Raw genomic sequence first — 56,023 nt, 5'->3', positions numbered from 1 at the left:
GGCTGCGCTGGCCGGGACAGGCGCCGTGGGGTGTCAGGTGTTTGCACGGCACTGCGTACGGCCCGCGTGGCTAGGGTTATTCACCCACCAACTGCACCTGGGCCATTTGCCGTTGCATCAGCACCTGGCCGTGGCGGATCGAGTACAGCGGCAGGCCCTGGCTGCGGATCATTTCGTAGTCGCTGTCGGCGGAGAGGATCAGCAGGTTCGCCGGGCGCCCGGGTTCGAGGCCGTAGCGCTCGCCGAGGGCCAGGGCCTTGGCGCTGTTGTCGGTGACCAGGTCGAGGGCGCTTTGCAGGTTGCGGTAACCGAGCATGTGGCAGATATGCAGGCCGGCTTCGAGTACGCGCAGGATGTTGCCGTTGCCCAGGGGGTACCAGGGGTCGACGATCGAGTCCTGGCCAAAGCACACGTTCATCCCGGCCTCCAGCAACTCGTTGACCCGGGTCACGCCGCGGCGTTTCGGGAAGCTGTCAAAGCGCCCTTGCAGGTGGATGCTCTCGGTGGGGCAGGAGACAAAGCTGATCCCGGAATGCCCGAGCAGGCGGAACAGCTTGGCGCAATAGGCATTGTCATAAGAGCCCATGGCCGTGGTGTGGCTGGCGGTGACCCGCGAGCCCATGTCACGGCTGCGGGCTTCTTCGGCCAGCACTTCGAGAAAGCGCGAATGCGGGTCGTCGGTTTCGTCGCAGTGCACATCCACCAGGCAGCCGGAGCGTTCGGCCAGGTCCATCAGGAACTTCACCGAACTCACCCCCTGGTCGCGGGTGTACTCGAAATGCGGAATCCCGCCCACCACATCGGCGCCCAGGGCGATGGCCTCGGTCATCAGTTCGCGGCCGTTGCGGTAGCTTTCGATGCCTTCCTGGGGGAAGGCGACGATCTGCAGGTCGATCAGGTGCGCGGTTTCGGCACGCACTTCCAGCAGTGCCTTAAGGGCAGTGAGGTCCGGGTCGGTGACATCGACGTGGGTCCGCACATGCTGGATGCCGTGGGCGGCCAGGGTGCGGATGGTTTTTTTGGCCCGGGTCTTGGTGTCTTCCTGGGTGATGGTTGCCTTGCGTTCGCCCCAGCATTCGATGCCTTCGAACAGCGTGCCGCTCATGTTCCAGCGCGGCTCGCCGGCGGTCAGGGTGGCGTCCAGGTGAATGTGCGGTTCGACAAAGGGCGGCACCACCAGGTTGCCGCCGGCGTCCAGGTCATCCGGCCCGGCCGGCTGGCCCTGGGCTTCGGCTTGGGGGGTGATGCGGGCGATGCGGCCGTTTTCCAGGTGCAGTGCGTGCAGGCCTTCACGGTGGCGCAGACGGGCATTGGTAATAAGCATGGGGGCAGTTTCCTTGTTCAGGTTCATCAGGCAGTCAGGCTGACAGCCGCCAGATCATCAGCGCGACGCCGATGTCCAGACGGTCATTGGGGTTGTCCAGCGCCAGGCCGGACAGGGCCTCGATGCGCTGCACACGATGGGTCAGGGTATTGCGGTGTACCGCCAGGCGCTGGGCCGCGGCCACCAGGTTGGCATTTTCATGGAACCACGCCTCCAGGGTCGGCATCAGGCACGCACCGTGGTGCTGGTCATGGTGCAGCAAGGGGCCGAGCCGTTCATGCAGAAACTGGTCGAGCAACGCCTGGTCGCGCACGCCGCTGAGCAGTTTGAGCACACCCAGCTCGTCATAAACGCAGAGCCCGGCCCGTTCGCTGAAACGCCGCGCGGCGCCCAGGGCCTGAAGCGCCTCATCCTGGGCCCGGGCCAGGCGCGCCGGCGGGTGGGCGGCAGCGCTGAGGCCGATAAACAGTTTCAGCGGCAGCAGGCTGGGGCTGAAGTTTTTCAGCCAGGTCGCCAGCCGTTGCCGGTTGAGCTGAGCTGCCGCTGCGTCGACGGCAGGCAGCAGCAGGCTCCATTGTCCGGCACGGCCCAGCACCGGCAGGGCCGGTGGATGCTCCCGGGCGAAGTGGCGCAGGCCCAGAGCGATACGGTCGCGGTGCTGCGCCAGTTGGGCCTCGACCTGTTCCGCATGGCCCAGGGCAAACAGCGGCTCGCCGCCTTCCAGTTGCAACTGGGCCACCTGCCACTGGCCGTCCATGGGCATGCTCAGCTGTCGCGCGCGATGCAGCAGCAGCTCCAGGGATTGGTACTCGCCGCTCAACAGGCGCTCCAGCACGTCATGCCGCGAGCGTCCGACCTGCTCTGCCTGGACCAGCGCCGAGCCGATGGCCTGGGTCACCAGCACCATTTTCAACGAGTAGGGCTGCTCGATCAGCGGCATGCCGGCGGCGTCGGCGGCGGCCAGCAGGCGCTCGGGGATCGCCCGGATATAGGCCGCGCCAGTCAGTATCACCAGGCCGGCGACCTGGCGCTCGACGGCTTCGTCCAGCAACTGCAACAAGTTGGCTTGATCCCGTGGGTGGTTGATGCCGGTGACGAACACCAGTTCGCCCCCGAGCACCCACTCGGCAATCCCGCTGTTCTCCGCGACATAGGGCCAGCGCACCGGATTGCCGAGGCCGACCGCGCCGGCGCGCAGGCGCATGGACTCCAGCCCGGGCAGGGCCAGTACATCGTCGACCGTCAGGCTCATGCCTGGACGTCTGCCACGGCGCTACTGCGGGCGCCGAGCAGGCTGCTGAGCAGGATGTAGCTCAGGGCGGCAGCGGCAATCCCCACCAGGGGCGCGACCCAGGGCGAACTGAACGCGGTCACCGTGCCGATGGCGTAGGCGCCCAGGCCGGCCCAGTTGAACGCTGGCAGCCGGGTCTCGGCCAGGCGCGGGTACTGGCCCCGGTAGCGGTAGAAGAAGTCCGCCATGATCACCCCGCCAATCGGCGGGATCACCGTGCCCAGCAGGATCAGGTACGGCACCAGCATGTCGTACATGCCCAGCAGCGCGAGCAGGGTGCCGATCACTGCGCCCACCAGGGTCACGGTCTTGCGCCGGCCGGTGCGCAGCAGATTGCAGCCGGCCACGGCGAAGTTGTAGATGGTGTTGTCCTGGGTGCTCCAGATATTCAACAGCAGCATGGCCATGGCCGCCATGGCGAAGCCTTGCAGCAGAAGCACTTCGACCACGTCCGGTTGCTGGTAGACGATGGCACCGTAGGCCCCGATCAGCACCATCAGGCCATTGCCGACAAAGAAGCCGATCAGGCTCGCCAGTACCGCGACCCTGGCCGAGCGCGAAAAGCGCGTCCAGTTGGTGGCCTGGGTCGCGCCGCTGACAAAGGTGCCGAACACCAGGGTGATGGCGGTGGACAGGTCGAGGCTGGTGCTCGGCACCACGGCGATCAGGCCCTGCAGGCCGCCAACCTTGACCGTGGCCACCCACATCGACAGCAGCAGCAACAGGCCCATGGCCGGCACCGCAATGTAAGAGAGGATTTCCAGCCCGCGATAGCCGACATAGGCGGTGGCGCAGAACACCATGCCGAACAGCACCATCAGGCCGAGCACGCTGCCCTGGCTCAACTCGAAGTATTTGCCGAGCACCACGGCGGCGGTCGCGGTGCCCCAGGCGTACCAGCCGATCTGGGTAAAGCCCAGGATCAGGTCGCTGAGTTTGCTGCCCACTTCGCCGAAACAGAAACGCCCCATCAGCACCGAATTCAGACCGCTCTTGAAGGCGATGTAACCCAGACCCGCGGCGTAGATCCCCAGCAGCAGGTTGCCCAGCACAATCACCCCGAGCATTTCGCCAAAGCTGAAAGCCACCCCCAGCTTGCCCCCGGCGAACATGGTGGCGGTGAAAAAGGTGAACCCCAGCAGCACCATGGCCGTGGAGGCCAGCCCTTTGCGGGCGTGCATCGGCACTTCACTGAGTGGGTAGTCGTTGCCTGGATCGTTCTGCGTCATGAGCCTTCCCCTGGTGTGTCTGTTCTGTGGATGCAGACCCGTTGCAGCCAGCGTGCCAACGGCCGAACGGTGACAGACGCACAGGTGCTACTGTGCAACCTGCACAGGATTTATAGCCAAATCGACGGATTTTGCCGGATTGATTGGTCGCCTTGCCCAATCAGGCACAAAAGCAGTGCGCCAGTGATACAAAGTGGATCACCGGCCCGGGGTTCAATCGAACAGGGTCGCGCGGGTTTCACCACGGTGAAAGGCAAAGGCCGCCGTGATGTCGCTTTCTATGGTGCGGCCCCGGGACAGCTCGGGCAGGGCGTCGAGGGCAAAAAACGCCGCGTCGCTGACTTCGGCCCCGGCCAACGGCGCTTGTCGGTCGTCGCGCTTGCACATGAAGTACAGCTTGTAGAAGTCCCGGGTGTCGGGCTTGAACGGCCCCTTGGCCTTGTGGCGCAGGCTGTAAAGGGCGCTGACCGAGACGTGCAGGCCGGCTTCCTCGTGGATTTCCTTGGCGATGTTTTCCGCCGCCGACAGGCCGATATCGGCATAGCCGCCCGGCAGCGCCCAGCAGCCGTCGTTGCGCTCGCGGACCAGCAGAATGCGCTCGTTCTCGATCAGCGCACCGCGCACGTCGACCATGGGCGTCGAGTAGCGCTGGGCGAAGTCGCTGACCAGGCCGGTGATGCGCTCCAGGGGCACATCCCCCAGTTGCGCGAGCATGCCGTGGGCGATATCGGCGACTTGCTGATAGCGCTCGCGATCAAATTCATCCTTGCAGAAATGCAGGCCGGTGGAAGCGATGGCCTGCAGGCGTTTGGCATGGGCCAGCCAGGTGTTTTCCATGGTGATCTCCTGGTTGAAGGGGCGGCCGATCAAGGCGCGAGAGGGACGTGCTCGGGCTGGCGCAACCAGTGCGCGAGGGCGATCACGGCGCTGGCGGCATCGCGGCTGTGACCGGCCCAGGTGCAGGCCAGCATCAGGTTGCGCGGCAGGTTGAAGTCTTCCACCACAAAGCCCTGGGCATCATGCCCGCCGGCGTCATGGGGCACTTGCAGGCGCAAGGTCGGGGCATCGTCGAAATAGGCCCACACCGGTTTGCCCAGTGCCACGGCCATGCCGATTTCGAAGCAGGTGCCGGAGTCCGGTTCCAGCCCGCGAAAGGCATTCAGGTTGGCCAGCACGGCGTCGCAGTCGTGGATCATTTGCCGATTGTGCTGGCAGATCAGCCGCGCCGTGGCCTCGGGAGCCAGGCCGTCGGGCACCTGGTTGTCGAAGGGGTAGAGGCCCTCCAGGCCCTGGGCGGCGCAGAGGTCTTTCAAGTGTCGGCCGTGTTCGATGGCGTCTTGGCGAAACACATCGAAACCGGCGAGGTAGATGCGTGGGGGCATGGGCGCTGCTCCGCTGTTCGCCAAGGGCGATTGAACCGGCTGCGCGGGCTTACTCGCCGCGGTAGATGCAGCCGCTGGTGCAGGTCTCGTGGATGCGGATCGCACTGAGTTCCGGCAGCAGGGGTTTGAGTTCGTTCCAGATCCACTTGGCCAGGACTTCGCTGGTGGGGTTTTCCAGACCGGGGATGTCGTTCAGGTAGTTGTGGTCCAGACGCTCGTAGAGCGGCTTGAAGATGGCCTTGATTTCCGAGAAATCACGAATCCAGCCGGTGTGCGGATCGAGGTCGCCGCTGAGGTGGATCGCCACCTTGAACGAGTGCCCGTGCAGGCGCCCGCATTTGTGGCCCTCGGGTACGTGGGGCAGGCGGTGGGCGGATTCGAAGGTAAATTCTTTGAAGATTTCCACAGTATCGGTCAGCTCTGGCAGGTGGCTATCGCCGGGGGGCGGTTGGGGCAGGCGGCGAGTTTAACAGCTTGGCTTTGGCGCTGCGGGAAAACCCTGACTAAAGGGTCAGCAGGTTTTCCCCGAGGCGGCCGCTGGCGGCCAGGTCGAGAAACTCGTCCCCCAGGCGCCGGCTTTCGTCCATCGCGCTGCGCCAGTACTTCTGGCGCCCGGCGTCATCGCCCATGAAGCGCTTGAAGTCGCTGCGGTCCGGCAGTTTGCCGTAGGGCAGGCGCTCCAGGTACTGCCGCGACGGCGCCAGCAGCAGCACATCTTGCAGGCGCTCGGTGCTGGCCCGGCGCCAGGGCAGGGTTTTGTCGAACCAGCCGGGGATCACCCGGTCGGTGAAGTGGGGGTAGAGCACGATATCGTCGCCGCTGTAGGGCAGGTCGAGGTGGTAATCCAGCAGGCCGCCGTCGCGGAACGTACCTGCGCCGGCGCCGGGCAGGTCGCGCACGCCCTGCATCACCATCGGGATCGAACCCGAGGCCAGCAGCGCCTGGCGCAGGTTGCCCAGGTCCAGGGCGACGAAGCGCGAAGGGAAGTCGTTGAGTGCCAGCAGCGGCGGCGCCAGGCGCGGATCGTGCAGCACCAGCCGTTCGAAATGCCGGGCCAGGCGCGAGCGGCCGCGCAGGTTGTCGGCGATCACCGACGACAGCCCCAGCCCCAGTCGCCCGCGATGATCGTCGGCGAGCAGGCCGTGGCTTTTGACCACCATGATGTTCAGCCGATACAGCGGGTTGTCGAGGATGCTTGCGTCCTGGCCGTCCAGCAGATCGTCGAGCATGCGTTGGGAGCTGTGGCTGATCTGCGCCATGTTCACCCCCTTGGCAAAACTCATGGCGTCGTACAGCAGCCCCAGGCGGCGGATGCCTTCGGCGGCGTCCGCCAGGCAGGCACTGGCAAAGCGCCAGGAGCCCACCGAGGCGCCAATCAACGAACGCTCCCGTGGCGCCGCCGGCAGCCAGTCACCGAACAGCGCCAAGTCCAGGCCTTGAATCCCCAGGGCCTTGGGCCCACCTGCCGCGCCGGGCAGGGTACCGACTTCGGCGGCGCGCAGGCCGCTCTCGCGGATGCGTGCGAACGCTCGCGGGCCGGCCTTGAGGGTCAGGGCGGGGAACTTGATGTGGATAGCAGTCATACCGGTCTCAGTCGCAGGCGAGCAGGTGAGTATAAGGAGTGGTGGCGCGGTGGCCGAATGAAAGTTGGGCCCTGGCGATACTGGCCATTCAGTTTCAATTAAGTTCAGTTGGGTATCTTCGGCGCCTTAGGCAACACCTGACGAATACGGAGATATTCCATGAAAACCCTGACTGCCCTGTTGACCGCCAGCCTGATCGGCATCACCGCCAGCCTGGCCCACGCCCGTGACCTGGGGCCCGACGAAGCCCTGAGGTTGCGCGACGCTGGTACCATTGTCTCCTTTGAAAAACTCAATGCCACCGCATTGGCCAGGCACCCGGGCTCCACCATCCATGAAACCGAGCTGGAAGAGGAGTACGGCAAGTACATCTACCAGGTCGAACTGCGCGATGCCCAGGGCCTCGAGTGGGACCTGGAATTGGACGCCGTCAGTGGCCAGGCACTCAAGGATCATCAGGATACGTAATGAAGTGCAATCTGCGCCGTTGCAGTCGATGGGCCCTGGTGCTGGCAGCGTTCTGCTCGCTGGCACTGGCCCGTGACCTGGACCAGGACGAAGCCCTGCGCCTGCGTCAGCAAGGGGTGATCCTGCCGCTCGAACAACTGCTGCAGCAGGCCCTGGATCGTTACCCCGGGGCCAAGCTGCTGGAGGCCGAGCTGGAAGAAAAACATGACGTCTACATTTATGAAGTCGAGTTGCTGACCGCCGATGGCGTGGTCCGCGAACTGGACCTGGAGGCCGCCACCGGCCGCCTGTTGAAAGACAAGGAAGATGACTGATGCGCCTGCTTCTGGTGGAAGACCATGTGTCCCTGGCCGATGAACTGCTTGAAGGCCTCAATCGCCAGGGCTACGCCGTGGATTGGCTGGCCGATGGCCGCGATGCGGTGTATCAGGGCAGCAGCGAACCCTATGACCTGATCATCCTCGACCTCGGCCTGCCGGGCTTGCCGGGGCTGGAGGTGCTCAGCCAATGGCGCGCCGGCGGGCTTTCGACCCCGGTGCTGATCCTCACGGCCCGCGGCTCCTGGGCCGAGCGCATTGAAGGGCTCAAGGCCGGGGCCGACGATTACCTGACCAAGCCGTTTCACCCCGAAGAGCTGCACTTGCGGGTCCAGGCGCTGTTGCGTCGTTCCCACGGCCAGGCCAATCAGCCAACCCTCCAGGCCGCCGGCCTGCACCTGGATGAGAGCCGCCAATGCGTGGTGCGCGATGGCCTGGATATCCAGCTGACCGCCGCCGAGTTTCGCCTGTTGCGTTATTTCATGCTGCACCCGCAGCAGATCCTCTCCAAAAGCCACCTCGCCGAGCACCTCTATGACGGCGAGACCGAGCGCGATTCCAATGTGCTGGAAGTGCACGTCAATCACCTGCGGCGCAAGCTGGGACGCACGGTGATCGAAACCCGGCGCGGCCAGGGCTATCTGTTTGGCGCCCAGGCTTCGTGAGGTCGATCCAGCGACGCCTGAGCCTGGGCTTGATCAGCGTGATGCTGATCGTCGGCCTGGTGCTGGCCCAGACCAGTCTCTGGCTGTTCGAAGTGGGCTTGCAGCGCTACCTCGAAGCCGGCCTGCGCAACGACAGTGAAAACCTGCTGGTGGCGCTGGTACGTGGGCCCCAGGGCTTGCAGCTGGATGAGCGGCGCTTGTCGCCGGCGTATCAACGGCCGTTTTCCGGGCACTACTTTCGCATCGACTTTGCCGACACCCATTGGCGCTCGCGTTCGTTGTGGGACCAGGACCTGCCGCAACTGGCAAGCGCCGGCCTCCAAGGCAACCTGCAACTGGGGCCGGAGGGCCAGCAACTGCTGGTGTTGCGTTCGGACTATCGGCGCCTGGGGCAGTCGATCTCCATCAGCGTGGCCCAGGACTACACCCCGGTGCGCGAGAGCTTTCAACGCATGCGCCAGATCGGCCTGGGCCTGGGGCTGGCGGGGCTGCTGCTGATCCTGACGCTGCAACGCCTGACCGTGCGCCGCGCCCTGCGGCCCCTGGAAAAGGCCCGGGAGCAGATCGCCCAGTTGCAGCTGGGCCAGCGTTCGCAGCTGGACGACCAGGTGCCCGTGGAGCTGGAACCGCTGGTGGCGCAGATCAACCACCTGTTGGCCCACACCGAAGACAGCCTCAAGCGCTCGCGCAATGCCCTGGGCAACCTGGGGCATGCGTTGAAGACACCGCTGGCGGTGCTGCTCAGTCTGGCGTCGAACCCCAAGCTGGATGCCCACCCCGAAGTGCGCAAGGTGTTGCAGGAACAATTGCAGCAGGTGCAGCAGCGGTTGAACCGCGAGCTCAACCGGGCGCGCCTGGCCGGCGATGCCTTGCCCGGTGCCCTGTTCGATTGCGATGGCGAACTGCCGGGGTTGCTGGCGACCTTGAACATGATCCACGGCGAACACCTGGCCCTGAGCTACCAGGCGGCGCCGGGGCTGCAACTGCCCTGGGACCGTGAGGACCTGCTGGAGTTGCTGGGTAATCTGCTGGACAACGCCTGCAAATGGGCGGATGCGGAAGTCCGCTTGAGTGTCGGGGAAAGCCCCCGGGGTTTTTGCCTGGCGGTGGACGACGACGGCCCGGGCATCCCCGAGGCGCAGCGCGAACAGGTGTTCAGCCGCGGCACGCGCCTGGATGAACAGACCGATGGCCACGGCCTGGGCCTGGGCATCGTGCGCGACATCATCGATGCCTGGGGTGGCACCCTGAGCCTGGAGGAAAGCGCCCTGGGCGGCCTGCGCGTTGAAATCCACCTGCCTGGGCGCTAGTTGCCTCGCACCCCGTCTGCACGAAGCCAGCCTGTAGCTGCTGCCGAGCGCCGCAAGGCTGCGGCTACAGGGATTACGGGGATACAGGGCTCAGACGCGGAATTGGTCCATCAGGCTTTGCTGCTGGTTGGCCAGGCTGTTCAGCGACTGGCTGACCCGCGCCGATTCATTGGCCTGTTCGGCCAGGGATTCGGTGACGTCACGGATGGTTTCCACGTTGCTGTTGATCTCTTCGGCTACCGCGCTCTGTTCTTCGGCGGCGCTGGCGATTTGCAGGTTCATGTCGCTGATGACGGTCACCGCGTCGCCGATCTGGCGCAGGGCGGTGACGGCCTGGCCGACCTGCTCGACGCTGCCCTGGGCCTGGCGGTGGCTGTTGTTCATCGAGCCCACCACCTCCTGGGTGCCGGTTTGCAGTTGCTCGATCACCAGACGGGTTTCTTCCACCGACTCTTGGGTGCGGCGGGCGAGGTTGCGCACTTCGTCGGCGACCACCGCAAAACCGCGCCCGGCTTCCCCGGCACGGGCCGCTTCAATGGCGGCGTTGAGCGCCAGCAGGTTGGTCTGGTCGGCAATGGCACGGATCACTTCCAGCACCGAACCGATTTTTTCGCTGTTGGCGGCCAGGCCTTCGACCTGGGTCATGGCGATGCTCATGTCGGCCGCCAGGTGGCCAATGCTGGTGGTGGTGCGGTCGATCACCGTCAGGCCTTCGCGGGTAGCCTGGTCGGCATCGCGCGCGGCGTGGGCGGCCTGGGCGGCGCTGCGGGCCACGTCCTGGGCCGTGGCGCTCATTTCATGGGAGGCGGTGGCCACTTGGTCGACCTGGCGGTATTGCTGCTCCATGCCGGCGCTGGTCTGGGTGGCGATGGCTGCAGACTGGTCGGCGGTGCCGCGAGCGTCCTGCACCGAGCGTTTCACCTCGGCGATGATCGGCTGCAACTTGTCGAGGAAACGGTTGAACCAGCCGGCCAACTGGCCCAGTTCATCCTGCTTGTCGTAGGCCAGGCGCCGGGTCAGGTCGCCTTCGCCACTGGCGATGTCTTCCAGCATGTGTGCCACGCCGAGGATCGGCCGGGTCACGCTGCGCGCCATTAGCCACACCAGCAACAGCCCGATTATCGCAGCCAGCAGGCCGAGGCTGAGTTCGATCAGGGTGCCGGCGCTGTTGCGCTCGTCGAGCTCGCCTTGCAGCGCAGTGGCCGGGCCCACCAGCACGTGTTCCGGTACATCCAGCAGCACGCCCCAGGGTTTGCCGTCGGGAATCGGCGAGAAGGGCGCGAGCACTTTGAGCACGCTGTCGCTGTGCAGGCTGCGGGTCTGGGTGCCGCTCGCCAGCAGGCTGATCAACTGACTGCCGCTGGCCTTGTCGACCTGGTCCAGGCGCTGGCTCAGCTTGCTGGCGTCCGGGCTGTAGGCCGCCAGCAGCCCGACCGGGCTGATGATGCTGACGTTGGTCTGGCCGTCGTAGAGTTTCTTGCTCGCCTGTTGGCTGGTGGCCTGCAGGCTGTTGAGGTTGATGTCCACCGATAGCGAGGCGATGACTTTGCCCTCGACCATCAGTGGGAAGACGATGCTGGTCATCAGCACCTGCTGGCCGTCGATTGCGTAGAAGTAGGGTTCGATCACGCAGGGCTTGAGGGTGCTGCGCGGGCAGGTGAACCAGGCGTTGGCCGGCTCGCCGCTGGGGCCGCTGCGGGTGTCGCTCATGTCGCTTTCGGGCAGCGACATCGAGGTCAGCTTGCCGGGCGTGGGCTGGGACCAGTACAAGGCAAAACGGCCCTTGTCGTTGCTGCCCAATTCTTCCTGGCCGGTGAAGAGTGAGTCCTTGCCGTCCAGCGCGTTGGCTTCGAACACCAGGGACAGGCCCAGCAACTGCGGGTTGGCCTGCAGTGCCGACTTGACCTGGCGGGTCAGGTCTTCACGCAGGTCGAAGGCGTCGAGAAAGCGCTTCTCGGCCTGCTCCCGCAGGAACAGCACCTGGCGTGAAAAACCATGGCCGTATTGATAGGCGTCCATGAATTGTTGGCGAATCCCCAGCGCCTGCACCTCGCCCTGAGCCTCGATCCGCGCTTGGGCGGCCTCATTGAGCATGTCCATGCTGGAGGCTTTCACCAGCTCGGAGTTGTGCTCCATGCGATAAAGCGAGAGGCCCACCAGCAAGGTGACGATACCCAGCAGGCAGAGTCCGGCCAGCAGGGTGATTTTCCATTGGATGGAAAGTTGTCTAAGCGACATGGGGCGTCCTTATTCGATAAATATCTGAGACTTTGCACTGTAACGGCCGCCGAAACCGATTCTTTAAACGCTTGTTCGAAATAACCCCCCACCTCCACCTGTAGCCGCTGCCGAAGGCTCGGGCCGCGTTCGGACGCTGGCCCGTGCCGACACCCACTTATTCCAGTTGAAACAGGGCCAGCATCCAAACGCAGCCCGAACCTGCTGCTCCACCACTGGCGAGGAAGCGCTTTCTCCGCCCCGGGTTTTGACAAGCCGCGCCCGCTGCTGCACAGTGCGCGCCCTCTAATAAGACCCTCTTTCCATTCGATGTCGGCAGCCCCCTGCCTTCTGGTCGGTCACATGCTTTTGCGCCATTTTCAGCGGCGCAGTAATGAGGTAACGATGATTAATGCAGTAATTGCCGCGGTCGGCGTCATGCTGGTGCTCAGCCTGTCCCGCGTGCATGTGGTGATCGCCCTGATCATTGGCGCGTTGGTGGGTGGACTCACTGGCGGCCTTGGGATCGAGGCCACGCTCAAGGCGTTCAACAGCGGGTTGGGTGGTGGTGCGACTGTGGCGTTGTCCTATGCCTTGCTCGGCGCCTTTGCGGTGGCGATTGCCAAGTCCGGCCTGGCCCACGCCCTGGCAGACAAGATCCTGCTGCTGGTGGACCGCCAGGACGCCCACGGCGGCGGCCAGGTCAAATGGCTGCTGATCGGCCTGCTGTGGGTGGTGGCGATCGCTTCGCAGAACATCCTGCCGATCCACATTGCCTTTATCCCGCTGCTGGTACCGCCACTGTTATATGTGCTGACCAAGCTGCAACTGGACCGCCGGCTGATCGCCTGCGTCATCACCTTCGGCCTGATCACCCCCTATATGTTTTTGCCGGTGGGTTTCGGCAACATCTTCCTCAATGAAATCCTCTTGGCCAACGTCGCCCGCAGCGGGGTCGACATCAGCCAGATCAACGTCACCCACGCCATGGGCATCCCAGCCCTGGGCATGGTTTTCGGCTTGTTGATGGCCTTTGTCAGCTACCGCAAAAAGCGCGTGTATGACCTGGAAAAGATCGAGAAAGTCGAGCAGGTGACGGTGCAATACAACCCGCGCACCTTGCTGGTGGCAGGCTTGGCCATCGTGGTGGCGTTTGTGGTGCAGTTGCTGCTGGACTCGATGATTATCGGGGCTTTGGCCGGTTTTCTGATCTTCTCGGTGTCGGGCATCGTGCGCTGGCGCGAAACCGACGACCTGTTTACCGAAGGCATGAAGATGATGGCCATGATCGGCTTCATCATGATTGCCGCCTCGGGTTTTGCCGAGGTGATGAAGGCCACCGGCGAGGTCAAGACCCTGGTGGAAACCTCGGCCAGCTGGATCGGCCACAGCAAGGGCGTGGGTGCGCTGTTGATGCTGCTGGTGGGGCTGCTGGTGACCATGGGCATCGGCTCGTCGTTTTCCACGGTGCCGATCCTGGCCGCGATCTTTGTCCCGCTCTGTGTGCAACTGGGCTTCAGTCCCCTGGCCATCGTCTGCATCGTCGGCACGGCCGGGGCCCTGGGCGACGCCGGTTCGCCGGCCTCGGACTCGACGCTGGGGCCGACCTCCGGCCTCAATATCGACGGCCAGCATCACCATATCTGGGACACCGTGGTTCCGACCTTCCTCCACTACAACCTGCCGTTGCTGGCGTTCGGTTGGGTGGCGGCAATGGTGCTCTGAACCACTGAGCCGATGGCCCGGCGTTGCCGGGCTGCCTGTGGCCTGCTTTAGCCCCCGCGCACAGGCCCGCGGGGGCTCAACTTTTGATCCGGCGTGCCGTTAACGGCTTAACCACGCCAATAAAATCAAGAGTGAATACCTATGCGCCTAAGCTTGAAGGCCAAAGTCCTGTCCCTCGCGGTACTCCCGGTGTTGCTGTTTGCGCTGGTGATCAGCCTGACCACGGTATTCATGCTCAAGCAGCAGGCCAGCAAAGAGGTCGAAGAGACCCGCCAGCGCCTGCTGGGCGAGGCCAAGGCCACCTTGCAGAGTTACGTGGAGGTGGCGCTCAACACCGTCAAGCCGTTGTATGACGCTGCAGCCAACGGCGATCAGGCGGCGCGGGCCGAGGTGGTCAAGCTGCTGTCGAACATCACGTACGGCAAGGATGGCTACTTCTTCGGCTACGACTCCGAGACCGTGCGCCTGTTCAAGGGCAACAGCCCGGACGGCGTCGGCAAGAGCTTCAAGGACAACCGCGACCCCAATGGCGTGTACGTCAACCGCGAGCTGGTGCGGGTCGGCAAGGACGGCAGCCACTACGTGCAATACAGCTCGACCCAGCCGGGCAGCGATGTGCTGGTGCCCAAGCTCGGCTACACCGAATACCTGCCCAAGTGGGACATGGTGCTCGGCACCTCGGTCAACCTCGACGGTATCGATGCCCAGGTGGCGGCGGTCGAGGCCAGCATCAACCAGCGCATGGAAGGCATGGTCCTGAGCATTGTCGGGATTGCCGTGGTGGTGCTGCTGGTGATCGCGGCGCTGGGCCTGCTGGTGGCCAACACCATGCTGCGTCCGCTGCAACTGATGAAGGTCAGCCTCGACGATATTGCCGCCGGCGATGGCGACCTGACCAAGCGCCTGGCGATTACCAGCCAAGACGAGCTGGGTGACCTGGCCGGGTCGTTCAACCGCTTTGTCGACAAGATCCATGGCCTGGTGCGGCAGATCACCGAGATGACTAGTCAGTTGACCGGCCTGGTGACCCAGGTTTCCGATCAGGCCCAGCGTTCGGAACAGGCGATGGAGCGTCAGCGCCACGAGACCGATCAGGTGGCGACCGCGATCAATGAGATGTCCTCGGCCGCCCATGAAGTGGCGCGCAGTGCCCAGGGGGCGGCGGTGGCCGCGCAACAGACCGACGCCGAAGGCCAGGCCGCCAAGCGCGTGGTGGATGGCAGCATCGCCCAGATCCATGCGCTGGTCAGCGATATCCGTAGCAGCGGTACTTCCCTCGACAGTTTGCAGAAGGACGTGGCATCGATTGTCAGCGTGCTGGACGTGATCCGCTCGATTGCCGAGCAGACCAACCTCCTGGCGTTGAACGCGGCCATTGAAGCGGCACGTGCCGGGGAGGCCGGGCGTGGTTTTGCGGTGGTGGCGGACGAGGTGCGGGCGCTGGCCAGTCGTACCCAGCAGAGCACCCAGGAGATCCAGGGCATGATCGACCGCCTGCAGCAGGGCACGCGGACGGCAGTGGAAGCCATGCGCCGTTCCAGCGATGCCGGCGATGGCACCTCGGCCCAGGCCAACGAGGCGGGTGCGTCGCTGGACACCATGGCGCAGTTGATCGGCACCATCAATTCGATGAACGCCCAGATTGCCAGTGCCGCCGAAGAACAGACTGCGGTCGCCGAAGAGATCAACCGCAGCGTGCATCAGATTGCCGTGGCGGTGGACAGCGTCGCCGACGAAACCCAACTCGGCGCCCAGACCTCCCGCAGCCTGGCGGATCTGGGCCAGCGTTTGGGCAAGTTGGTAGGGCAGTTCCGAATCTGAGGCTAACCCTCAACTGTCCTGTAGCCGCTGCGCGCAGCCTCGCGGGCTCGTCAGCGGCTACTGGCGGCTACGGTTCGGTTTAGACAGTGATATCGCGCATCAGCAGGCTGTAGCGCAGGTCGACCTGGTCGGGAATCGGCAGGTACACGGTGTGGCCGTCACCCGGGGCGACCTCGATGGCTTCGCCCTTGGCGTTTTGCAGTTGATGCAGGTCGAAGTGGAAGTTGCCCTTGGGGGTCATCAGCTCCATGTGGTCGCCCAGGGCAAAGCGGTTTTTCACCTTGACCTCGGCCAGCCGGTCGCGGCGCTCGCCGGTCAGTTCGCCGACGAACTGCTGGCGCTCCGAAACTGAGCTGCCGTTCTGGTAGTTCTGGTACTCATCGTGCACATGGCGCCGCAGGAAACCTTCGGTGTAGCCGCGCTGGGCCAGGGATTCGAGGTCGTTCATCAGGCTGCGGTCGAACTCGCGTCCGGCCGCCGCGTCATCGATGGCCCGGCGATAGACCTGGGTGGTGCGTGCGCAATAGAAGTGCGACTTGGTGCGCCCCTCGATCTTCAGCGAATGCACGCCCATCTGGGTCAGGCGCCCGACGTGCTGCACCGCGCGCAGGTCCTTGGCGTTCATGATGTAGGTGCCGTGTTCGTCTTCGAATGCCGGCATCAGTTCGTCCGGGCGGTTGGCCTCCTGCAGCAGGAACACCTGGTCGGTGGACGCCCCCAGGCCCAGGGTCGGCTCGGCGTTCGGTTCGAACAGCTGGACAATATCGCCGGCGGCATTCTCGGTGGCCTCCTGGGCCTTGTATTTCCAGCGGCAGGCGTTGGTGCAACTGCCCTGGTTGGCATCGCGCTTGTTCATGTAGCCCGATAGCAGGCAGCGCCCGGAATAGGCCATGCACAGCGCGCCGTGGACAAACACCTCCAGCTCCATGCCAGGCACCTGCTGGCGGATCTCGGCGATCTCTTCCAGCGACAACTCGCGGGACAGGATGATTCGGCTCAGGCCCTGTTCCTGCCAGAACTCGACGCTGGCCCAGTTCACCGTGTTGGCCTGTACCGAGAGGTGGATCGGCATCTGCGGGAAGTGCCGCTGCACCAGCATGATCAGGCCCGGGTCGGACATGATCAGCGCATCCGGGCCCATGGCGATCACCGGCTCCAGGTCCTTGAGGAAGGTCTTGAGCTTGGCGTTGTGCGGGGCGATGTTGACCACCACGTAGAAACGCTTGTCCTGGGCCTGGGCCTCCTGGATGCCGAGGGCCAGGTTGGCGTGGTCGAATTCGTTGTTGCGCACCCGCAGGCTGTAGCGCGGCTGCCCGGCATAGACCGCGTCGGCGCCGTAGGCAAAGGCATAGCGCATGTTTTTCAGGGTGCCGGCGGGGGCGAGCAGTTCGGGTCGGGCGAGGAGCGTCATGGGGCTGTCGGTCGCAAAAGGTCGCGAGGGTAAAGCAGTGCGCTCCGGGGTTTATTGATCTGGATCTATGCTCAATGCACAAAAGATGGCACTTGGACGCACAGCGGTTGACTAAGCCTCTGGACGCCCGTCAGCGTCCTGCGGCTTATCGAACTGGATCGGATATGAATCAAACCAACCTGCAAAACAAAAGCCTGCTGGTACTCCTGGTACTGGTGACGGTCGCTTTCATCTGGATCCTCCTGCCGTTCTACGGAGCGGTGTTCTGGGCGGTGATCCTCGGCATCGTCTTCGCCCCGCTGCAACGCCGGCTGCAATTGAAGTTCGGCTGGCCACGCAACCTGACTTCACTGTGCACCCTGGGCATCTGCCTGGTGATCGCGATCCTGCCGGTGATCATCACCAGCGTGCTGCTGGTGCAGGAAGGCACCAACGTCTACAAGAACATCGAGAGCGGGCACCTGGACATCGCCGGCTACCTGGCGCAGTTCAAGCACGCGTTGCCGCCGTATTTCCAGCACCTGCTGGACCGCTTCGGCATGGGCGAGCTCGACGGCCTGCGCGAGAAAATCGTCAAGAGTTCGATGCAGGGCAGCCAGTACCTGGCCAGCCAGGCGTTCAGCTTCGGCCAGGGCACGTTCGAGTTTGTGGTGAGCTTCTTCATCATGCTCTACCTGCTGTTCTTCTTTCTGCGCGATGGCGCCGAACTGGTGCGCAAGATCCGCACGGCGGTGCCCCTGGCGGAACATCAGAAGCGCCGCCTGCAACTCAAATTCAACCGAGTGGTGCGCGCCACCGTCAAAGGCAACGTGCTGGTGGCGGTGACCCAGGGGGCGCTGGGCGGGGTGATTTTCTGGTTTCTCGACATCCCCAGCGCCTTGCTCTGGGCGGTACTGATGGCTTTTCTGTCGTTGTTGCCGGCGGTGGGCGCGGGGATCGTCTGGGCCCCGGTGGCCGCGTACTTCCTGCTCAGCGGGGCGATCTGGCAAGGGGTGGTGCTCGGGTTGTTCGGGGTATTCGTGATCGGCCTGGTGGACAACGTGCTGCGCCCGATCCTGGTGGGCAAGGACACCAAGATGCCGGATTACCTGATCCTGATCTCGACCCTGGGTGGCCTGGCGATCTTCGGGCTCAACGGTTTTGTCATCGGTCCGCTGATCGCGGCGTTGTTCATGTCGAGTTGGGCGTTGTTCGTCGAAACCCGGCCGCGGGTGCAGTTGCCTTAAGCGACCAGCATCGGCTGTTCGAACTTCAGCGACAGTGCCTGCGCGGCGGGAAGCGAGGTAAGCGGGCCGCTGATCGGTTCGCCGTCCCGTACCAGGTACCAACAGGCGAGCAATCCTAGCTCTCTGAGCGGTGCGGGAACGGCGCTGCCGATAACGGACATGATCTGAACCTTGTGCATAAGTGCCTCCATCAATCAGTGGGGCTACCTTACAAAGCTCAGGGTGTTACGAAAAATCACCACGCTCGATAGTCGACATTGATGGCAACGACGGCGGTTGTGGTCCGGCGCGTGGTTTCAGTCCACCACCTGGTCGAGCATGTTCAGCACTTCCTGATCGTTGAGCAGGCCTTTGCGCACCAGGTTTTCTGCCAGCAGCGAAAGAAACTTGGCGCTGCGATGGCCCTCCAGGTGTTTGAGTTCGGTCAGCGCACTGTAGACCTTGCTTGAGGTACAGAGGCCGGCGATGCGGTGCGGGTTTTGCGTGGGCATAGGGTTCGTCCTTGTTTTTATGAGCCTGTTGGCATGGACAGATCCGATCTTGCGGACCTGGCATGACAGATATATGACCGTCGTATGCACGATGGGTGCGCGGTGACGGCCTTACTATTGCCGGATTTACAGGCAATTACTGTTCCGTCAGCGACCTGGGATTGGGATATTCAGACATTTGGATGATGGCAAAATGCAACAAGCCCCACTTTGAGGGCGGGGCCTGTCAGGGTAGAGCGGGCTGCTTACCAGCGGCCAGGGCCGTAGTAGTGGCGAGGCGGGCCGTAGTAGCCACGGGGCCGGCCGTAGTACACCGGTGCCGGGCGGTAGTAGACCGGCGCTGCTTCCACATACACCGGTTGCGGCTGGTAGTAGACCGGAGGCGGTGCGGCATACACCGGCTGTGGTTGTACGTACACCGGTTGCTGTTGCACGTACACCGGACGTTCCTGGTTGGACATGACGGAGCCCATTACCGCAGCACCTACGACAGCACCCAACACGGCCGGCCCGGCCCAATTGCCGCCATGGGCGGAGGCTTGGCCAGCGACAGCGAGTGCACCAATGAGCAAGGCTATCTTGGGGATTCTGGAAATCATGGTAGTTCCTCGGTTCAACCCCGGGCTTGTGGTCTGCAATAGACTCAAGGACTGTCGCGGGGATACTTCTAAGACAGCGGTTTTGGCAAAAACTGCACAGCCGCTGAGTAAATATTGTGTAAGGTCTGTACCGGCTTCTTTACCGTCATCCCTGGGCGGTAATGCCACCTTCAAACTTGGCGTCGATATGATCAGGCACAAGTCGTGCGGCGGGTTAATCCGTCTATCCGAAAGTGCCTTGCGAGGAGATTCACATGCAAATGAACCCCAACAAAGGCACTCAGTTGTGCATGTCATTGTCAGGGCGTCCGGGGAACTTCGGCCTGCGCTTTCATAACCATCTGTATGAACAGTTGGGCCTGAATTTTTACTACAAGGCCTTCAGCAGCCAGGATCTGCCCGGCGCCATTGGTGGGATCCGGGCCCTGGGAATTCGCGGTTGCGGCGTGTCGATGCCGTTCAAGGAGGCCAGTATCGAGCTGGTGGATGAGCTGGACGCGTCAGCTCAGGCCATCGCCTCGATCAACACCATCGTCAACACCAATGGCCACCTCAAGGCCTACAACACCGACTACATCGCCATTGCCCAATTGCTGGCCGCGCACCAGGTGCCCCAGGCCTCGAGTTTTGTCCTGCGTGGCAGCGGCGGCATGGCCAAGGCCGTGGCCAGCGCCTTGCGCGACGGTGGCTACAGCAACGGCATTATCGTTGCGCGCAACCAGAGCGCCGGGCGCGCGCTGGCGGACTCCCTGGGTTATCAGTGGCAGGCCGAGCTGGGTGATGTGCGGGCGCAGATGCTGATCAACGTCACGCCGATCGGCATGACTGGCGGTGCCGAAGCCGACCAGCTGGCGTTCCCGGCCGAAGCGATCACCGAGGCACAGACAGTGTTCGATGTGGTGGCGATCCCGGCGGAAACCCCGTTGATCCTGCGCGGTCGGGCCGAAGGCAAGCAAGTGATCACCGGTCTGGAAGTGATTGCGATCCAGGCCCTGGAGCAATTTGTGCTGTACACCGGCGTCCGCCCGAGCGAAGCGCAATTCCAGCAAGCGGTGGCATTTGCGCGGGGGTAGAAGGTCAGGTAAGGGGAGAGCCGATAGGGCCAGCGCAGACTTCGGCCGCGGCTACAGTGTGTAGCCGCGGCCGGGGAGGAGGTGTCAGCCTTCGAGTTTTGCCAGGCGCTCTTCGAGGGCGGCGATGCGGGCTTCGAGTTCTTCGATGCGTTCGGCGGATACACCGCTGCCGCTGCTGCGCTCAACCGGATTCTGGCGTGCGGCCAGAATCGCCTCGATATCCGCCGGATCCCCCAGGGCGTGCATGTAGCGGTCTTCGCGTTGTCCCGCCTGGCGCGGAATCAGCAGTGCCAGGCCACGGGCGATCAAGCGTTCCAGTTGATGCACCACCTGCTCGGCGTCTTCGAAATCATGCATGCGCCCGCTGCGGGTCAGCAGCTCGTTGACGGTTTGCGGCCCACGCAGAAATAACAGGCCGCTCAGCACCACCTGGGCCGGCACCAGCTCCAGGGCCTTGTCCACGCGATGCTCCCAGCGATCGGCGCGGCTGCCCATCACCAGTCGGGTAAAGCCTCGGCCTTCAAGCGCGCGCAGGCTTTGCCCGACCTGGCCCTGGCTCAGGTTCATCACCGGTTCACGGCTGGTTTTCTGGTTGCAGGCAAGCACCAGGGCATTGAGGGTCAGGGGATAGGTTTCCGGGCTGGTGGCCTGTTTTTCGATCAAGGAGCCAAGAATACGGATTTCCGTACTGTTGAGCCGCAGTTCATCAACGGAGGTCTCTTGCTCAGTGCTCATCGCGCTTTCCCTATGCTATGGAAGGCGACTAGCCTAATCCTTGCGCAAGAAAAGACAAGCCGCCCGCCGAGCGCAAGGATGTCTATAATCGCGCCACGCTGTATTTCTGCCACCCATGTCGAGACTGTCATGACTATTTCCCTGTACGCCGCCTCCGTTCCTGTCTTCAAGCAAATGCTCACTGCCCTGAGCGATGTGCTGAACAAGGCCGAAGCCCATGCCACGGCGAAGAACATCGACCCCAATGCCTTCCTGCAGGCCCGCCTGTACCCGGACATGTTCCCCCTGGTACGCCAGGTGCAGATCGCCGTGGACTTCGCCAAAGGCGTCAGCGCCCGCCTGGCCGAGGTCGAACTGCCCAAGTACGACGACAGCGAAGTCACCTTCGCCGACCTGCAAGCCCTGATCGCCAAGGTCCTGGCCTTTATCGACGGGATCCAGCCCGCGCAGATCGATGGCAAGGAAGGCATCGAAATCGTCACCCGCCCTGGCACGCCAAAAGAGAAGCGCTTCAGCGGCCAGTCCTACCTGCTAACCTACGGCCTGCCGCAGTTCTTCTTCCACGTCACCACCGCCTACGCCTTGCTGCGTCACAACGGTGTTGAAGTCGGCAAGCGCGATTACATGGGTGCTTTCTAAGCCCCACGCTGCAAAAAGCCCGGCAAGGTGTGAGCCTTGCCGGGCTTTTTTGTGCGCGGCGTTCAGGGCCGCGTCGAAGGCTGTGCCGCTCAGGCTGTCGGTTGGACCGGATCGTCCTGGGCCATGCAGGCGGCTGCGGTGAACAGCACATCGGTGGAGGAGTTGAGGGCGGTTTCCGCCGAGTCCTGAAGCACGCCGATGATGAAGCCGACCGCCACCACCTGCATCGCGATCTCGCTGGGGATGCCGAACAGGCTGCACGCCAGGGGAATCAGCAACAGCGAGCCACCGGCCACGCCCGAGGCGCCGCAGGCACAGATCGCCGCGACCACACTGAGCAGCACCGCAGTCGGCAGGTCGACGCTGATGCCCAGGGTGTGCACCGCCGCCAGGGTCAGCACGGTGATGGTGATCGCCGCGCCGGCCATGTTGATGGTGGCGCCCAGGGGGATCGATACCGAATAGGTGTCTTCATGCAGGCCCAGGCGCTTGCTCAGTTCCAGGTTGACCGGAATGTTGGCCGCCGAACTGCGGGTGAAAAACGCGGTAATCCCGCTTTCGCGCAGGCACATCAGCACCAGCGGGAAGGGGTTGCGGCGGATTTTCCAGTAGACAATGGCCGGGTTCATGACCAGAGCCACAAACAGCATGCAGCCGATCAGCACCGCCAGCAGGTGCAGATAGCCCAGCAGCGCACCGAAGCCGGAGGTGGCCAGGGTCGAGGCCACCAGGCCGAAAATCCCCAGCGGGGCGAAGCGGATCACCACCTGCACGATCAGGGTCACGCCGTTGGACAGGTCGCCGAGCACAGTGCGGGTGGTCTCACCGGCATGGCGAATGGCGACGCCCATGCCGATGGCCCAGGCCAGGATGCCGATGAAGTTGGCATTCATCAGCGCGCTGACCGGGTTCTCGACCACGCTCAGCAACAGGCTTTGCAGGACTTCGGCGATGCCACCGGGGGCGCTGATGGCGACGTCGTGGGTGGACAGCACCAGCGCCGACGGGAACAGGCTGCTGGCGATCACCGCGACCACGGCCGCGGCGAAGGTGCCCAGCAGGTACAGCACCAGGATCGGCCGGATATGGGTCTGCTGCCCATGTTTGTGGTTGGCGATGGAGGCCATCACCAATACGAACACCAGGATCGGCGCCACGGCCTTGAGCGCAGCGACAAACACCTTGCCGATAAAAGCGGTGGACTTGGCCACTTCGGGCACCAACAGCGCCAGGGCGATCCCGGCGAGCAAGCCGATAATGATCTGCGTGACCAGGCTGATACCCTTGAGTTTTTGCAGAAGCGAAGGGGGCGAAGCAGTCATAACGGTATCTCTGTTTTTTTTGAGGTATTGGATGGGGCGACAGTAATAGACGCGGCAGACTGTCTCAAGGATTGCCCACCGTACGCGGCAGCAACGCTTTGCGCTGAATCACCGAGGGTAGACGATGACCGTGCCGGGTTTTTTAGGGGGGCGGACTTTATCACAGCGCGGGTGGTTCCCCGGAGGTGTATGACGATCTGCCGCACAGCCCGCGCTCCAGCGGCGGCTCAAACATTCTGTTAACATTCGCCATCCTTTTTTCATATCCCCTCAGTGGGCCCTCGGGCTGGCGCTGGCGTTGTCGTTTCTGGAGTTATTCATGCTGTTGCCCATCCTGCTGTTGTCGGCTGCGGGTTTTACCGTGCTGACCACGGAATTCATCATCGTCGGTCTGCTGCCGTCGATCGCCCGGGATCTTGAGGTCAGCGTGCCCCAGGCCGGCCTGCTGGTGACGCTGTTCGCCTTCACCGTGGCCGCATTCGGGCCGTTTCTCACCGCCTATTTCGCCCGTTTCGAACGCAAGCGCCTGTTTGTGACGGTACTGGTGATGTTCGGCCTGGCCAATACCCTGGCGGCGCTGGCGCCGAATATCGGGGTCATGGCTGTGGCCCGGTTGATCCCGGCGTTGGGGTTGCCGGTGTTCTGGGCCCTGGCCAGTGAAACTGCGGTCGGCATTGTCGGCCCGGACTACGCCGGGCGCGCCATCGCTAAAATCGGCTTCGGCATTGTGTGTGCCACGGTTTTCGGGATTCCGGTGGGGACCCTGATTTCCGATGCCTTCGGCTGGCGCAGCGCCTTTGCGATCCTGGCGGTGGTGGCGTTCGCCAAGGCCTTGCTGCTGTTTATCTACCTGCCGAAGACCGAGCTGCATAAGCAGCAGGTCAGCCTGGGTTCGCAATTCAAGATCCTGCGCAGCCCGCTGATGCAGGGGCATGTGCTGCTGTCGATCCTGGTGTTCAGCGGCATGTTCACCGCTTACACCTACCTCGCCGACATCCTTGAGCGCCTGGCCGGGTTCAACGGCACCGTGGTGGGCTGGTGCCTGATGGGCTTTGGTGCGGTCGGGTTGCTCGGCAATTCCCTGGGCGGACGGGCAGTGGACCGGCATCCGCTGATGGCGTCGATGGTGTTCTGCGCCTTTATGATCGGCGGCATGGTGGCCCTGGTGCCGGCTATCCATTCGACATTGGGGCTGGCGGCGGCCATGGGCATCTGGGGCGTGACCCAGGCGGCGTTGTTTCTGGTCAGCCATGTGCGGTTGATGAAGGCCGCACCTGAAGCGCCGGCCTTTGCCGCGTCCCTGAACATCGCCGGGGCCAACCTCGGGATCGGCCTGGGAGCCATGGTCGGTGGCCGAGTGATCGACACCCTGGGCCTGGGCAGCCTGGGATTCGCCGCTGCCGGGTTCATCCTGGTGTCGATTGTCCTGGCCTTGTTGCTGATGGGCGCCAAGCCGCGCAGCGCCTGCGCCTGATACCTCAGGCGGGCAGGGCGGTGAACAGCTCGCGCCGCGCACCCTCGGTAATCGCGACGATGCCGGGGTGCTTGACCTTGCGCTCCACTGAAATGGCATAGAAGGACTCGGTCACTGCATCGGTCTGGCCGATCAGCTCCACGCCGTATTGGCGCTTCACTTCATCGGCAATCACGCTGGGGGCGATGAAAATCCCGCTGCCGGATTGGCCGAAGGCCTGCATCAGCGCGCTGTCGTCGAACTCGCCAATGATCCGCGGCTGAATCTGCTGTTCGGCGAACCAGCGCAGCAAGCGGCTGCGGACCACGGTTTCCTGCCCCGGTATCAACATCGGTGCGCCGTGCAGGCTGTGGGGGAAATCCTGGCCGTAGGCCTGGGCCAGGTTGGCCGTGGCGAAAAAACTGATGCCGCACTCGCCCAACTTCTGGCTGTAGCCCTTGATGTCGAGGTGCGACGGCATCGGACTGTCGGAAATCACCAGGTCCAGGCGCTGGATGGCCAGGTCGGCCAGCAGCCGTTCGAGTTTGTCTTCGCGGCAGGTGATGCGGATCGGCTCACTCAACTCCATGGTGGGCGCGATCAGCCGGTAGACGATGGATTTGGGCACCACATCGGCCACCCCCACCCGAAACTGGATCTGCTGCTCATTGGGCTGGGCGCGGAGCATGGCTTCCAGTTCGCCCCCCAGCTGAAACATCTGTTCAGCATAAGGCAGGGTCTGGCGCCCGGCTTCGGTGAGTTCCAGCTGGCGTCCGACCCGGCGAAACAACTCGATGCCATAGGTTTGCTCCAGCAGGCTAATCTGACCGCTGATGGTTTGCGGGGTGAGGTTGAGCTGCTCGCAGGCGCGCACGATGCTGCCGGTTTTAGCCACGACCCAGAAGTAATGCAGCTGACGATAATTGAGCATGGCGACCTCACTTCGTAAAAACCGAATTATAACTGCAAAAAATACGAATTTTCCTGAAGTATCCAGCTCTTTAGAATCCCCCGCTATCGACGGCCTGCCGGTTGGGCCCGTCTGTTCTATCGAGGGAAACACCATGAAAATTCAAAACATCGGCGCCGCAGCCTTGCTGGCGCTGGCATTAGTGGGCCTGGCTGGCTGCGATCAAGCAGAAAAAAGCGCCCAGCAATTGATGGGCAAGGCTGCCGAATCGGCCAAGCAAGCGATTGACGACACCCACAAGGCGGCCGAGCAAGCCATCAGCGACGCCACCGGTGGCTTGATCAGCAAACAGGAAAAACCCGCTGACGACAGCAAGAATAAAGAGCCGTCATCGCTGGAAATCTAACCCTTTCGTACCACAGAGCCAGGATTGCCCATGGAATACCTTTTACAACTCGCCGCCAGCCCCACCGCCTGGGTCGCCCTGGCCACCCTGGTGGTGATGGAAATCGTGCTTGGCATCGATAACCTGATCTTTATCTCGATCCTGACCAACAAATTGCCCGAGCAGCATCGAGCCAAGGCGCGACGCATCGGGATCGGCATGGCCCTGATCCTGCGTCTGGCGTTGCTCAGCACCATCGCCTTTATCGTGCAATTGACCGAGCCGGTGATCGACGTGTTTGGCCAGGTGTTCTCCTGGAAGGACATGATCCTGATCGCGGGTGGCTTGTTCCTGCTGTGGAAGGCCACGACCGAGATCCATCACAGCATGGACCCGCAGGCCCAGCACGACGATAAGGCCACTGCGGGTGTGTCCATCGGCTTTGCCGCTGCGATCGGCCAGATCCTGCTGCTGGACATGGTGTTTTCCATCGACAGCATCATTACCGCCGTTGGCATGACCGAGCATTTGCCGATCATGATCATCGCGGTGGTGGTCTCGGTCCTGGTGATGTTGCTGGCCGCCGAGCCGCTGGCCAAGTTCATCAACGACAACCCGACCGTGGTGATGCTGGCCTTGGGTTTCCTGATCATGATCGGTATGACCCTGATCGCCGAAGGCTTCGGTGCCCACGTGCCAAAAGGATATGTGTATGCGGCGATGGCGTTCTCGGCGGCGATCGAGAGCCTGAACATGCTGGCGCGACGGGCGCGGCAGAAGCGTGAACTCGATGCCTGATTGATTGCGTGACATTTGGCCGCCTGCCTTCGAAAGAATGCAGGCGGTTTTTTTTCCGGGTGAATGACTCAGTGCGCGGTCGCGGGACGTGGCGCCGGTTTGCTGACTTTTGCCGGGGTTGGCGGTGGGAGAGGGTGGTGATGCCGGCGGGTGATCCGCAACACCCCCCAGAGCATGGCGCCAGCAACGGCCAGCCAGCCACAGATCAGTAGGAAAATCGTCGTTGTCAGGCTCATACGTGCCTCCTCTTTGCCCTGTCCAGGGCACACACTCTTTGCAATGGACAGTCTAGTCGCTGCCGTGTTTCAAACAATTGACCAATAGTCGAGAGTGATCGACTGCTTCGCTCTATCGCCGGCAATTAACTGCGACCTAACGCTATACCACCGAGCCAGAGGGCCCTATGATCAGGCCCCCAGCCGGAGGACTGTCAGGCCGGCGTCTGATCAAGAGAGCGAAGATGGTGCGGGTATTTCCTCGAATTCGAACGGCGTTGCTGGCCAGCGCCTGTGTCCTGAGCCTGGCGGGTTGCGCCACGGGTGTGCAGCCGGAGATCCAGCGCCTGCCCGAGCGGGTCGAGCTCAGCAGCGTGCCGTTCTTTCGAGGCGAGATCTATCAGAGTGGCCCCGGCGCCCTGGCCAGCATGCTGTCCCAGCAAGGTGTGGTGATCACGCCCGGGCTGCTCGACAAGCCCTTGCATCTGCCGGGCGCCGAGGCGCAGTTGCAGCAGAACATGCAGAAACTCGCCCGTGAGTACGGGATGCTGGTCTACCCTCTGGACGACAACCTTCCAGCCTTGCTGACCCAGGTGGCCGCCGGTTTTCCGGTGATGCTGCGCTTTACCGAAGGTTCGTCGTTCTGGTCGCAGCCGCGTTACGCGGTGTTGGCCGGCTACAACCGCGACAAGCAGACGGTGCTGCTGCGTGCGGGGCAGAATCGGCGAATGTTGATGAGCTTCAGTTCGTTTGAGTCAGCCTGGAAGAATGCCGGGAGTTGGGCGGTGTTGATCCAAGCGCCGAACCAGGTGCCAGCCAAGGTCGATCGCCAACGCTGGTTGCGGGCAGCGGATGAACTGGCCCAGGCCGGTCAGGAACAGGCAGCAGCCAAGGCGGTCAAGGCCATTGGCAACTGATCTGAGCAGATGTGAAAACGGCGCCCTGAGGCGCCGTTTTCATTTAAAGAGGATTCACTGGCTGCGCTGGGCGACGCCACTCTGGCGGTCCTTGAGGTTCTTGTCGGCCTTGTAGCGCAAGGCTGCATCCGGCACCGAGCCGCTTTTGCCGGTCTCGACCCAGTTGCGGATGCGGCTGGCATCGGCGAAGTGGGTGTATTTGCCAAAGGCATCGAGAATCACCAGCGCGACCGGGCGATTGCCCATGCTGGTGACCAGCACCAGGCAATGACCAGCCTGATTGGTAAAGCCGGTCTTGGTCAGCTTGATATCCCAGTTGGCCCTGTTCACCAGGTGGTCGGTGTTATGAAAACCCAGGGTGTAGTTGGGTTTGCGGAAGGCCACGGTTTTTTCCTTGGTGGTGCTCAACTCGCTGAGCATCGGGTACTTGCGTGCGGCCAGCAGCAGCTTGCTCAGGTCGCGAGCTGTGGACACGTTGTGAATCGACAGCCCGGTGGGTTCCACATAGTGGGTACTGGTCATGCCCAATGCCTTGGCCTTGGCGTTCATCGCCGCAATAAAGGCCGCGTAACCGCCCGGGTAATGATGGGCCAGGCTCGCGGCGGCGCGGTTTTCCGATGACATCAGAGCGATCAGCAGCATGTCGCGGCGGCTCAGTTCACTGTTGAGCTTGACCCGGGAGAACACGCCTTTCATTTCCGGGGTGTCGCTGATCGACACCGAGATGTATTCATCCATCGACTGTTTGCCTTCCAGCACGATGAGGCCGGTCATCAGCTTGGTCACCGACGCAATGGGTACCACCACGTCCGGGTTGCTGGAATAGATGACTTTGTTGGTCTGCAGGTCGAGCAGCAAGGCGCTGCCCGAAGCGATATGCAACTGTGAAGTGTCTCGGGGTGCGGCGGTGGTTTCGCCGGCAACGACGGTCTGCGTGATGAAGGTGCCTGTAACAGCAAAAAATAGGCTCAGGATAGAAAGACGAATTTTCACGCGGGCGGACTCGAAAAAAGTATGGATATGCCGTTTGGCAACGGGTCGTTTTCGAAAAAACGTTACATTTTATGAGTATGGCTGAAGAACTGTCGATTGTTCTTCCAATGGTCGATGAAACCCCCTAAGAACTAAGAAAAAACAGGTATTTTCCGAGTGATGGCGCTTTGGTATCCGGGCCGGTACTTAATAAACATGGTGCGCCACCCGGGCGGGGATTAGCATCGCCTTTTTTGCTGCATATCACCCTGGAATAAACGGGAGTCGGGCAATGCCGAAAAGCTTTATCAGCAAAGAGTATCTGCCCATGGTGGTGTGGGCGGGAATGGTGGCGGTGCTGTTGCTGGCGTTCGCGTTTTTCCCCAAGTCGGCTGATTGGTATGGCTGGATCCAGGCAGTCGGGCTGATAGTGGGTTTGATGGTGGCCATTGCCGTTCCCGCTATTCAACGGCGGCAGGAGTTTGCTGCGCAACGCGCTCAACTGCGTGAGCGCAATGTGGGGTATGGCCGACGCCTGCACTACTTCACGTTGGAGTTGCTGGAGTTGTTGGGGCGTATTGGAGCCAATCTGGCGCATTTGCGGGCCACTGATCGTCATCGTTGTCAGCGCAATATCGAGGATTTTCTGCACCGCGTGTTCGAGTCCCACAAACGCGATGTTAACGATGAGCGGATTGTCATCATCCATGACCTGCGCCTCCTCGCCCAAACCCTGGTCGATGAGCTGGAAAGCGGGCGAAGTGATCGGGTGGTGATGCTCGATCTGGAAAAACGCCTGCAGAAAGTGGCGTATCGCGCCCAGGTCAGCGCGGCGCTGGCGGAGCGCAGCTAGTCCGGCATACCCCATAAACAAAGAACCCCGCCAATGGCGGGGTTCTTTGTTAGCGGAACAGATGCACTTCCTGGTTTAGCTATGCAGGGTTTCCGCCGCGTACAGTGTGTTCTCCAGCAGGCAGGCACGGGTCATCGGCCCAACGCCACCCGGTACGGGAGTGATCCAGCCGGCGCGGGGCAGGGCCGTCTCGTAGACCACATCGCCCACCAGCTTGCCGTCGCCCTGGCGGTTGATGCCCACATCGATAACGATGGCGCCCGGCTTGATCCACTCACCTTTGACCAGCCCCGGCTTGCCGGCGGCAACCACCACCAGGTCGGCGCGGCCAACGTGGCCTGCCAGGTCCTTGGTGAAGCGATGGGTAACGGTCACGGTGCAGCCAGCGAGCAATAGCTCCATCGCCATCGGGCGCCCGACAATATTAGAGGCGCCGACCACCACTGCATCCAGGCCGTAAAGATCGACCCCGGTGCTTTCCAGCAGGGTCATGATGCCTTTGGGGGTGCAGGGGCGCAGCAGTGGAATGCGTTGTGCCAGGCGACCGACGTTATAAGGATGGAAGCCATCCACATCTTTATCCGGGCGAATGCGTTCCAGCAATTTGGAGGCATCGAGATGTTCGGGCAAAGGCAATTGCAGCAGAACACCATCAATGTTCGGGTCATCATTAAGGCGATCGATCAGGCTGGCCAGATCGTCTTGAGTGGTGTCGGAGGGCAGGTCATAGGCTTGGGAAAGAAAGCCGACCTCTTCACAGTCTTTACGCTTGTGCGAGACATAAACCTGAGACGCTGGGTCGCTGCCGACCAGGATCACCGCGAGGCCGGGGGTACGCAGGCCTTGCTGGCGACGCTCGGCGACACGTTTGGCGATCTGCTGGCGCAGGCTAGCGGCGATCGCTTTGCCGTCGATTAGTTGTGCAGTCATGACGCGTGATTAACCATCGAGAGGGAGAGAAAAAGAGAACGTATTCTCGCATGTCGGGACGTGAGGGCAAAGGCGCTTGGTCAGCAAATTCCCCTAACCCCTTTAATTAAATGAATTTTTTTCAAAAAAGAGTTGACGACCTTAGCGACCACCTATAACATTCGTCGCACTTGTCGGGCACAGCCTAGCACTGGTTAAGAAGGTCGGGCAGAGTTGATGGTTAACTCACAACGACTGAAAGCACTTAGTTTGTAATCGTTAAAGAATACAGATTAATAAGGCGCCCGTAGCTCAGCTGGATAGAGCATCCGCCTTCTAAGCGGATGGTCGCAGGTTCGAGTCCTGCCGGGTGCGCCATTGGGCAGCTTTGGCACAAGTAACGCAACAACGCAATATGGTGGGCGTAGCTCAGTTGGTAGAGCACAGGATTGTGACTCCTGTTGTCGTGGGTTCGATCCCCATCGTCCACCCCATATTTCGAAAAGGCGCCAGATTAATAGTCTGGCGCCTTTGCTTTAAAAGGCTTGATACGCGGACGTGGTGGAATTGGTAGACACACTGGATTTAGGTTCCAGCGCCGCAAGGTGTAAGAGTTCGAGTCTCTTCGTCCGCACCAATTAAGTAGCTATTTAATAGCAGATAACGGCGCAGCACCTGAAAAGGGCTGCGCCGTTTTCGTTTCAGAAGTTCGGGTTTTCAGTGCGGCTGCCGGTAGTGGGCTGAATGAGTTGGCGAAGAGTTCGTCTTTTTTTGTCACTGGATGTTCGGGTTGATCTGCCGGGCCATCGAGGTCTGGCGGCCAGGCGGCTGACGACTGGTCTCTTCTATATATAGAGGGACGGTTTAGAGGCGCTGGTTTGATTCGCTGTATTTGCTCTGTGGGTGAGGCTCAACCGTTTGTCCCCGCCTTTAAATTGCCAGCTGTTTTTTACCCGTTTTCAGTAGGGTGACTTCTTGAGTTTGACCCACTAGAATGCATGCCCTTGATTCTGGGGTCGGAAACGGCCGGCTAACGTCTGTGCAACGAGGAATATCCATGCAAGTTTCTGTTGAAAATACTTCTGCTCTTGAGCGCCGCATGAGCATCACCGTGCCGGCCGAGCGTATTGAGAGCCAGGTCAACAAGCGTCTGCAGCAGACTGCCCAAAAGGCCAAAATTGCAGGCTTCCGTCCTGGCAAAGTTCCAATGAGCGTTATCCGTCAGCGTTATGAAGCTGATGCGCGTCAAGAAGCTGTGGGTGATGTGATCCAGGCTTCCTTCTACGAAGCAGTGGTTGAGCAGAAGCTGAACCCGGCTGGCGCACCTTCGGTCGAGCCTAAAGTGCTGGAGAAGGGCAAGGATCTGGAATACGTCGCAACGTTCGAAGTATTCCCTGAGTTCACTGTTGCCGGTTTCGAGTCCATCGCCGTTGAGCGCCTGAGCGCTGACGTGGCTGATGCCGATCTGGACAACATGCTGGAAATCCTGCGCAAGCAGAACATTCGTTTTGAGTCGGTCGATCGTGCCGCACAGAACGAAGATCAACTGAACATCGATTTCGTTGGCAAGGTTGACGGCGAAGTATTCGCTGGTGGTTCCGCCAAGGGCACCCAGCTGGTTCTGGGCTCCGGCCGCATGATTCCTGGCTTCGAAGACGGCCTGGTTGGCGCCAAAGCCGGTGAAGAGCGCGTTCTGAACCTGACCTTCCCTGAGGACTACCAGAACCTGGACCTGGCCGGCAAAGCTGCCGAGTTCACCGTTACCGTCAACACTGTGTCCGAGCCTAAGCTGCCAGAGCTGACCGAAGAGTTCTTCGCTCAGTTCGGTATCAAGGAAAGCGGTCTGGAAGGTTTCCGCGCCGAAGTTCGCAAGAACATGGAGCGTGAACTGCGTCAGGCGATCAAATCCAAGATCAAGAACCAGGTCATGGACGGTCTGCTGGAAGCGAACCCGATCGAAGTGCCTAAGGCGCTGCTGGACAACGAAGTCAACCGCCTGCGCGTACAAGCTGTTCAGCAGTTCGGTGGCAACATCAAGCCTGACCAGCTGCCGGCCGAGCTGTTCGAAGAGCAAGCCAAGCGCCGCGTTGTGCTGGGCCTGATCGTGGCTGAAGTGGTCAAGCAGTTCGACCTCAAGCCAGACGAAGATCGTGTTCGCGAGCTGATCCAGGAAATGGCCTCGGCCTACCAGGAGCCTGAGCAGGTTGTGTCTTGGTACTACAAGAACGACCAGCAACTGAACGAAGTCCGTTCGGTTGTGCTGGAAGAGCAAGTTGTGGATACTGTTCTGCAGAAAGCTAGCGTGACCGACAAATCGGTCTCTTACGAAGAAGCGGTCAAGCCGGTAGAAGCACCACAAGCCGACTGATTTTTTACTCGTTCGAAAATACACACCATAAGCCAGCCTTCGCGCTGGCTTATGCGTATTCAAGACATGACTATTTGGGAGTGACTGCAGGACATGTCCCGCAATTCTTATTATCAGCAGAGCTCTGACATCCAGGCCGCAGGCGGCCTGGTCCCGATGGTTATCGAGCAGTCCGCCCGTGGCGAACGCGCCTATGACATCTATTCGCGCCTTCTCAAGGAGCGAGTGATCTTCCTGATTGGCCCGGTAGAGGATTACATGGCCAACCTGGTGGCGGCGCAATTGCTCTTCCTTGAAGCGGAAAACCCGGACAAGGACATCCATCTTTATATCAACTCACCAGGTGGTTCGGTGACTGCAGGCATGTCGATCTACGACACCATGCAGTTCATCAAGCCCGACGTTTCCACCATCTGCATTGGCCAGGCCTGCAGCATGGGTGCTTTCCTGCTCGCCGGCGGCGCTGCGGGCAAACGCCATTGCCTGCCTAACTCGCGGATGATGATTCACCAGCCGTTGGGCGGTTTCCAGGGTCAGGCGTCGGATATCGACATCCATGCCAAGGAAATCCTCCACATCCGTTCGCGTCTGAACTCGCTGCTGGCTCATCACACTGGCCAGAGCCTGGAAACCATCGAGCGCGATACCGAACGCGACAACTTCATGAGCGCAGAGCGTGCGGCGGAATACGGCCTGATCGACTCCGTGATCAACAAGCGTCAAATGCCTGCCTAAGCAACTCAAATGTCGGTGGTTGGGGTAACTGGCCACCTGCGGGCTTGAAAAAGCCCGCAATTGCCTTCATCTTGTGTTGCAAGCCTATCGGATTTGGATCGATCGAATGACTGACACCCGCAACGGCGAGGACAACGGCAAACTGCTCTATTGCTCCTTCTGTGGCAAAAGCCAGCATGAAGTGCGCAAATTGATTGCCGGCCCCTCGGTCTTTATCTGCGACGAGTGCGTCGACCTGTGCAATGACATCATCCGTGAGGAGGTGCAGGAAGCACAGGCTGAAAGCAGCGCGCATAAATTGCCTTCGCCTAAAGAAATCAGCGGCATCCTTGATCAGTATGTAATCGGTCAGGAGCGTGCGAAAAAGGTTCTCGCAGTAGCGGTGTATAACCACTACAAGCGCTTGAATCAGCGTGACAAAAAGAATGACGACGTCGAACTTGGCAAGAGCAACATCTTGCTGATCGGCCCTACAGGTTCGGGTAAGACTCTGCTGGCAGAGACCCTGGCGCGCCTGTTGAACGTACCCTTCACCATTGCCGACGCGACCACCCTCACCGAGGCGGGTTACGTAGGTGAGGATGTCGAGAACATCATTCAGAAGTTGCTGCAGAAATGCGATTACGACGTAGAGAAAGCCCAGATGGGTATCGTCTACATCGATGAGATCGACAAGATTTCGCGCAAATCTGACAACCCTTCGATCACCCGGGATGTTTCCGGTGAAGGCGTGCAGCAAGCGTTGCTGAAGCTGATTGAAGGTACTGTTGCTTCCGTTCCGCCACAGGGCGGCCGCAAGCATCCGCAGCAAGAGTTCCTTCAGGTCGATACGCGCAACATCCTGTTTATCTGCGGTGGTGCGTTCTCCGGTCTGGAAAAGGTTATTCAGAGCCGTTCCACTCGCGGCGGCATCGGCTTCAACGCCGAAGTTCGCAGCAAAGAGGAAGGCAAGAAGGTGGGCGAGTCCCTGCGTGAAGTCGAGCCTGACGATTTGGTCAAGTTTGGTCTGATCCCGGAGTTCGTCGGTCGTCTGCCGGTTCTGGCGACGTTGGACGAGTTGGATGAGGCTGCTTTGATTCAGATCCTCACCGAGCCGAAAAACGCCCTGACCAAACAGTACGCCAAGCTGTTCGAGATGGAAGGTGTAGATCTGGAGTTCCGTACCGATGCACTCAAGTCGGTCGCTAAACGCGCCCTTGAGCGCAAGACCGGTGCTCGTGGTTTGCGTTCGATTCTGGAAGGTGTACTGCTCGACACTATGTATGAAATCCCCTCGCAGTCCGAGGTGAGTAAAGTAGTGATCGACGAGAGCGTTATTGAAGGCAAGTCCAAGCCACTGTACATCTATGAGAACAGTGAGCCGGCAGCCAAGGTGGCGCCAGACGCGTAAGCGTCGCACTGCTGCTTAAAAAGAGGGGGCCTTCGGGCCCCTTTGTTTTTACTGTCAAAGTGCTGTCTTTGAGCTTGTTTTTTTTCAAGGCAGCCCCCATCTTGGTTTCAAGCTTACTTCCATCTGTTTACGGCCTTATGGCCGCCGTAGAGGCGAAATCATGAAGACAACCATCGAATTGCCTCTCTTGCCATTGCGTGATGTTGTGGTTTATCCGCACATGGTTATCCCGCTGTTCGTGGGGCGCGAGAAGTCTATCGAAGCCCTCGAGGCCGCGATGACGGGCGACAAGCAGATTCTTCTGTTAGCTCAGAAAAACCCTGCTGATGACGATCCCGGTGAAGATGCACTCTATCGCGTAGGTACCATCGCCACTGTCCTGCAGTTGCTCAAGCTGCCTGATGGCACTGTCAAAGTACTGGTCGAAGGCGAGCAACGTGGCGCTGTCGAACGCTTCAGCGAAGTGGACGGCCACTGCCGTGCCGAAGTTTCCCTGATCGACGAAGTCGACGCTCCCGAGCGCGAATCGGAGGTCTTTGTCCGCAGCCTGCTGGCTCAGTTCGAGCAGTACGTGCAGTTGGGCAAGAAAGTCCCTGCCGAGGTGCTGTCGTCCCTTAACAGCATCGATGAGCCAAGCCGCCTGGTAGACACCATGGCTGCGCACATGGCGTTGAAGATCGAGCAGAAGCAGGAAATCCTCGAGATCATCGATTTGTCGGCCCGTGTCGAGCACGTGCTGGCTTTGCTGGATGCCGAGATCGACCTGCTGCAAGTTGAAAAACGCATTCGTGGCCGCGTCAAAAAGCAAATGGAACGCAGCCAGCGCGAGTACTACCTGAATGAGCAGATGAAGGCCATTCAGAAAGAGCTGGGCGACGGTGACGAAGGTCACAACGAAATCGAAGAGCTGAAAAAACGTATCGATGCTGCGGGCTTGCCAAAGGATGCCCTGACCAAGGCCCAGGCGGAGCTGAACAAGCTCAAGCAAATGTCGCCCATGTCGGCTGAAGCGACTGTGGTGCGCTCCTATATCGACTGGCTGGTCCAGGTGCCTTGGAAAGCCCAGAGCAAGGTACGCCTTGATCTGGCGCGCGCAGAAGACATTCTTGACGCCGATCACTACGGCCTTGAAGAAGTCAAAGAACGTATTCTTGAATACCTCGCCGTGCAAAAGCGCGTGAAGAAGATTCGCGGTCCGGTACTGTGCCTGGTGGGTCCTCCTGGGGTGGGTAAAACATCCCTGGCGGAGTCGATCGCCCATGCCACCAACCGCAAATTTGTGCGCATGGCCCTGGGTGGCGTGCGTGACGAGGCAGAAATTCGCGGTCATCGACGGACTTACATCGGTTCGATGCCGGGAAGATTGATTCAAAAGATGACAAAAGTTGGGGTGCGCAACCCACTGTTCCTGCTCGATGAAATCGACAAGATGGGCAGTGATATGCGCGGCGATCCAGCATCGGCATTGCTGGAAGTGCTCGATCCGGAGCAGAACCACAATTTCAACGACCATTATCTGGAAGTCGATTACGACCTGTCCGATGTGATGTTCCTGTGCACCTCCAACTCGATGAATATTCCGCCAGCGTTGCTGGACCGGATGGAGGTGATTCGTCTGCCCGGCTACACCGAGGACGAGAAGATCAACATCGCGGTCAAGTACCTGTCGCCCAAGCAGATTCAGGCCAACGGCCTGAAAAAAGGCGAGCTGGAATTCGACAATGAATCGATACGCGACATCATCCGTTACTACACCCGTGAAGCCGGTGTGCGGGGCCTTGAGCGTCAGATTGCCAAGGTTTGCCGCAAGGCGGTGAAAGAGCACGCCATGGAAAAACGCTTCTCGGTGAAGGTCACTTCCGAGCTGCTGGAGCACTTCCTGGGCGTACGCAAATTCCGCTACGGCCTGGCCGAGCAGCAGGATCAGATTGGTCAGGTTACAGGTCTGGCCTGGACGCAAGTTGGCGGTGAGTTGCTCACCATCGAAGCGGCCGTGGTCCCGGGCAAAGGTCAGTTGATCAAGACCGGCTCCCTGGGCGATGTGATGGTCGAATCGATCACTGCAGCACTGACAGTAGTGCGCAGCCGGGCCAAGAGCCTGGGGATTCCCCTGGACTTCCACGAGAAGCGCGACACTCACATCCATATGCCGGAAGGGGCGACGCCAAAAGACGGTCCTAGCGCAGGCGTAGGCATGTGCACGGCGCTGGTTTCGGCGCTGACCGGGATTCCGGTACGTGCGGATGTAGCCATGACCGGTGAAATCACCTTGCGTGGTCAGGTATTGGCCATCGGTGGCCTGAAAGAGAAATTGCTTGCGGCCCACCGTGGTGGAATCAAAACCGTGATCATTCCTGAAGAGAATGTTCGCGATTTGAAAGAAATTCCTGACAATATCAAGCAGGATCTACAGATTAAACCGGTTAAATGGATTGACGAGGTCCTGCAAATTGCGCTGCAATACGCGCCGGAGCCCTTGCCGGATGTAGCTCCCGAGATAGTTGCAAAGGATGAAAAACGCGACTCTGACTCTAAGGAAAGAATTAGTACGCATTAAGTACGCATTAGCCTGATGGGCTTCCTTGACAGCTTTTTAGAGCCCTTGTTATAAAGCGGCTCTTAAGTGTCTGTAGGCCATTCAGCACTCGTTTTTGCTTTCACCAAAAAACTTAGAATCATACTCAAATAGATATATAAGGGGACTTAGAGTGAACAAGTCGGAACTGATTGATGCTATCGCTGCATCTGCTGATATCCCGAAAGCTGCTGCTGGCCGTGCGCTGGATGCTGTGATCGAATCCGTCACTGGCGCTCTCAAGGCCGGCGACTCTGTGGTACTGGTTGGTTTCGGTACTTTCTCTGTTACCGATCGTCCTGCTCGCATTGGTCGTAACCCTCAGACCGGTAAGACGCTGGAAATCGCTGCAGCTAAAAAGCCAGGTTTCAAAGCCGGTAAAGCTCTGAAAGAAGCCGTTAACTAAGCTTCGTTCAAGCCTTTACCCACCCGGGTCGGGGTCATTCCCGATCTGGCCGCGGAGCGGTTAGCCAGCCGGTTAGAATATCGGCTCACGCCGGGGGTCGCAGGTTCGAGCCTCCGACCGCTCCGCCAGTTACGAGAAGGCGCATCCTCGGATGCGCCTTTCTTCTATCCGGACTCTACCCACGCTCCACGGTTGCTTAATTTGAAGTACGACCGTTTCTGGGGGACGCATGCTGCAGAATATCAGGGACAATTCACAAGGCTGGATTGCCAAGACCATTATCGGGGTCATCGTCGCATTGATGGCCCTTACCGGTTTCGATGCCATTTTCAAAGCCACTACCACCAGCCAGGACGCGGCCAAGGTCAACGGTGAGGAAATCACTCAGAACGAGCTGAGCCAAGCGGTCGACATGCAACGTCGCCAGCTGATGCAACAGCTGGGCAAAGATTTCGATGCTTCCTTGCTTGACGAAAAAATGCTGCGCGAGGCTGCCTTGAAAGGGCTGATCGACCGCAAGCTGCTGCTGCAAGGCGCCGAAAATTCCAAGTTCGCTTTCTCTGAAGCCGCACTGGATCAAGTGATCCTGCAGACACCTGAATTCCAGGTAGATGGCAAGTTCAGCCCTGAGCGTTTCGACCAGGTGATTCGTCAGTTGGGCTACAGCCGCCTGCAATTCCGTCAGATGCTGGCTCAGGAAATGCTGATCGGCCAGGTCCGTGCAGGTCTCGCGGGCAGCGGTTTTGTCACCGATGCCCAGGTGCTGGCATTCGCGCGTCTGGAAAAACAGACCCGTGATTTCGCTTCCCTGACCGTCAAGGCTGACCCTTCCGCGGTCAAAGTGACTGACGACGAAGTCAAGGCTTACTACGACGAACACGCCAAGGAGTTCATGACTCCGGATCAAGTCGTGATCGATTACCTGGAACTGAAGAAATCCGCTTTCTTCGATCAGGTCACGGTCAAGGATGAAGATCTGCAGGCGCAGTATCAGAAAGAAACCTCGAACCTGGCTGAGCAGCGTCGCGGCGCGCACATCCTGATCGAAGTCAACGACAAGGTGAACGAGGCCCAGGCCAAAGCCAAGATCGAAGAGATCCAGGCACGTCTGGCCAAGGGTGAAAGCTTCGAGGCTCTGGCCAAAGAGTTCTCCCAGGATCCGGGCTCGGCCAGCAATGGCGGTGACCTGGGTTACGCCGGCCCTGGCGTCTATGACCCGGTCTTCGAGCAGGCGTTGTACGCGCTGGCCAAGGATCAGGTTTCGGCACCGGTGCGCACCTCGTTCGGTTTCCACTTGATCAAGTTGCTGGGTGTTGAAGCTCCGGAAGTTCCAAGCTTCGCCAGCCTGAAAGACAAGCTGACCCGCGAGCTGAAGACCCAGCAGGTCGAGCAGCGTTTTGTCGAGGCCACCAAGCAATTGGAAGACTCGTCGTTCGAAGCCTCGGACCTTGCCCAACCGGCTCAGGAACTGAAGCTGACCGTGCACACCTCCGCGCCATTCAGCCGTGAAGGCGGTGACGGTATCGCGGCCAACCGCAATGTGATCCAGGCTGCTTTCAGCCCGGAAGTGCTTGATGAAGGTGCCAACAGCACCGCCATTGAACTCGACCCGGAAACCGTAGTGGTCCTGCGCGCCAAGGAACATCGCAAGCCTGAGCAACTGCCGCTGGAAAGCGTTGCCGGCAGCATCCGTACCCAATTGGCCAAGGAGCACGCCAGTGCTGCCGCCAAGACCAAGGCTGAAGCCTTGATCGCCAGCCTGCGCGACGGCAAGACGCCGTTGAACAAGCCGGTGGATGGTCAGAGCTGGAAAGTCAGCGAAGCGGTTACTCGTGGCCAGGAAGGGGTTGAACCTACTGTGCTGCAAGCGTTGTTCCGCATGAGCAAGCCTGAAGCCAAGGACAAACCGACCTTCAGCAGCGTGACCCTGCCTGATGGCAGCCTGGTGATCCTGCAGTTGAACGGGGTGAACGAGGCGGCTGCGCCGACTGAAGAAGAGAAGGCTCAGTACCGTCGCTTCCTGGCATCGCGTGTGGGGCAGCAAGACTTTGCCGCCTACCGCAAGCAGCTGGAGAGTCAGGCAGATATCAAGCGTTACTGATGACTGTCCTGCGGCACTGAAGCAACACTAAAAGACCCCGTCCGCAAGGACGGGGTCTTTTTTTAGCTAAGGGCAGGGAAGCCGTGGCGCCTGGCGTTCGCCGTGACCCATAGCGACATCAGCAGCAGACCGATGATCACCCAGGAGAACGTCGCGACCCCTGGGCCTTCGAGCAGCACCGCGCCTGCCAGCCCGCCGCCGGCGATGGCCAGGTTCCACACGGTCACCAGCATCGACTGGGCGGCGTCTGCCGAATCCCCGGCGGTTTTCGCCAGGGCTGTTTGCAGCAAGGTCGGCAGCCCGCCAAATGACACACCCCAGATCGCGACAGCGGTGTAAATAGCCAGGGGCAGTTGGCTATAGAAGGCCAGGATCAGCGCGCACAGGATAAACAGGCTGCAACTGATCAGCACCAGTTGCCGCGCCCAGCGGTCGATCAGCAGGCCCACGCCCCAGATGCCGGCCACAGCTGCCAATCCAAACACCAGCAGCACCCGTTCGATCTGCCCGGCGATACCGGCCGCCTCCAGAAACGGCGCGATGTAGGTGTAGAGAATGTTGTGGCCGAGCACAAAGGCAAAGGTCACGAACAGCACCGGTCTTACCCCGGGCAAGGTAAATACCCGGGCCAGCGAAAGGCGTTTTTCTGCGCGTTGCCCGGGAAAGTCCGGCACCTGAAAGCGCACCCAGCCGATCAGCACCAGGGTCAGCAGGGTCATGACGGCAAAGCTCAAGCGCCAACCCAGGACATTACCGAGCAGGGTGCCTGCCGGAATACCTAGGGATAACGCCAGCGGCGCGCCGAGCATGGCCACGGCAATCGCCCGACCTTGCAGGCGCGGTGCCACCATGCGGCTGGCGTAGCCGGCCAGCAAGGCCCAGAGCAACCCGGCGAAGACCCCCGCAAACAGCCGGGCGATCAGGGTCAGTGTGTAATTATCCGACAGGGCAGTGACGCTGTTGACCACGGCAAAACCGCCGATCGCCGTCAGCAGCAGCGGGCGACGACGCCAGCCTTGGGTCAGCAGCACCAGGGGGATTGCCGCCAGCAGCGAACCGAGGGCGTAAAAGGTCACCAACTGGCCGACCAGCGCCTGGGACACGTTGAGGTCCAGGCTCATCTGCGGCAGTAATCCGGCCGGTAGGGCCTCGGTCAGGATAGTGATGAAGCCGGCGGTGGCCAGCGCCAGCAAGCCGCTGATGGGGAGCCGTTCGCAACGTCTGGAGTCGGTGTCCAGCAGGTCGGCGGTGGCAAGGGGTTCGGTCATGGTTTCAGGCCCGGTTGAGTATGCAGAAGTGCGGGCTTGAGAGTAGGGCGCTGTGCCTATTAGAAAAATAGGCTAAGGTTCCGAACTTATCGGACATCCATGTCCTTAATGTGCGGAGTGGGCGATGGATTGGCTCGGCAGTATTTCGGTGTTTGTGCAGGTCGCGGAAACCCGCAGTTTTACTGAAGCAGGGCGCCTGCTGGGGGTCTCTTCCTCGGCCGTCGGCAAAAGCATTGCCCGGCTCGAAGAGCGGCTGGCCACCCGTTTGTTTCATCGCAGCACCCGCAGCATCACCCTGACCGCCGAGGGCGCGGGGTTTCTTCAGCGTTGCCGGCGGATCACCGCGGAGGTTGAAGCCGCCGAGTTCGAACTGTGCAAATCCTCCAGTGCGCCCCGAGGCAAGCTGCGTATCAGTCTGCCCCAGGTGCACGGTCTGCTGATGCCGGTGCTGGCGGATTTCATGCAGTTGTATCCGGAGATCGAGTTGGATATCGACCTGACGGACCGCATGGTGGATGTGGTCGAGGAGGGTTTTGACGCGGTGGTGCGCACCGGCAATCCCAGGGATTCGCGGTTGATGGCGCGCAAGCTGGGCGAGTTTCGTCAGATGCTGGTGGGTACCCCGGATTACTTCGAGAGTCACGGAGTGCCGCACTACCCGGCGGACCTGGCGTCCCATGCCTGTTTGCGCCACACCTTCCATCACACCGGCAAGCTTGAGCCCTGGCCCCTGCGCCGCCTGCCGGGGGCCGCGGAAGTGCTCTTGCCGACCCGTTTTGTCAGCACGTCGATCGAGGCGGTGGACCATGCCGTGCGCCGTGGCCTAGGGATTGCCTGCCTGCCGGATTTCATGGTGCGCGAGGCGCTGGAGCAAGGGGCACTGCAGCAGGTGCTCGATGAGCACCTGGACTACAGCGGCACGTTCTGGATCCTTTGGCCGTCGAGTCGTCACGCGGCAGCCAAGGTGCGCGCGCTGATCGATCATTTATCTGTGCGACTTTTCCCGGAATACGCGGTCAGTCATTCTGTATAAATTTTAAGACATCAATCCGTGCGCTCTGTAGCGTGGTTCTGTTGCACAATACGCGCCGGACTGTTTTCCTCAGGATTTTCGATGTTCAGATCATTTCACATGCCGGCTGCCGGACTGGTGCTGCTATTGGCGGCCATCGCGGGTTGCTCGACGCAAAAGACCGCCATTTACGAGCATGAGAATTTCGACGATTCCGGCACCTTTTCCCGCAATTACCCGGTGAGCGATACCGCCTCCTGCGAAGCGGCGCGCCGGGCCTTGCTCAGTCAGGGCTACATCATCACCAGCAGCGATCCGAAGCTGGTCAGCGGCCACAAGAGCTTTCAGCAGACCGGCGAAACCCACCTGGAGATCAGCTTCAGCGTGGTCTGCGCTCAGGATGGCAGCGTCGACCATCACTCGACCATGTTCGCCAACGCCTTGCAGGACCGCTATGCGCTGAAGAAGGTCAACAACTCCGCGAGCCTCGGGGTCGGGGTGCTGGGGTCGGTGTCGATGCCGATCGGCTCGACCGATGATTCGATGGTCAAGGTGGCCAGCGAAACCGTGTCCTCGGCCAAGTTCTACGACCGCTACTTTGCGTTGGTTGAGCTGTTCCTGCCGCCTGAGGCGAAGAAAGCCGCGCACATTGTCGAGAAGCCCAAGACCGATCTTGGCGTGCCCGAGCCCAAGCCGGCTGCTGCCGAACCCGCGTCGACAGCGCCTGCGCCCACCCCGGCTGCCGAGCCGGCAGCGCTAGCACCGGCGGCCGCTGAGCCGAATGTTTCCGAACCCATGGCGCCACCGCCGGAAGCGGCCCCCATCGCACCCGTCGCACCGGCCGAAACCGGTGCAACCAGCGAGCCGGTGCCGGCCCCCGAAGTGGTGACGCCGCCCCCACCGAGCAACCTGCCACCGCCGAGCGAGCCGATTCCGGCCATGCCTCGATAGAGCCGCGTCAGACCGCCATGGGGTCGCTCTTGTTGATATCGATCCCATAGCGGCTGATGGCTTCCGAGACCCGGCTGTAGGGGATTTCGCCGTCGTCAGCCAGGGCTTTCAGCGCCGCCAACACGATAAAGTGTCGATCCACCTCGAACAACGTGCGCAAGGCTTCTCGGGTGTCTGACTGGCCAAAGCCGTCGGTGCCCAGGGCGACGAAGCGTCGCTGCTCGACAAAGGGCCGGATCTGGTCGGCAAAGATCTTCATGTAGTCGGTGGCCACCACCAGCGGACCGATCTGGCCGGCCAGGCAGTCCTGCACATGGCTGGTACGGGGCGGCTGCTCCGGGTGCAGCAGGTTCCAGCGCTCCACTTCATGACCCTGGCGCCGCCGTTCGGTGAGGCTGGTGGCGCTCCAGACGTCGCTGGCCACGGCAAAATCCTTGAGCAGCAACTCGCTGGCGGCCATCACCTCGCGCAGGATCCAACCGCTGCCCATCAGTTGCACGCCCGGCTGCCGGGGTTTGGAGGCGCCGGTACTCAAGCGGTACAGGCCCTTGATGATCCCGTCTTGAACTCCGTCGGGCATGGCCGGGTGAGGATAGTTTTCGTTGAGCAGAGTGATGTAGTAGTAGACGTCTTCCTGTTCGACATACATGCGGCGCATGCCTTCCTGAATGATCACCGCCAGTTCGTAGGCGAAGGTCGGGTCATAGGCGACGCAGCACGGCACCACCGAGGCCAGCACATGGCTGTGGCCGTCGTCGTGCTGCAGGCCTTCGCCCATCAGGGTGGTGCGCCCGGCGGTGGCGCCCAGCAGGAAGCCGCGAGCCCGGGCATCACCGGCAGCCCAGGTCAGGTCGCCGACCCGCTGGAAGCCGAACATCGAATAGAAGATGTAGAACGGCAGGGTCATCAGACCGTGGTTGCTGTAGGAGGTGCTGGCGGCGATCCAGGATGAGATGGCCCCTGATTCATTGAGCCCCTCCTGCATGATCTGGCCGTCCTTGCTTTCCTTGTAGTAGCTCAATTGCCCGGCGTCCTGCGGGGTGTACAGCTGGCCGACCGCCGAGTGGATACCGATCTGGCGGAACAGGCTTTCCATGCCGAAGGTTCGCGATTCATCGGGCACGATCGGCACCACCAGTTTGCCGATCTGTGGGTCCTTGAGCAGCGTGCCGAGAATGCGCACAAAGGCCATGGTGGTGGAAATCGCGCGCTCGCCGGTGTCCTGAAGTTGCGTGGCAAAGGCCGTCAGTGGCGGGATGACCAGGGCCGGCGCCTGGCTGCTGCGGGACGGGATATGGCCGCCCAGGCTCTCGCGTCGTGCCGCAAAATAGCGGCCTTCCGGGCTGTCGGCAGCGGGCCTGAGGTAGGGCAGGCCGGCCAGTTGTTCGTCGCTGACCGGCAGTTCGAAGCGGTCGCGGAAGGCCCTGACGGCGTCAGCGCCCATTTTCTTCAGCTGGTGGTTGATGTTCTGACCTTCGCCAGCCTCGCCCATGCCGAAGCCCTTGACGGTTTTCGCCAGGATCACCGTCGGTTGACCAGGGTGACGCATGGCGGCAGCGTAGGCGTTGTAGACCTTGTCCGGGTCATGGCCACCGCGTGACAGTTTCCAGATCTCGTCGTCCGAGAGGTCTGCTACCAGCTCCAGCAGTCCCGGGTATTTACCGAAGAAGTGCTCGCGCACATAGGCGCCGTTCTGCGACTTGTAGTTCTGATAGTCACCGTCCACGCACTCCATCATGCGCTGGCGCAGCAGGCCGCTGCGGTCCTTGTCCAACAAGGCGTCCCAGCCACTGCCCCAGATCACCTTGATCACGTTCCAGCCGGCAGCGCGATACAGGCTTTCGAATTCCTGGATCACCTTGGCGTTGCCTCGTACCGGGCCGTCGAGACGTTGCAGGTTGCAGTTGACCACGAAGATCAGGTTGTCGAGCTTCTCCCGTCCCGCCAGGGAGATCGCCGCCAGGGACTCTGGCTGGTCCATCTCGCCATCGCCGAGGAAGGCCCAGACCTTGCGCCCCTGATGCTGCTTGAGACCGCGGAACTCCAGGTAGCGCATAAAGCGCGCCTGGTAGGCGGCGGTAATCGGGCCCAGGCCCATGGACACGGTGGGAAATTGCCAGAAGTCCGGCATCAACCGCGGATGTGGGTAGGACGAGATCCCGTTGCCAGCGGATTCGCGGCGAAAGTTGTCGAGTTGGGCTTCGTCGATGCGGCCTTCGAGGTAGGCGCGGCCATAGATACCCGGCGAGGAGTGGCCCTGGATATACACCATGTCGCCGTCGAAGCTGTCGGTACGGCCCCGGAAGAAGTGATCGAAACCCACGTCATACAACACCGCGGCGGAGGCGTAGGTGGCGATATGGCCACCGACCCCCGAGTGCTTGCCGGCGCGCAGCACCATGGCCATAGCGTTCCAGCGGATAAAGGCATTGATCCGGCGCTCGATGTCGAGGTTGCCGGGGTAGGGCAACTGGCGCTCGGGAGCGATGGTGTTGATGTAGGGGGTGGTCACCCGACCGTAGAAATCGCCATGTCGTGCAACGTCGAAATCCAGCAATTGATCGATCAGGTAATGGGCCCGCGGCCGGCCTTCGGCGCTCAGTACGGACTCGATGGAGTCGAGCCATTCGCGGGTTTCCTGGGGATCGTGGTCGAGCGTTGCGATGTTGTTCTGGGTCATGCCTGGCTCCAGGTTGAGCGGGGTTCCAGCGCGCGGATCCTTGTGGGATCGAGAGGGCTTGCGTGCCGATAAATGTAATTGCAATTGCAACTACATGGCCGAATCTATCCCGGCATGCGCTACTATTGCAACCCTCTTCAGTCCCGCGGATGGTGTTGCATGTCTTCAAATGAGCCCGATGTCTGGTTCCGTTTTGTCAGGGCTCATCGCACGGTCATTCGTGAAATCGAGCGTCGCCTGGCAGATGCCGGGCTGCCGGCCTATGCCTGGTACGACGCCTTGTGGGGCCTGGAAAGCGGCCCCGAAGGCACCCGGCGCATGCACGAACTGGCGGATGTGCTGGCCATCGAGCGCTACAACCTGACGCGATTGGTCGACCGCCTGGAAAACGAAGGCCTGGTGCAACGTTCGCGCTGCGACGGCGATGGACGTGCCGCGTTTGTGACCATCACTGAAGAAGGGCGGAAACTGCGCAAAAAGATGTGGAAAATCTACGAAAGCGCGGTGGCCGAGCTGTTTCTGTCCCAGCTCGACGAGCAGCAGAAACACAGCTTTGCCGATGCCCTGGAACGCACTGCCGCCCTGGCCCGTGCCTCCACCAGTGGCGCGGACGTGCGCCCAGGCACCCGGCGGTCACGCCCCGCCTAGCGCAAGCCATAGCGCTGCAAAGCCTGCTCGACCTTGGCTGTCGGCAGGCGCTGTTCATCGGCCAGGGCCTTGAGCGCCAGGGTCGCGATCCAGTGCCGGCTCGGGCTGCGGGAGGTCGCCGAACCGGCGCCCAGGGCGACGAAGCGTGCCTTCACGAAGCCGCGCAGTTGGTCGGTCACCGCCTGGCCGTAACCGGTCACCGCCAGGACCGGGTCGCGGCTGTGCCCCAGGCAGCGCATCAGGTGGGCACTGCGCTTGGCGGCTTCTGGATGCAGGCGGTTCCAGCGCTCGGCGGCTGCCGCTTCGCGGGCCAGGCGGGTATAACTGGGGCAGCTCCAGAGCTGGCTGGCGACCCCCCAGTCCTGCTCCAGCAGCGCCGCCGCCTGGCGTACCTCTTCGAAGGCCTGGCCGGCCCCCAGCAGGCGCACCCGCAGGCTGGCATCGAGCGGGCCGGACTCGGCGACTTTGTACATGCCCTGCAAGGCGTCCCCCCGGTCCTGGGCACCGAGCCTCGGACCCTGTTCGTGGTCATGCAGGGCCAGGTAGTAGAAACCGGGCTGGCCTTCGACATACAAGCGGTGCAGCGCGTCCAGGACAATTGCCCGGGTTTCGTCACCCGAGGCCGGGTCGAAGGGCAGGCAATCCGGGTTGTTGGCCAGCCACAGCGGCAGGGACGGATCGGCGCCTTTGGGCCAGGAGGTGGTCAGGGTTTCATTGTCGTTGCAGAAAATGCCGCGCCGCGCCGACTCGGCGGAAACCGCGCACAGCTGCGCCGAAGAATGGGCGCTGTGCAGGTAGAGCAGGGGTTTTTCCCGGGTATCCCGGGAGAACCGCAACGGCCAGGCGCTGATGCGGGTCGATGCGCCTTGCCGGGCGTTATTGCGCACCACCCAGGCCTGGTTGGCCACGCTGCGCTCCAGCTCCAGGGTATTGGCGATCTCCATCACCGTGAACAGCGGCGAGCGCGCTGGTGTTGCCGGGTTGCCCAAGGTCAGGCAGTCGATGCAGGCACGGGCGGCCTGGCCGGCGTGGGATGGGGAAGGGGAGCCGAAGCGGGATGAGGTCATGGTGCGCGCCGTCTGGAGGGATCAGACGGCTACCCTAGCGGAAATGCCAATATCATTGCAATTGCAATGATTGCAGTTGCATCTAAATTGGCCGAGCTAAATCCGTTGCCGCCTGCTACGTTTTATCAGCAGGGAGCGTGCAGTATTTTTTCTGTCATCCCGGCACTTTATGCTGAGGGCGAAGGTCATTAGGCAACAGGTTATTCATACAACGGCAAAGGACGACGCAATGGACGATTACCAGGAAGAACTGCTGGAGTACCAGGCATTTGAATTGGACCCGCTGGACCCAACAGAAGACGCCACCGAGCTGTAAGGCCGGTGGCTTTTTTTTAGGCGAAATGCCGGTGGCTGCGGCGAAACTCGCCGGGCGTCTGGCCGCTCCAGCGTTTGAATGCGCGTTGAAAAGCCTCGGCTGAGGCGAAGCCCAGCAGGTAGGCGATTTCACCGAATGCCAGTTCGGTGTCACGAATGTAAGTCATGGCCAGATCACGACGGGTGTCGTTGAGAATGGCGCGAAACTGAGTCCCTTCCTCGGCCAGCTTGCGCCGCAGGGTCCAGGTAGGCAGCTTGAGGCGTGCCGCCACTTCTTCCAGGTCGGGTTCGCGACCGCCATTGAGCAACGGCCCCAGCAACTGAGTGATGCGCTCGCGCAGGCTGCGGGTGCGGGTCAATTGCTCCAGCTCCCGTTCACACAATTGCAGCAGCAGGCGCCAGGTACTGGGGCAGTGTTCGGGGTTGCGCTGGGCGAGGCTGGCCTGGCTCAGGCGCAGTTGGTTGTGTTCGGCGCCGAACTGGATCGGGCAGTTGCCCAGTCGTGCGTAGTCGGCGTGGTAATCCGGGGCGGCGAATTCGATGTCGATCTGTTCGGCCGTGATCGGCTGCGGGCTCAGGCTGGACAGCTGTTGCAGCCAGCCAGCGATGATCGAGTCGACCACGAAACGGTTGTAGGTGTTGTACGGGCTGATGGAATAGAAGCGCAGCCAGGCGCCGTCGGCGTATTCGTGAAAGCTCGATTGGCCCCGGTAGTTGGAGCCGTACAAGGCTTCAAAGCGCGTCAGGCAACGCGCGGCTTCGCGCACGGTCGGCGCTTGGGCGGCAGTGACCCCGGCCAGCCCGAGCTGGCTGAGACGGCCGAGTTGGCCCATACGCAGGCCCAGGGCCGGGTCGCCGGTGAGCTGAATCGCCGCATGGCCCAGGCGCATGTAACGCGGAATCGACAGCCGGGCGCCTGCTTCGCCCAATCGCGCCGCGTCCAGCCCGTATTGCGCCAGCAATGGCGCCGGGTCCAGGCCATGGCTGCCCATGGCATCGGCCAGGCTGTGGACGAAGCCCACCGACAGATCGCCCAGGCGCATGGGTTGCGGCTTCATCACCTACAACCAGATATTCAACAGGCGGGCGCCGCGGGCTGCGTCGTCGGCATAGGTCTGTTCGGGGCTGCTGATAAAGCTCTGGCCGGTGCTGCGCTGGTCCCAGAACTGCCCCCGCAGGAACACGCTGACCCCGGCTGTGGCTTGGCTGCTGGGCGCGCGGGCGGTCAGGGTCAGGCGATGCCAGGCTTCGCCTTCACTGAGTTCGCCGGGTTTGAGGCTGATCTCGCTGGGGGTCATTTCGTTCTTGTAGCCGCGCCACGGTTTGTCCCAGGTGCCACGACCGATGACCACCGCCGGCACGGCTACCAGTTGCGCGCCTTGTTCGTCGAGCTTGCGGTAGTTGTCCGGGTACCAGCTGTCGCTGCCGATCAATACCCCGAGGCGCCCGGCGGGGGTGTCGATGACGTTGACGGCCTGGTCCTTGGCGGGGCTGATAAAGCCGCGCTCGGTGAAGTCCGGGTACAGCTGGCGCTGTGGCTGGCCTATGGGCAGGCCATCGCGGCCAAATACCAGGCTGCTGTTGTACAGCGCGCCGCTGCCGATCTGCAGGGTGCCCTGGTTGACGCTTGGTTCCGGCAGCACGATGGAGCCGGCCACCAGGGTCACCTGAAACTCTTTGGCCAGGCCGCCAAACAGCTGTTGATAATCCCGGGCCATGGCCTTGGCTTTCATCCGCAGGTGAGCGTCTTGCAGGCGACTGTCACCCTTGGCAACGATCAGTGCCCGCAGGAAGGGCAGTGGGTTGCTGACCGCCAGCCAGTTCATGGCTTCTTTCAGGGTGGCGGCCTGGTACAGCTCGTTTTTCTCGCCGCTGACCATCAGCCAGGTGCCCACGTGTTCGGGCAGTACGACGATGGTTTTTTCATTCAGCAGGCCCTTGTCGCGGGCCTGCTGCAGGTAGGCCGCGAGCTTGCGGTGCAGGCGTTCGGGGCTTTGATAATCGGTGGGGAACAGTTCGGGCTGGATGCCCAGCAGGTTGCCGTGGTCGGCGGGCTGGCCCTGGTCCACGGCGAGGTTGATGCGCAGGTCCGACAGGTAGTGCCCGACCGGACGCTCTCGGGTCCAGATGGCATAGCTGGTGAGGGCGGCGATCAGGGCCATGGAGGCGGTGAAATAGAGAAGTTTGCGCATGGGAAAACAGTCAGCGGCCGTGTGCAGGATTCGTCGACTAGGGTAGGGCCCATGCCGACGCTTGCCAAGGGGCGCTGCGCATTTGGATCAATAAGTTGTCAGTTACGGTCATTGAGCGGCCGGTGCGCTGCTCTTAGTCTGTCGAGCATGACTGATGGAAGCCGCAGAGCTTCCGCATTTTTCCGTGAACGCTCGATGTGGAGTTACCGATGGCCGCCGCTCACTACCCGCACCTGTTGGCCCCGCTGGATCTGGGGTTTACCACCCTGCGCAACCGCACCCTGATGGGCTCGATGCACACCGGGCTTGAAGAAAAACCCGGCGGCTTCGAGCGCATGGCGGCCTACTTCGCCGAGCGCGCCCGGGGCGGTGTTGGCTTGATGGTGACCGGCGGTATCGGCCCCAACGACGAAGGCGGCGTGTACTCCGGTGCGGCCAAGCTGACCACCGAGGAAGAGGCGCTCAAGCACCAGATCGTGACCCGCGCGGTGCATGAGGCGGGCGGCAAGATCTGCATGCAGATCCTCCACGCCGGACGCTACGCCTACAGCCCGAAACAGGTGGCGCCAAGCGCGATCCAGGCGCCGATCAACCCGTTCAAGCCCAAGGAGCTGGACGAGGAGGGCATCGAGAAGCAGATCCGCGATTTCGTCACCTGCTCGGCCCTGGCACAGAAGGCCGAGTACGACGGCGTCGAAATCATGGGCTCGGAAGGTTATTTCATTAACCAGTTCCTGGCGGCCCACACCAACCATCGCACCGATCGTTGGGGCGGCAGCTACGAAAATCGTATGCGCCTGCCGGTGGAAATCGTGCGTCGGGTGCGCGAAGCCGTAGGTCCGAACTTCATCATCATTTTCCGTCTGTCGATGCTCGACCTGGTGGAAGGCGGCAGCTCCTGGGAAGAAATCGTGCAACTGGCCAAGGCCATCGAGCAGGCCGGCGCCACCCTGATCAACACCGGGATCGGCTGGCACGAAGCGCGGATCCCGACCATCGCCACCAAGGTCCCGCGTGCGGCATTCAGCAAGGTCACGGCGAAGCTGCGAGGCGAGGTGGCGATTCCGCTGATCACCACCAACCGCATCAACACCCCGGAAGTCGCCGAGCAGATCCTCGCCGAGGGCGATGCCGACATGGTGTCCATGGCGCGGCCGTTCCTGGCCGACCCGGACTTCGTCAACAAGGCCGCCGGAGGCCGCGCGGATGAAATCAACACCTGCATCGGCTGTAACCAGGCCTGCCTGGACCATACCTTTGGCGGCAAGCTCACCAGTTGCCTGGTCAACCCGCGGGCCTGCCATGAAACCGAGCTCAATTACCTGCCGGTGCAGCAGATCAAGAAAATCGCCGTGGTCGGTGCCGGTCCTGCCGGGTTGTCCGCTGCCACGGTGGCGGCCGAGCGCGGGCACCAGGTGACCCTGTTCGATTCGGCGAGTGAAATCGGCGGCCAGTTCAACGTTGCCAAGCGCGTGCCGGGCAAGGAAGAGTTCTTCGAAACCCTGCGCTACTTCAAACGCAAACTGCAGACCACCCATGTCGAGGTGTGCCTGAACACTCGGGTGGATGTGGCGCAACTGGTGGCTGGCGGTTATGACGAAATCATCCTCGCCACCGGCATCGCCCCGCGCCTGCCGGCGATTCCTGGGGTTGAACATGCCAAGGTCCTGAGTTACCTGGACGTGCTGCTGGAACGCAAGCCGGTGGGCAAGAGCGTGGCGGTGATTGGTGCCGGTGGCATCGGGTTCGATGTGTCGGAATTCCTGGTGCATCAGGGCGTCGCCACCAGCCAGGACCGTGAAGCGTTCTGGAAAGAGTGGGGCATCGATACCCAGTTGCAGGCCCGTGGCGGCGTGGCCGGGATCAAGGCCCAGCCCCATGCCCCGGCGCGCCAGGTCTTCTTGTTGCAGCGCAAGGCGTCCAAGGTGGGTGACGGCCTGGGCAAGACCACCGGCTGGATCCACCGCACCGGGCTGAAAAACAAGCAGGTGCAGATGCTCAACAGCGTTGAATACCTGAAGATCGACGACGCCGGCTTGCATATCCGCATCGGCGACAGCGGCGAGCCGCAAGTGCTGGCGGTGGACAACATCGTGATCTGCGCCGGCCAGGATCCGCTGCGCGAGCTGCAGGACGGCCTGCTCGCTGCCGGGCAGAACGTGCACCTGATCGGTGGTGCTGATGTGGCGGCGGAGCTGGATGCCAAGCGCGCGATCAATCAGGGATCGCGGTTGGCTGCGGCATTGTAAGAGGGCTTGGGCGAGGCGTTGGTCATGAGGGCCAGCGCCGCCTTGCGGGCTCGGCAGCGGCTACAGGCATGTACCTTGTAGCCGCTGCGGCCCTGAGCCCCTGAGCCCCACACCCCTGCTAGACTGCGCTCCCTTTGTTAGCCGAACCCCGCGCCGATGTCCTTCCCCGATTCCTTCGACTGGCTACCCCAGGCACCGCTGCAACCCATGACCCTGGACTGGCTGGCCCAGGCCGGGGTCGAGGTGGCGGTACTGCGCCTGGAGCAGATCGATCCACTGATCAGCGGCAACAAGTGGTTCAAGTTGCTTGAATACCTGGCGGCGGCGCGCCAGGCCGGGGCCAGTGGAATCATCAGCCTTGGCGGGGCCCACTCCAATCACCTGCATGCCCTCGCCGCGGCGGGGCAACGCTTTGGTTTCGCCACCGCCGGCCTGCTGCGCGGTCATCCGCAAGACACCCCCACCGTGCTCGACCTCAAACGCATGGGCATGCACGTGCACTGGCTCGGCTATGGCGGCTATCGGGCGCGGCACGAGCCCGGGTTCTGGGCACCCTGGCAAACCCGGTACCCACAGCTGTACCCGGTGCCCGAGGGCGGCGGCGGCTTGCCCGGGGCGCGGGGTTGCAGGGGGCTGGTGGCGCAGGTTCGCCAGCAGTTGAGTGGGCTCGGCTGGGCGGATTATCACGGCTGGTGGCTGGCCTGCGGCACCGGCACCACCCTGGCCGGCCTGGTGCTGGCCGAACATGGCGCGCACCCGGTGTATGGCGCGCTGGCGGTGCCGGACGATCATGGGGTGGCGCAGAACGTCGAACGGATCCTGTGCGAGGCTGGGCACACGGCATCGGGCTACGAGTTGCTTGATGCCAGTCGCGGTGGTTTTGCCAAGGTCGACCCGCCGTTGCTGGCGTTTATCGAGGCCAGTGAAGGCCAGAGTGGTATCGCGCTGGAGCCGCTGTACACCGGCAAGGCCTTGCTGGCGTTGCGGGAGGCGGTCGAGGCGCGGCGTTTTGCCCGGGGAACCCGCCTGGTGTTTGTCCACACCGGCGGCCTGCAGGGCCGCCGGGGCATGACCGGCGCTGCTTAGCTGCGTTTAGGCAGCATCCGCAGCAGGGTGTTGTCGCGCATGAAGTAGTGGTGATACAGACCGGCCAGCGCATGCAGGCCGATCAGCCAGTAGCCGATGGTGCCGCCCAGTACGTGCCAGCCTTCGATCTGCTTGGCCAGCGGCTTGTTCTCGGCGATCAGCAGCGGCAGGTCGATGCCGTAGAACATCACCTGATGCCCTTCGGCGCTGGTGATCAGCCAACCCAGGATTGGCATGGCAATCATGAACAAGTACAGCGCCCAGTGCATCAGCTTGGCCAGCCACTGCTGCCAGTTGGGCGGTGCAGGCACGATTCTCGGCGCCACCCCCAGGCTGCGTGCAAACAGGCGCAGCCAGACCAGCAGGAACACCGTCAGGCCGAGCATGAAGTGGGCTTCCTTGATCAGCGTCCTCCCGCCACTGCCTTTGGGAAAGATGCCGCGCAACTCAATGCAGGCGTAAACCACCGCCAGCAGCACCAGCATCAGCCAGTGCAAGGTGATAGAGACCGTGCTGTATCGAGCATCGGAGTTCTTCCAGGGCATACGACTTTCCTCACTCATCAGGGCTGAAACCTCCGTTCTTGAACGACGGAGTGCTTTAACTGTAATCCTGTTTGAGCCGGTGCGCCTTGACCTGGTGCGAGGTTTAGGCCGCGCCGCACGAAAAAACCCTAAAAAGCGACAGCCCCGCAACAGGCTGCCGTTCCGGCGGGTAGGTGCCGATCAGCAGCCCTGGGGTGTCTCGCCCCGGGCCAGGCGCTGGTTGATATCGGCGACCACCTGGGGCAGGTCGGCGAGGGTGTCGATCAGGTAGTGCGGGCGCGAGCTTGCGAACAGGGCGTGTATACGTTTGCGCTCGTTGGCCAGGGTCTCGCTGTCGAGGGCGCGATAGGTTTCGTAGCTCAAGCCCAGGGCGTTGCCGGAACAGGTCAGGGCCACGGTCCACATGCCGGCGCGACGGCCTTCGAGGATACCGGGCACGGTGTCGTCGACCTTGACGCAGGCCGCCACATCCTCGATGCCCAGGGCAATCACGTTGGCCAGGGCCTGAGCCGGCCAGGGGCGGCCGTTGGGCACTTCATCGGTGGCCACCACATGGTCGGCGACGTAGCCATTTTTTGCCGCCAGCTGCACCACCTTGTCCATCACCTGCTTCGGATAACCGGAGCACGAACCGATCTTCAGCCCCTGCTCGCGCAACTGGGCGATGGTGTCCAGGGCACCGGGGATCAGGGCCGAGTGTTCGGCGATCTTTTCGATCTGCAGCGGCATAAAGCGCTGGTAGATGGCCGTGACATCGTCATCGCTCGGGGTACGGCCGAAGGCGTTGCGATAGCGCTCGGCCACCGACGGCAGGTTGCACAGGGTGCGGATGTGATCCCACTTGCCCATGCCCATCGGGCCGCGGGCTTCTTCGATGGACACCTGCACATCGAACTCGGCGAAGGCTTCGACGAAGATCTGGGTCGGCGCAAAGGAGCCGAAGTCGACCACGGTGCCGGCCCAGTCGAGGATGGCGGCTTGCAGTTGGCTGGGGGTGTTGTAGCTCATGGCGAAGTCCTGTTGGGGGCGGGTGATCCGCGTGGGCCGGAGGTCGGCGTTTAAAGGGCAATCGGTTTTTTGCTGCGGGCTGGGTGTCAGATTTCCAGCACCTGCATTTCTTCAAGCGCCTGGGCGATGGCCGCCACCGCAGCCTGCATCTGGGCCGGGTTGACGTGACCGATACAGCCCACGCGAAAGGTCTCGACCTTGGTCAGCTTGCCGGGATAGAGGATGAAACCCTTGGTCTTGACCCGCTCGTAGAACGCCTTGAACTGGTAGCGCGGGTCTTTGGGAGCATGGAAGGTGACGATGATCGGCGCCTGGATCTGTGCCGGTAGAAAACGGCGAAAGCCCAGGGCGACCATGGCTTCGATCAGGGCCTGGCAGTTATCGGCATAACGCTGATGGCGTGCCGGCAAGCCGCCTTCTTCGGCGTATTGCAACAGCGCTTCGTGCAGCGCCGCGACCACGTGGGTCGGCGGGGTGAAGCGCCATTGGCCGGTCTTGGCCATGTAGCTGTGCTGGTCGAACAGGTCCATGGCCAGGGAGTGGCTGTTGCCGGCGGCCTGGGCCAGGGCGTCCTTGCTGGCGAAGACCAGGCCCATGCCCGGCACGCCTTCCAGGCATTTGCCGGAGGCGGCGATCAGAGCGTCGAATGGCACCTGCCGGGCATCGATCGGCAGCGCGCCAAACGAGCTCATGGCGTCGATGATCAGGCGTTTGCCATGGCGGGCCGTGACCTGGGCAATGTCCGTCAGCGGGTTGAGGATGCCGGTGCTGGTTTCACAGTGGATCAGCGCCACATGGGTGATGCCGGGGTCGGCCTGCAACAGGCGCTCGACGTCGGCGGCGGTGGTCGGTTGGTCTTCGGCGGTTTCAAAGGTCACATAGTTGCGGCCGAGCACCTCGCAGATCTTCGCCAGGCGTTTGCCATAAGCGCCGTTGATCAGCACCAGGACCTTGCCATCGCGCGGTACCAGGGTGCCGATGGCGGCTTCCACGGCAAAGGTGCCGCTGCCTTGCAGGGGCACGCAATGGTGGCTGTCGGTGCCGTTGACGATGGCCAGCAATTGCTCGCAGAGGCTGGCGGTCAGCTGGTTGAAGCCTTCGTCCCATGAGCCCCAGTCCACCAACATCGCCTGACGGGTACGCGCCGAGGGGGTCCCGCCCCTTAAACACAACTGACGCCGCCGACG

General features: G+C 61.8%; 51 protein-coding genes, 3 tRNA genes and 2 pseudogenes. 29 read left to right on the top strand and 27 right to left on the bottom strand.

Annotated elements, in window-relative coordinates; genetic code table 11:
- Positions 1–76: 76 nt before the first annotated feature.
- The 7 genes from codA to MF4836_RS29285 all read right to left on the bottom strand — a co-directional run bounded on the left by codA (position 77) and on the right by MF4836_RS29285 (position 6,809).
- Positions 77–1,324 carry a cytosine deaminase gene (codA, locus tag MF4836_RS29315; RefSeq protein ID WP_078473289.1) on the bottom strand — a complete coding sequence of 416 codons (1,248 nt, stop codon included), beginning with the start codon at positions 1,322–1,324 and terminating at the stop codon, positions 77–79.
- A 34-nt stretch (positions 1,325–1,358) separates the two neighbouring features.
- A complete protein-coding gene (locus tag MF4836_RS29310; RefSeq protein WP_078473288.1) occupies positions 1,359–2,576 on the bottom strand; it encodes a PucR family transcriptional regulator in 1,218 nt (405 codons plus the stop codon).
- The gene (gene codB / locus MF4836_RS29305) at positions 2,573–3,844 is read right to left on the bottom strand and encodes a cytosine permease (RefSeq protein WP_078473287.1); all 1,272 of its coding nucleotides are present in this window, start codon (positions 3,842–3,844) and stop codon (positions 2,573–2,575) included. Before codB ends, MF4836_RS29310 begins: the two co-directional genes overlap by 4 nt.
- Positions 3,845–4,057: 213 nt before the next feature.
- Complete coding sequence (locus tag MF4836_RS29300; protein WP_078473286.1) at positions 4,058–4,681, bottom strand: NUDIX hydrolase; 624 nt, start codon at positions 4,679–4,681, stop codon at positions 4,058–4,060.
- Between the two features lie 29 nt (positions 4,682–4,710).
- The gene (locus MF4836_RS29295; protein WP_078473285.1) at positions 4,711–5,226 is read right to left on the bottom strand and encodes a nucleoside 2-deoxyribosyltransferase; all 516 of its coding nucleotides are present in this window, start codon (positions 5,224–5,226) and stop codon (positions 4,711–4,713) included.
- Between the two features lie 49 nt (positions 5,227–5,275).
- On the bottom strand, positions 5,276–5,632 hold the full coding sequence (queD, locus tag MF4836_RS29290; protein ID WP_003190259.1) for a 6-carboxytetrahydropterin synthase QueD: 357 nt from the start codon (positions 5,630–5,632) through the stop codon (positions 5,276–5,278).
- Between the two features lie 97 nt (positions 5,633–5,729).
- Positions 5,730–6,809 carry a hypothetical protein gene (locus tag MF4836_RS29285; RefSeq protein ID WP_078473284.1) on the bottom strand — a complete coding sequence of 360 codons (1,080 nt, stop codon included), beginning with the start codon at positions 6,807–6,809 and terminating at the stop codon, positions 5,730–5,732.
- A gap of 159 nt (positions 6,810–6,968) precedes the next feature.
- Between MF4836_RS29285 and MF4836_RS29280 the strand changes: the two genes are divergently transcribed.
- From MF4836_RS29280 to MF4836_RS29265, 4 genes are read left to right on the top strand one after another with little or no spacing between them, the layout of a single operon-like run.
- A complete protein-coding gene (locus tag MF4836_RS29280; RefSeq protein WP_078473283.1) occupies positions 6,969–7,277 on the top strand; it encodes a PepSY domain-containing protein in 309 nt (102 codons plus the stop codon).
- Complete coding sequence (locus MF4836_RS29275) at positions 7,277–7,591, top strand: PepSY domain-containing protein (RefSeq protein WP_020296845.1); 315 nt, start codon at positions 7,277–7,279, stop codon at positions 7,589–7,591. The genes MF4836_RS29280 and MF4836_RS29275 overlap by 1 nt, the downstream gene beginning before the upstream one ends.
- Positions 7,591–8,259 (top strand): response regulator transcription factor, encoded by a 669-nt coding sequence (locus tag MF4836_RS29270; protein ID WP_020296844.1) that lies wholly within the window; start codon positions 7,591–7,593, stop codon positions 8,257–8,259. The genes MF4836_RS29275 and MF4836_RS29270 overlap by 1 nt, the downstream gene beginning before the upstream one ends.
- Entirely contained in the window at positions 8,256–9,569 is a 1,314-nt protein-coding gene (locus tag MF4836_RS29265) for a sensor histidine kinase (RefSeq protein WP_078473282.1), read from the top strand. The genes MF4836_RS29270 and MF4836_RS29265 overlap by 4 nt, the downstream gene beginning before the upstream one ends.
- A gap of 90 nt (positions 9,570–9,659) precedes the next feature.
- Here the strand turns inward: MF4836_RS29265 and MF4836_RS36280 are convergent, their stop codons facing one another.
- A complete protein-coding gene (locus tag MF4836_RS36280; RefSeq protein WP_421549298.1) occupies positions 9,660–10,415 on the bottom strand; it encodes a methyl-accepting chemotaxis protein in 756 nt (251 codons plus the stop codon).
- A gap of 102 nt (positions 10,416–10,517) precedes the next feature.
- Positions 10,518–10,664 (bottom strand): annotated as a pseudogene (locus MF4836_RS36275) (HAMP domain-containing protein); the annotation flags it as partial.
- Between the two features lie 1,530 nt (positions 10,665–12,194).
- Here MF4836_RS36275 and MF4836_RS29255 point away from each other — a divergent pair.
- The 3 genes and pseudogenes from MF4836_RS29255 (at position 12,195) to MF4836_RS36265 (ending at position 15,332) form a co-directional block, all read left to right on the top strand.
- A complete protein-coding gene (locus MF4836_RS29255; RefSeq protein WP_161955774.1) occupies positions 12,195–13,511 on the top strand; it encodes a Na+/H+ antiporter family protein in 1,317 nt (438 codons plus the stop codon).
- A 141-nt stretch (positions 13,512–13,652) separates the two neighbouring features.
- A pseudogene (locus tag MF4836_RS36270) lies at positions 13,653–14,426 on the top strand (cache domain-containing protein); the annotation flags it as partial.
- A gap of 84 nt (positions 14,427–14,510) precedes the next feature.
- Positions 14,511–15,332 carry a methyl-accepting chemotaxis protein gene (locus MF4836_RS36265; RefSeq protein WP_371106522.1) on the top strand — a complete coding sequence of 274 codons (822 nt, stop codon included), beginning with the start codon at positions 14,511–14,513 and terminating at the stop codon, positions 15,330–15,332.
- Positions 15,333–15,411: 79 nt separating this feature from the next.
- On the opposite strand, the gene trhP is transcribed toward MF4836_RS36265, so the two are convergent.
- Entirely contained in the window at positions 15,412–16,743 is a 1,332-nt protein-coding gene (gene trhP, locus MF4836_RS29245) for a prephenate-dependent tRNA uridine(34) hydroxylase TrhP (protein ID WP_078473278.1), read from the bottom strand.
- 164 nt (positions 16,744–16,907) lie between these two features.
- On the opposite strand from trhP, the gene MF4836_RS29240 reads away from it, so the two are divergent.
- Positions 16,908–17,969, top strand: coding sequence for an AI-2E family transporter (locus MF4836_RS29240; protein WP_078473277.1), 1,062 nt, complete (start codon positions 16,908–16,910; stop codon positions 17,967–17,969).
- Here the strand turns inward: MF4836_RS29240 and MF4836_RS29235 are convergent.
- From MF4836_RS29235 to MF4836_RS29225, 3 genes are all read right to left on the bottom strand, one after another.
- Positions 17,966–18,148, bottom strand: a complete 183-nt coding sequence (locus MF4836_RS29235) for a hypothetical protein (RefSeq protein WP_020296837.1) — start codon at positions 18,146–18,148, stop codon at positions 17,966–17,968. The genes MF4836_RS29240 and MF4836_RS29235 overlap by 4 nt on opposite strands.
- 117 nt (positions 18,149–18,265) lie before the next feature.
- Positions 18,266–18,460, bottom strand: coding sequence for a hypothetical protein (locus MF4836_RS29230; protein ID WP_020296836.1), 195 nt, complete (start codon positions 18,458–18,460; stop codon positions 18,266–18,268).
- A 245-nt stretch (positions 18,461–18,705) separates the two neighbouring features.
- Positions 18,706–19,059, bottom strand: a complete 354-nt coding sequence (locus MF4836_RS29225; RefSeq protein ID WP_078473276.1) for a hypothetical protein — start codon at positions 19,057–19,059, stop codon at positions 18,706–18,708.
- Positions 19,060–19,313: 254 nt separating this feature from the next.
- Here MF4836_RS29225 and MF4836_RS29220 point away from each other — a divergent pair, with 254 nt between their 5' ends.
- Positions 19,314–20,132: a shikimate 5-dehydrogenase gene (locus tag MF4836_RS29220; RefSeq protein ID WP_078473275.1), complete on the top strand. Its 819-nt coding sequence runs from the start codon at positions 19,314–19,316 to the stop codon at positions 20,130–20,132.
- Between the two features lie 84 nt (positions 20,133–20,216).
- Here MF4836_RS29220 and MF4836_RS29215 read toward each other — a convergent pair whose 3' ends face one another.
- A complete protein-coding gene (locus MF4836_RS29215) occupies positions 20,217–20,867 on the bottom strand; it encodes a YceH family protein (RefSeq protein ID WP_020296833.1) in 651 nt (216 codons plus the stop codon).
- 129 nt (positions 20,868–20,996) lie between these two features.
- Between MF4836_RS29215 and MF4836_RS29210 the strand changes: the two genes are divergently transcribed.
- Positions 20,997–21,506 carry a DUF1993 domain-containing protein gene (locus MF4836_RS29210; protein WP_078473274.1) on the top strand — a complete coding sequence of 170 codons (510 nt, stop codon included), beginning with the start codon at positions 20,997–20,999 and terminating at the stop codon, positions 21,504–21,506.
- A gap of 89 nt (positions 21,507–21,595) precedes the next feature.
- On the opposite strand, the gene sstT is transcribed toward MF4836_RS29210, so the two are convergent.
- Positions 21,596–22,828, bottom strand: coding sequence for a serine/threonine transporter SstT (gene sstT / locus MF4836_RS29205; protein WP_078473273.1), 1,233 nt, complete (start codon positions 22,826–22,828; stop codon positions 21,596–21,598).
- A 319-nt stretch (positions 22,829–23,147) separates the two neighbouring features.
- On the opposite strand from sstT, the gene MF4836_RS29200 reads away from it, so the two are divergent.
- The gene (locus MF4836_RS29200) at positions 23,148–24,302 is read left to right on the top strand and encodes an MFS transporter (protein WP_078473272.1); all 1,155 of its coding nucleotides are present in this window, start codon (positions 23,148–23,150) and stop codon (positions 24,300–24,302) included.
- Between the two features lie 4 nt (positions 24,303–24,306).
- On the opposite strand, the gene nhaR is transcribed toward MF4836_RS29200, so the two are convergent.
- Positions 24,307–25,212 carry a transcriptional activator NhaR gene (gene nhaR, locus MF4836_RS29195; RefSeq protein WP_020296829.1) on the bottom strand — a complete coding sequence of 302 codons (906 nt, stop codon included), beginning with the start codon at positions 25,210–25,212 and terminating at the stop codon, positions 24,307–24,309.
- A 133-nt stretch (positions 25,213–25,345) separates the two neighbouring features.
- On the opposite strand from nhaR, the gene MF4836_RS29190 reads away from it, so the two are divergent.
- Together MF4836_RS29190 and MF4836_RS29185 are read left to right on the top strand one after the other, a co-directional pair.
- Positions 25,346–25,597, top strand: a complete 252-nt coding sequence (locus MF4836_RS29190; protein WP_078473271.1) for a hypothetical protein — start codon at positions 25,346–25,348, stop codon at positions 25,595–25,597.
- Positions 25,598–25,627: 30 nt separating this feature from the next.
- Positions 25,628–26,374, top strand: coding sequence for a TerC family protein (locus tag MF4836_RS29185; protein WP_078473270.1), 747 nt, complete (start codon positions 25,628–25,630; stop codon positions 26,372–26,374).
- Between the two features lie 68 nt (positions 26,375–26,442).
- On the opposite strand, the gene MF4836_RS35655 is transcribed toward MF4836_RS29185, so the two are convergent.
- Entirely contained in the window at positions 26,443–26,610 is a 168-nt protein-coding gene (locus tag MF4836_RS35655) for a hypothetical protein (RefSeq protein WP_178102995.1), read from the bottom strand.
- 167 nt (positions 26,611–26,777) lie between these two features.
- Between MF4836_RS35655 and MF4836_RS29180 the strand changes: the two genes are divergently transcribed.
- A complete protein-coding gene (locus tag MF4836_RS29180; protein ID WP_178102994.1) occupies positions 26,778–27,506 on the top strand; it encodes a PA2778 family cysteine peptidase in 729 nt (242 codons plus the stop codon).
- 54 nt (positions 27,507–27,560) lie between these two features.
- Here MF4836_RS29180 and pbpG read toward each other — a convergent pair whose 3' ends face one another.
- Positions 27,561–28,499 carry a D-alanyl-D-alanine endopeptidase gene (gene pbpG, locus MF4836_RS29175; protein ID WP_078473268.1) on the bottom strand — a complete coding sequence of 313 codons (939 nt, stop codon included), beginning with the start codon at positions 28,497–28,499 and terminating at the stop codon, positions 27,561–27,563.
- Positions 28,500–28,770: 271 nt separating this feature from the next.
- Here pbpG and MF4836_RS29170 point away from each other — a divergent pair, with 271 nt between their 5' ends.
- The gene (locus MF4836_RS29170) at positions 28,771–29,331 is read left to right on the top strand and encodes a hypothetical protein (RefSeq protein ID WP_078473267.1); all 561 of its coding nucleotides are present in this window, start codon (positions 28,771–28,773) and stop codon (positions 29,329–29,331) included.
- Positions 29,332–29,406: 75 nt separating this feature from the next.
- Here MF4836_RS29170 and folD read toward each other — a convergent pair whose 3' ends face one another.
- On the bottom strand, positions 29,407–30,261 hold the full coding sequence (gene folD, locus MF4836_RS29165) for a bifunctional methylenetetrahydrofolate dehydrogenase/methenyltetrahydrofolate cyclohydrolase FolD (protein WP_020296823.1): 855 nt from the start codon (positions 30,259–30,261) through the stop codon (positions 29,407–29,409).
- 280 nt (positions 30,262–30,541) lie between these two features.
- Between folD and MF4836_RS29160 the strand changes: the two genes are divergently transcribed.
- The 9 genes from MF4836_RS29160 to MF4836_RS29115 all read left to right on the top strand — a co-directional run bounded on the left by MF4836_RS29160 (position 30,542) and on the right by MF4836_RS29115 (position 39,815).
- Positions 30,542–30,618: transfer RNA gene (locus MF4836_RS29160), tRNA-Arg, on the top strand.
- A 40-nt stretch (positions 30,619–30,658) separates the two neighbouring features.
- A tRNA-His gene (locus tag MF4836_RS29155) sits at positions 30,659–30,734 on the top strand.
- A gap of 58 nt (positions 30,735–30,792) precedes the next feature.
- A tRNA-Leu gene (locus MF4836_RS29150) sits at positions 30,793–30,877 on the top strand.
- Positions 30,878–31,297: 420 nt separating this feature from the next.
- Positions 31,298–32,608 (top strand): trigger factor, encoded by a 1,311-nt coding sequence (tig, locus tag MF4836_RS29145; protein WP_020296822.1) that lies wholly within the window; start codon positions 31,298–31,300, stop codon positions 32,606–32,608.
- 93 nt (positions 32,609–32,701) lie between these two features.
- A complete protein-coding gene (gene clpP, locus MF4836_RS29140) occupies positions 32,702–33,343 on the top strand; it encodes an ATP-dependent Clp endopeptidase proteolytic subunit ClpP (protein WP_016965272.1) in 642 nt (213 codons plus the stop codon).
- Positions 33,344–33,449: 106 nt separating this feature from the next.
- On the top strand, positions 33,450–34,733 hold the full coding sequence (gene clpX, locus MF4836_RS29135; protein ID WP_020296821.1) for an ATP-dependent Clp protease ATP-binding subunit ClpX: 1,284 nt from the start codon (positions 33,450–33,452) through the stop codon (positions 34,731–34,733).
- Positions 34,734–34,893: 160 nt separating this feature from the next.
- Positions 34,894–37,290: an endopeptidase La gene (gene lon / locus MF4836_RS29130; protein ID WP_020296820.1), complete on the top strand. Its 2,397-nt coding sequence runs from the start codon at positions 34,894–34,896 to the stop codon at positions 37,288–37,290.
- Positions 37,291–37,384: 94 nt separating this feature from the next.
- Positions 37,385–37,714 carry an HU family DNA-binding protein gene (locus MF4836_RS29125; RefSeq protein WP_020296819.1) on the top strand — a complete coding sequence of 110 codons (330 nt, stop codon included), beginning with the start codon at positions 37,385–37,387 and terminating at the stop codon, positions 37,712–37,714.
- A 229-nt stretch (positions 37,715–37,943) separates the two neighbouring features.
- Complete coding sequence (locus MF4836_RS29115) at positions 37,944–39,815, top strand: SurA N-terminal domain-containing protein (protein WP_078473266.1); 1,872 nt, start codon at positions 37,944–37,946, stop codon at positions 39,813–39,815.
- 62 nt (positions 39,816–39,877) lie between these two features.
- Here the strand turns inward: MF4836_RS29115 and MF4836_RS29110 are convergent, their stop codons facing one another.
- Positions 39,878–41,083 (bottom strand): MFS transporter, encoded by a 1,206-nt coding sequence (locus MF4836_RS29110; RefSeq protein ID WP_078473265.1) that lies wholly within the window; start codon positions 41,081–41,083, stop codon positions 39,878–39,880.
- Between the two features lie 124 nt (positions 41,084–41,207).
- Between MF4836_RS29110 and MF4836_RS29105 the strand changes: the two genes are divergently transcribed.
- Together MF4836_RS29105 and MF4836_RS29100 are read left to right on the top strand one after the other, a co-directional pair.
- Positions 41,208–42,116 carry a LysR family transcriptional regulator gene (locus MF4836_RS29105; protein ID WP_078473264.1) on the top strand — a complete coding sequence of 303 codons (909 nt, stop codon included), beginning with the start codon at positions 41,208–41,210 and terminating at the stop codon, positions 42,114–42,116.
- 81 nt (positions 42,117–42,197) lie between these two features.
- Positions 42,198–43,046, top strand: coding sequence for a DUF2242 domain-containing protein (locus tag MF4836_RS29100; RefSeq protein ID WP_078473263.1), 849 nt, complete (start codon positions 42,198–42,200; stop codon positions 43,044–43,046).
- Positions 43,047–43,053: 7 nt separating this feature from the next.
- On the opposite strand, the gene aceE is transcribed toward MF4836_RS29100, so the two are convergent.
- Positions 43,054–45,726 (bottom strand): pyruvate dehydrogenase (acetyl-transferring), homodimeric type, encoded by a 2,673-nt coding sequence (gene aceE, locus MF4836_RS29095; RefSeq protein WP_078473262.1) that lies wholly within the window; start codon positions 45,724–45,726, stop codon positions 43,054–43,056.
- A gap of 159 nt (positions 45,727–45,885) precedes the next feature.
- On the opposite strand from aceE, the gene MF4836_RS29090 reads away from it, so the two are divergent.
- Entirely contained in the window at positions 45,886–46,374 is a 489-nt protein-coding gene (locus tag MF4836_RS29090) for a MarR family winged helix-turn-helix transcriptional regulator (protein ID WP_020296813.1), read from the top strand.
- On the opposite strand, the gene MF4836_RS29085 is transcribed toward MF4836_RS29090, so the two are convergent.
- The 3 genes from MF4836_RS29085 to MF4836_RS29075 form a co-directional block, all read right to left on the bottom strand.
- Positions 46,371–47,441 (bottom strand): transketolase-like TK C-terminal-containing protein, encoded by a 1,071-nt coding sequence (locus MF4836_RS29085; protein ID WP_078473261.1) that lies wholly within the window; start codon positions 47,439–47,441, stop codon positions 46,371–46,373. The two genes, MF4836_RS29090 and MF4836_RS29085, sit on opposite strands and share 4 nt — an antisense overlap.
- Positions 47,442–47,773: 332 nt before the next feature.
- A complete protein-coding gene (locus tag MF4836_RS29080) occupies positions 47,774–48,814 on the bottom strand; it encodes an AraC family transcriptional regulator (RefSeq protein WP_078473260.1) in 1,041 nt (346 codons plus the stop codon).
- Between the two features lie 3 nt (positions 48,815–48,817).
- On the bottom strand, positions 48,818–49,948 hold the full coding sequence (locus MF4836_RS29075; protein WP_078473259.1) for a carbon-nitrogen hydrolase family protein: 1,131 nt from the start codon (positions 49,946–49,948) through the stop codon (positions 48,818–48,820).
- A gap of 209 nt (positions 49,949–50,157) precedes the next feature.
- Between MF4836_RS29075 and MF4836_RS29070 the strand changes: the two genes are divergently transcribed.
- Positions 50,158–52,197 (top strand): NADPH-dependent 2,4-dienoyl-CoA reductase, encoded by a 2,040-nt coding sequence (locus tag MF4836_RS29070; RefSeq protein WP_078473258.1) that lies wholly within the window; start codon positions 50,158–50,160, stop codon positions 52,195–52,197.
- A gap of 156 nt (positions 52,198–52,353) precedes the next feature.
- The gene (locus MF4836_RS29065; RefSeq protein ID WP_078473257.1) at positions 52,354–53,283 is read left to right on the top strand and encodes a 1-aminocyclopropane-1-carboxylate deaminase/D-cysteine desulfhydrase; all 930 of its coding nucleotides are present in this window, start codon (positions 52,354–52,356) and stop codon (positions 53,281–53,283) included.
- Here the strand turns inward: MF4836_RS29065 and MF4836_RS29060 are convergent.
- From MF4836_RS29060 to MF4836_RS29050, 3 genes are all read right to left on the bottom strand, one after another.
- Positions 53,280–53,828: a cytochrome b gene (locus MF4836_RS29060; RefSeq protein ID WP_078473256.1), complete on the bottom strand. Its 549-nt coding sequence runs from the start codon at positions 53,826–53,828 to the stop codon at positions 53,280–53,282. The two genes, MF4836_RS29065 and MF4836_RS29060, sit on opposite strands and share 4 nt — an antisense overlap.
- Before the next feature lie 180 nt (positions 53,829–54,008).
- Positions 54,009–54,836 carry a phosphonoacetaldehyde hydrolase gene (phnX, locus tag MF4836_RS29055; protein ID WP_078473255.1) on the bottom strand — a complete coding sequence of 276 codons (828 nt, stop codon included), beginning with the start codon at positions 54,834–54,836 and terminating at the stop codon, positions 54,009–54,011.
- Positions 54,837–54,922: 86 nt separating this feature from the next.
- On the bottom strand, positions 54,923–56,008 hold the full coding sequence (locus tag MF4836_RS29050; protein WP_078473371.1) for a 2-aminoethylphosphonate--pyruvate transaminase: 1,086 nt from the start codon (positions 56,006–56,008) through the stop codon (positions 54,923–54,925).
- Between the last annotated feature and the right edge of the window lie 15 nt (positions 56,009–56,023).

This window comes from Pseudomonas sp. MF4836, from assembly GCF_002018875.1.
GTDB lineage: Bacteria > Pseudomonadota > Gammaproteobacteria > Pseudomonadales > Pseudomonadaceae > Aquipseudomonas.
This window is presented reverse-complemented; position numbering and strand designations above follow the sequence as displayed.

Bases quoted from the DNA above. Each gene is read 5' to 3' on its own strand.
- codA (WP_078473289.1), bottom strand. From the start codon at position 1,324: ATGCTTATTACCAATGCCCGTCTGCGCCACCGTGAAGGCCTGCACGCA.
- MF4836_RS29310 (WP_078473288.1), bottom strand. From the start codon at position 2,576: ATGAGCCTGACGGTCGACGATGTACTGGCCCTGCCCGGGCTGGAGTCC.
- codB (WP_078473287.1), bottom strand. From the start codon at position 3,844: ATGACGCAGAACGATCCAGGCAACGACTACCCACTCAGTGAAGTGCCG.
- MF4836_RS29300 (WP_078473286.1), bottom strand. From the start codon at position 4,681: ATGGAAAACACCTGGCTGGCCCATGCCAAACGCCTGCAGGCCATCGCT.
- MF4836_RS29295 (WP_078473285.1), bottom strand. From the start codon at position 5,226: ATGCCCCCACGCATCTACCTCGCCGGTTTCGATGTGTTTCGCCAAGAC.
- MF4836_RS29285 (WP_078473284.1), bottom strand. From the start codon at position 6,809: ATGACTGCTATCCACATCAAGTTCCCCGCCCTGACCCTCAAGGCCGGC.
- MF4836_RS29280 (WP_078473283.1), top strand. From the start codon at position 6,969: ATGAAAACCCTGACTGCCCTGTTGACCGCCAGCCTGATCGGCATCACC.
- MF4836_RS29275 (WP_020296845.1), top strand. From the start codon at position 7,277: ATGAAGTGCAATCTGCGCCGTTGCAGTCGATGGGCCCTGGTGCTGGCA.
- MF4836_RS29270 (WP_020296844.1), top strand. From the start codon at position 7,591: ATGCGCCTGCTTCTGGTGGAAGACCATGTGTCCCTGGCCGATGAACTG.
- MF4836_RS36280 (WP_421549298.1), bottom strand. From the start codon at position 10,415: ATGGAGCAGCAATACCGCCAGGTCGACCAAGTGGCCACCGCCTCCCAT.
- MF4836_RS36265 (WP_371106522.1), top strand. From the start codon at position 14,511: ATGACTAGTCAGTTGACCGGCCTGGTGACCCAGGTTTCCGATCAGGCC.
- trhP (WP_078473278.1), bottom strand. From the start codon at position 16,743: ATGACGCTCCTCGCCCGACCCGAACTGCTCGCCCCCGCCGGCACCCTG.
- MF4836_RS29240 (WP_078473277.1), top strand. From the start codon at position 16,908: ATGAATCAAACCAACCTGCAAAACAAAAGCCTGCTGGTACTCCTGGTA.
- MF4836_RS29235 (WP_020296837.1), bottom strand. From the start codon at position 18,148: ATGCACAAGGTTCAGATCATGTCCGTTATCGGCAGCGCCGTTCCCGCA.
- MF4836_RS29230 (WP_020296836.1), bottom strand. From the start codon at position 18,460: ATGCCCACGCAAAACCCGCACCGCATCGCCGGCCTCTGTACCTCAAGC.
- MF4836_RS29225 (WP_078473276.1), bottom strand. From the start codon at position 19,059: ATGATTTCCAGAATCCCCAAGATAGCCTTGCTCATTGGTGCACTCGCT.
- MF4836_RS29220 (WP_078473275.1), top strand. From the start codon at position 19,314: ATGCAAATGAACCCCAACAAAGGCACTCAGTTGTGCATGTCATTGTCA.
- MF4836_RS29215 (WP_020296833.1), bottom strand. From the start codon at position 20,867: ATGAGCACTGAGCAAGAGACCTCCGTTGATGAACTGCGGCTCAACAGT.
- MF4836_RS29210 (WP_078473274.1), top strand. From the start codon at position 20,997: ATGACTATTTCCCTGTACGCCGCCTCCGTTCCTGTCTTCAAGCAAATG.
- sstT (WP_078473273.1), bottom strand. From the start codon at position 22,828: ATGACTGCTTCGCCCCCTTCGCTTCTGCAAAAACTCAAGGGTATCAGC.
- MF4836_RS29200 (WP_078473272.1), top strand. From the start codon at position 23,148: ATGCTGTTGCCCATCCTGCTGTTGTCGGCTGCGGGTTTTACCGTGCTG.
- nhaR (WP_020296829.1), bottom strand. From the start codon at position 25,212: ATGCTCAATTATCGTCAGCTGCATTACTTCTGGGTCGTGGCTAAAACC.
- MF4836_RS29190 (WP_078473271.1), top strand. From the start codon at position 25,346: ATGAAAATTCAAAACATCGGCGCCGCAGCCTTGCTGGCGCTGGCATTA.
- MF4836_RS29185 (WP_078473270.1), top strand. From the start codon at position 25,628: ATGGAATACCTTTTACAACTCGCCGCCAGCCCCACCGCCTGGGTCGCC.
- MF4836_RS35655 (WP_178102995.1), bottom strand. From the start codon at position 26,610: ATGAGCCTGACAACGACGATTTTCCTACTGATCTGTGGCTGGCTGGCC.
- MF4836_RS29180 (WP_178102994.1), top strand. From the start codon at position 26,778: ATGATCAGGCCCCCAGCCGGAGGACTGTCAGGCCGGCGTCTGATCAAG.
- MF4836_RS29170 (WP_078473267.1), top strand. From the start codon at position 28,771: ATGCCGAAAAGCTTTATCAGCAAAGAGTATCTGCCCATGGTGGTGTGG.
- folD (WP_020296823.1), bottom strand. From the start codon at position 30,261: ATGACTGCACAACTAATCGACGGCAAAGCGATCGCCGCTAGCCTGCGC.
- tig (WP_020296822.1), top strand. From the start codon at position 31,298: ATGCAAGTTTCTGTTGAAAATACTTCTGCTCTTGAGCGCCGCATGAGC.
- clpP (WP_016965272.1), top strand. From the start codon at position 32,702: ATGTCCCGCAATTCTTATTATCAGCAGAGCTCTGACATCCAGGCCGCA.
- clpX (WP_020296821.1), top strand. From the start codon at position 33,450: ATGACTGACACCCGCAACGGCGAGGACAACGGCAAACTGCTCTATTGC.
- lon (WP_020296820.1), top strand. From the start codon at position 34,894: ATGAAGACAACCATCGAATTGCCTCTCTTGCCATTGCGTGATGTTGTG.
- MF4836_RS29115 (WP_078473266.1), top strand. From the start codon at position 37,944: ATGCTGCAGAATATCAGGGACAATTCACAAGGCTGGATTGCCAAGACC.
- MF4836_RS29110 (WP_078473265.1), bottom strand. From the start codon at position 41,083: ATGACCGAACCCCTTGCCACCGCCGACCTGCTGGACACCGACTCCAGA.
- MF4836_RS29105 (WP_078473264.1), top strand. From the start codon at position 41,208: ATGGATTGGCTCGGCAGTATTTCGGTGTTTGTGCAGGTCGCGGAAACC.
- MF4836_RS29100 (WP_078473263.1), top strand. From the start codon at position 42,198: ATGTTCAGATCATTTCACATGCCGGCTGCCGGACTGGTGCTGCTATTG.
- aceE (WP_078473262.1), bottom strand. From the start codon at position 45,726: ATGACCCAGAACAACATCGCAACGCTCGACCACGATCCCCAGGAAACC.
- MF4836_RS29090 (WP_020296813.1), top strand. From the start codon at position 45,886: ATGTCTTCAAATGAGCCCGATGTCTGGTTCCGTTTTGTCAGGGCTCAT.
- MF4836_RS29085 (WP_078473261.1), bottom strand. From the start codon at position 47,441: ATGACCTCATCCCGCTTCGGCTCCCCTTCCCCATCCCACGCCGGCCAG.
- MF4836_RS29080 (WP_078473260.1), bottom strand. From the start codon at position 48,814: ATGAAGCCGCAACCCATGCGCCTGGGCGATCTGTCGGTGGGCTTCGTC.
- MF4836_RS29075 (WP_078473259.1), bottom strand. From the start codon at position 49,948: ATGCGCAAACTTCTCTATTTCACCGCCTCCATGGCCCTGATCGCCGCC.
- MF4836_RS29070 (WP_078473258.1), top strand. From the start codon at position 50,158: ATGGCCGCCGCTCACTACCCGCACCTGTTGGCCCCGCTGGATCTGGGG.
- MF4836_RS29065 (WP_078473257.1), top strand. From the start codon at position 52,354: ATGTCCTTCCCCGATTCCTTCGACTGGCTACCCCAGGCACCGCTGCAA.
- MF4836_RS29060 (WP_078473256.1), bottom strand. From the start codon at position 53,828: ATGCCCTGGAAGAACTCCGATGCTCGATACAGCACGGTCTCTATCACC.
- phnX (WP_078473255.1), bottom strand. From the start codon at position 54,836: ATGAGCTACAACACCCCCAGCCAACTGCAAGCCGCCATCCTCGACTGG.